Annotated in this window: 52 protein-coding genes and 1 tRNA gene (2 of these 53 running past the window's edge); 38 read left to right on the top strand and 15 right to left on the bottom strand. The window is 39.5% G+C overall.

Going from position 1 to position 57,671, the window contains the following annotated elements:
* From ABIB30_RS09845 to tssD (ABIB30_RS09800), 10 genes are all read left to right on the top strand, one after another.
* Positions 1-815 carry the 3' portion of a PKD domain-containing protein gene (locus tag ABIB30_RS09845; RefSeq protein WP_354301521.1) on the top strand. The gene continues 136 nt to the left of window position 1, outside the view, so 815 of the gene's 951 nt are visible here — the last part of the coding sequence; the start codon falls outside the window, past its left edge; its stop codon occupies positions 813-815.
* 5 nt (positions 816-820) lie between these two features.
* Positions 821-3,181, top strand: coding sequence for a type VI secretion system protein TssR domain-containing protein (tssR, locus tag ABIB30_RS09840; protein WP_354301519.1), 2,361 nt, complete (start codon positions 821-823; stop codon positions 3,179-3,181).
* A gap of 11 nt (positions 3,182-3,192) precedes the next feature.
* On the top strand, positions 3,193-5,709 hold the full coding sequence (locus ABIB30_RS09835; RefSeq protein ID WP_354301517.1) for an ATP-dependent Clp protease ATP-binding subunit: 2,517 nt from the start codon (positions 3,193-3,195) through the stop codon (positions 5,707-5,709).
* 75 nt (positions 5,710-5,784) lie between these two features.
* Complete coding sequence (locus tag ABIB30_RS09830; protein WP_183868189.1) at positions 5,785-6,231, top strand: hypothetical protein; 447 nt, start codon at positions 5,785-5,787, stop codon at positions 6,229-6,231.
* A gap of 33 nt (positions 6,232-6,264) precedes the next feature.
* Positions 6,265-7,656, top strand: coding sequence for a DUF5458 family protein (locus ABIB30_RS09825; RefSeq protein WP_111635346.1), 1,392 nt, complete (start codon positions 6,265-6,267; stop codon positions 7,654-7,656).
* A gap of 169 nt (positions 7,657-7,825) precedes the next feature.
* A complete protein-coding gene (locus tag ABIB30_RS09820) occupies positions 7,826-8,395 on the top strand; it encodes an NAD(P)H-dependent oxidoreductase (RefSeq protein WP_354301514.1) in 570 nt (189 codons plus the stop codon).
* Positions 8,396-8,518: 123 nt separating this feature from the next.
* The gene (gene tssD / locus ABIB30_RS09815; protein ID WP_183868191.1) at positions 8,519-8,914 is read left to right on the top strand and encodes a type VI secretion system tube protein TssD; all 396 of its coding nucleotides are present in this window, start codon (positions 8,519-8,521) and stop codon (positions 8,912-8,914) included.
* Between the two features lie 36 nt (positions 8,915-8,950).
* Positions 8,951-9,346 (top strand): type VI secretion system tube protein TssD, encoded by a 396-nt coding sequence (gene tssD, locus ABIB30_RS09810; RefSeq protein ID WP_084359035.1) that lies wholly within the window; start codon positions 8,951-8,953, stop codon positions 9,344-9,346.
* Between the two features lie 211 nt (positions 9,347-9,557).
* On the top strand, positions 9,558-9,953 hold the full coding sequence (gene tssD, locus ABIB30_RS09805; protein WP_354301512.1) for a type VI secretion system tube protein TssD: 396 nt from the start codon (positions 9,558-9,560) through the stop codon (positions 9,951-9,953).
* Between the two features lie 117 nt (positions 9,954-10,070).
* Entirely contained in the window at positions 10,071-10,466 is a 396-nt protein-coding gene (tssD, locus tag ABIB30_RS09800) for a type VI secretion system tube protein TssD (protein ID WP_068395965.1), read from the top strand.
* A gap of 55 nt (positions 10,467-10,521) precedes the next feature.
* On the opposite strand, the gene ABIB30_RS09795 is transcribed toward tssD (ABIB30_RS09800), so the two are convergent.
* Both ABIB30_RS09795 and ABIB30_RS09790 read right to left on the bottom strand, forming a co-directional pair.
* Positions 10,522-12,339 carry a DUF8459 domain-containing protein gene (locus ABIB30_RS09795; RefSeq protein WP_354301509.1) on the bottom strand — a complete coding sequence of 606 codons (1,818 nt, stop codon included), beginning with the start codon at positions 12,337-12,339 and terminating at the stop codon, positions 10,522-10,524.
* Positions 12,340-12,375: 36 nt separating this feature from the next.
* A complete protein-coding gene (locus ABIB30_RS09790) occupies positions 12,376-13,668 on the bottom strand; it encodes an NRAMP family divalent metal transporter (protein ID WP_354301507.1) in 1,293 nt (430 codons plus the stop codon).
* Positions 13,669-13,790: 122 nt separating this feature from the next.
* On the opposite strand from ABIB30_RS09790, the gene ABIB30_RS09785 reads away from it, so the two are divergent.
* The 5 genes from ABIB30_RS09785 (at position 13,791) to ABIB30_RS09765 (ending at position 21,298) form a co-directional block, all read left to right on the top strand.
* Complete coding sequence (locus ABIB30_RS09785; RefSeq protein WP_354301506.1) at positions 13,791-14,096, top strand: DUF6660 family protein; 306 nt, start codon at positions 13,791-13,793, stop codon at positions 14,094-14,096.
* 140 nt (positions 14,097-14,236) lie between these two features.
* Complete coding sequence (locus ABIB30_RS09780) at positions 14,237-18,616, top strand: CusA/CzcA family heavy metal efflux RND transporter (RefSeq protein WP_354301504.1); 4,380 nt, start codon at positions 14,237-14,239, stop codon at positions 18,614-18,616.
* Positions 18,617-18,635: 19 nt separating this feature from the next.
* Positions 18,636-19,835: an efflux RND transporter periplasmic adaptor subunit gene (locus tag ABIB30_RS09775; RefSeq protein ID WP_354301502.1), complete on the top strand. Its 1,200-nt coding sequence runs from the start codon at positions 18,636-18,638 to the stop codon at positions 19,833-19,835.
* 33 nt (positions 19,836-19,868) lie between these two features.
* A complete protein-coding gene (locus ABIB30_RS09770; protein ID WP_354301500.1) occupies positions 19,869-20,759 on the top strand; it encodes a cation diffusion facilitator family transporter in 891 nt (296 codons plus the stop codon).
* 143 nt (positions 20,760-20,902) lie between these two features.
* Complete coding sequence (locus ABIB30_RS09765) at positions 20,903-21,298, top strand: c-type cytochrome (protein ID WP_354301498.1); 396 nt, start codon at positions 20,903-20,905, stop codon at positions 21,296-21,298.
* Between the two features lie 21 nt (positions 21,299-21,319).
* Here ABIB30_RS09765 and ABIB30_RS09760 read toward each other — a convergent pair whose 3' ends face one another.
* A complete protein-coding gene (locus ABIB30_RS09760; RefSeq protein WP_354301495.1) occupies positions 21,320-22,834 on the bottom strand; it encodes a sulfatase family protein in 1,515 nt (504 codons plus the stop codon).
* 469 nt (positions 22,835-23,303) lie between these two features.
* Between ABIB30_RS09760 and ABIB30_RS09755 the strand changes: the two genes are divergently transcribed.
* Positions 23,304-24,251 carry a LuxR C-terminal-related transcriptional regulator gene (locus ABIB30_RS09755; RefSeq protein WP_354301493.1) on the top strand — a complete coding sequence of 316 codons (948 nt, stop codon included), beginning with the start codon at positions 23,304-23,306 and terminating at the stop codon, positions 24,249-24,251.
* 35 nt (positions 24,252-24,286) lie between these two features.
* Here ABIB30_RS09755 and ABIB30_RS09750 read toward each other — a convergent pair whose 3' ends face one another.
* The gene (locus ABIB30_RS09750; RefSeq protein ID WP_354301492.1) at positions 24,287-24,622 is read right to left on the bottom strand and encodes a YnfA family protein; all 336 of its coding nucleotides are present in this window, start codon (positions 24,620-24,622) and stop codon (positions 24,287-24,289) included.
* Between the two features lie 93 nt (positions 24,623-24,715).
* Here ABIB30_RS09750 and ABIB30_RS09745 point away from each other — a divergent pair, with 93 nt between their 5' ends.
* From ABIB30_RS09745 to ABIB30_RS09730, 4 genes are all read left to right on the top strand, one after another.
* Entirely contained in the window at positions 24,716-25,030 is a 315-nt protein-coding gene (locus ABIB30_RS09745) for a DUF6660 family protein (RefSeq protein ID WP_354301490.1), read from the top strand.
* 61 nt (positions 25,031-25,091) lie between these two features.
* Positions 25,092-27,272 carry a TonB-dependent receptor gene (locus ABIB30_RS09740; protein ID WP_354301488.1) on the top strand — a complete coding sequence of 727 codons (2,181 nt, stop codon included), beginning with the start codon at positions 25,092-25,094 and terminating at the stop codon, positions 27,270-27,272.
* Positions 27,273-27,357: 85 nt separating this feature from the next.
* Complete coding sequence (locus tag ABIB30_RS09735) at positions 27,358-27,945, top strand: RNA polymerase sigma factor (RefSeq protein WP_354301487.1); 588 nt, start codon at positions 27,358-27,360, stop codon at positions 27,943-27,945.
* On the top strand, positions 27,942-29,456 hold the full coding sequence (locus ABIB30_RS09730; RefSeq protein WP_354301486.1) for an outer membrane beta-barrel protein: 1,515 nt from the start codon (positions 27,942-27,944) through the stop codon (positions 29,454-29,456). Before ABIB30_RS09735 ends, ABIB30_RS09730 begins: the two co-directional genes overlap by 4 nt.
* Positions 29,457-29,482: 26 nt before the next feature.
* On the opposite strand, the gene ABIB30_RS09725 is transcribed toward ABIB30_RS09730, so the two are convergent.
* The 4 genes from ABIB30_RS09725 to ABIB30_RS09710 form a co-directional block, all read right to left on the bottom strand.
* Positions 29,483-30,172, bottom strand: coding sequence for an FkbM family methyltransferase (locus tag ABIB30_RS09725; RefSeq protein ID WP_354301484.1), 690 nt, complete (start codon positions 30,170-30,172; stop codon positions 29,483-29,485).
* Positions 30,173-30,254: 82 nt separating this feature from the next.
* Positions 30,255-31,403: an acyltransferase family protein gene (locus ABIB30_RS09720; protein ID WP_354301482.1), complete on the bottom strand. Its 1,149-nt coding sequence runs from the start codon at positions 31,401-31,403 to the stop codon at positions 30,255-30,257.
* 145 nt (positions 31,404-31,548) lie between these two features.
* On the bottom strand, positions 31,549-34,200 hold the full coding sequence (gene ppsA / locus ABIB30_RS09715) for a phosphoenolpyruvate synthase (RefSeq protein WP_354301480.1): 2,652 nt from the start codon (positions 34,198-34,200) through the stop codon (positions 31,549-31,551).
* 175 nt (positions 34,201-34,375) lie between these two features.
* Positions 34,376-35,320 carry a DUF4421 family protein gene (locus tag ABIB30_RS09710; RefSeq protein ID WP_354301478.1) on the bottom strand — a complete coding sequence of 315 codons (945 nt, stop codon included), beginning with the start codon at positions 35,318-35,320 and terminating at the stop codon, positions 34,376-34,378.
* A gap of 155 nt (positions 35,321-35,475) precedes the next feature.
* Between ABIB30_RS09710 and ABIB30_RS09705 the strand changes: the two genes are divergently transcribed.
* From ABIB30_RS09705 to ABIB30_RS09685, 5 genes are all read left to right on the top strand, one after another.
* Positions 35,476-36,342 (top strand): helix-turn-helix domain-containing protein, encoded by an 867-nt coding sequence (locus ABIB30_RS09705; RefSeq protein WP_354301476.1) that lies wholly within the window; start codon positions 35,476-35,478, stop codon positions 36,340-36,342.
* A 93-nt stretch (positions 36,343-36,435) separates the two neighbouring features.
* Positions 36,436-36,966, top strand: a complete 531-nt coding sequence (locus ABIB30_RS09700; protein ID WP_354301474.1) for a YbhB/YbcL family Raf kinase inhibitor-like protein — start codon at positions 36,436-36,438, stop codon at positions 36,964-36,966.
* Positions 36,967-36,979: 13 nt separating this feature from the next.
* On the top strand, positions 36,980-37,291 hold the full coding sequence (locus tag ABIB30_RS09695; protein ID WP_354301472.1) for a hypothetical protein: 312 nt from the start codon (positions 36,980-36,982) through the stop codon (positions 37,289-37,291).
* Positions 37,292-37,365: 74 nt separating this feature from the next.
* Complete coding sequence (locus ABIB30_RS09690; protein WP_354301471.1) at positions 37,366-38,091, top strand: SDR family NAD(P)-dependent oxidoreductase; 726 nt, start codon at positions 37,366-37,368, stop codon at positions 38,089-38,091.
* Between the two features lie 51 nt (positions 38,092-38,142).
* Complete coding sequence (locus ABIB30_RS09685; protein WP_354301469.1) at positions 38,143-39,057, top strand: helix-turn-helix domain-containing protein; 915 nt, start codon at positions 38,143-38,145, stop codon at positions 39,055-39,057.
* Positions 39,058-39,077: 20 nt separating this feature from the next.
* Here the strand turns inward: ABIB30_RS09685 and ABIB30_RS09680 are convergent, their stop codons facing one another.
* Entirely contained in the window at positions 39,078-39,503 is a 426-nt protein-coding gene (locus ABIB30_RS09680; RefSeq protein ID WP_354301467.1) for a hypothetical protein, read from the bottom strand.
* A gap of 343 nt (positions 39,504-39,846) precedes the next feature.
* Between ABIB30_RS09680 and ABIB30_RS09675 the strand changes: the two genes are divergently transcribed.
* On the top strand, positions 39,847-41,097 hold the full coding sequence (locus ABIB30_RS09675) for a cation:proton antiporter (RefSeq protein ID WP_354301466.1): 1,251 nt from the start codon (positions 39,847-39,849) through the stop codon (positions 41,095-41,097).
* A gap of 31 nt (positions 41,098-41,128) precedes the next feature.
* Here the strand turns inward: ABIB30_RS09675 and ABIB30_RS09670 are convergent, their stop codons facing one another.
* The gene (locus ABIB30_RS09670) at positions 41,129-41,863 is read right to left on the bottom strand and encodes an SDR family oxidoreductase (protein WP_354301464.1); all 735 of its coding nucleotides are present in this window, start codon (positions 41,861-41,863) and stop codon (positions 41,129-41,131) included.
* Between the two features lie 62 nt (positions 41,864-41,925).
* Positions 41,926-42,807, bottom strand: coding sequence for a helix-turn-helix domain-containing protein (locus ABIB30_RS09665; protein ID WP_354301462.1), 882 nt, complete (start codon positions 42,805-42,807; stop codon positions 41,926-41,928).
* A gap of 213 nt (positions 42,808-43,020) precedes the next feature.
* Between ABIB30_RS09665 and ABIB30_RS09660 the strand changes: the two genes are divergently transcribed.
* Positions 43,021-43,950: a glycerophosphodiester phosphodiesterase family protein gene (locus tag ABIB30_RS09660; protein ID WP_354301460.1), complete on the top strand. Its 930-nt coding sequence runs from the start codon at positions 43,021-43,023 to the stop codon at positions 43,948-43,950.
* Positions 43,951-44,248: 298 nt separating this feature from the next.
* Here ABIB30_RS09660 and ABIB30_RS09655 read toward each other — a convergent pair whose 3' ends face one another.
* The gene (locus ABIB30_RS09655) at positions 44,249-45,145 is read right to left on the bottom strand and encodes a helix-turn-helix domain-containing protein (RefSeq protein WP_354301458.1); all 897 of its coding nucleotides are present in this window, start codon (positions 45,143-45,145) and stop codon (positions 44,249-44,251) included.
* Positions 45,146-45,308: 163 nt separating this feature from the next.
* Here ABIB30_RS09655 and ABIB30_RS09650 point away from each other — a divergent pair, with 163 nt between their 5' ends.
* From ABIB30_RS09650 to ABIB30_RS09615, 8 genes are all read left to right on the top strand, one after another.
* Positions 45,309-46,067 carry a glucose 1-dehydrogenase gene (locus tag ABIB30_RS09650; RefSeq protein WP_354301456.1) on the top strand — a complete coding sequence of 253 codons (759 nt, stop codon included), beginning with the start codon at positions 45,309-45,311 and terminating at the stop codon, positions 46,065-46,067.
* 126 nt (positions 46,068-46,193) lie between these two features.
* On the top strand, positions 46,194-46,604 hold the full coding sequence (locus ABIB30_RS09645) for a (R)-mandelonitrile lyase (protein WP_354301454.1): 411 nt from the start codon (positions 46,194-46,196) through the stop codon (positions 46,602-46,604).
* A 70-nt stretch (positions 46,605-46,674) separates the two neighbouring features.
* The gene (locus tag ABIB30_RS09640; RefSeq protein ID WP_354301452.1) at positions 46,675-47,340 is read left to right on the top strand and encodes a carboxymuconolactone decarboxylase family protein; all 666 of its coding nucleotides are present in this window, start codon (positions 46,675-46,677) and stop codon (positions 47,338-47,340) included.
* 13 nt (positions 47,341-47,353) lie between these two features.
* On the top strand, positions 47,354-47,773 hold the full coding sequence (locus ABIB30_RS09635; protein WP_354301450.1) for a putative quinol monooxygenase: 420 nt from the start codon (positions 47,354-47,356) through the stop codon (positions 47,771-47,773).
* A gap of 61 nt (positions 47,774-47,834) precedes the next feature.
* Positions 47,835-48,026 (top strand): SDR family oxidoreductase, encoded by a 192-nt coding sequence (locus tag ABIB30_RS09630; protein WP_354301627.1) that lies wholly within the window; start codon positions 47,835-47,837, stop codon positions 48,024-48,026.
* 37 nt (positions 48,027-48,063) lie between these two features.
* Positions 48,064-49,242, top strand: a complete 1,179-nt coding sequence (locus tag ABIB30_RS09625) for an NAD(P)-dependent alcohol dehydrogenase (protein ID WP_354301448.1) — start codon at positions 48,064-48,066, stop codon at positions 49,240-49,242.
* Between the two features lie 9 nt (positions 49,243-49,251).
* A complete protein-coding gene (locus ABIB30_RS09620) occupies positions 49,252-51,174 on the top strand; it encodes a pyrroloquinoline quinone-dependent dehydrogenase (RefSeq protein WP_354301447.1) in 1,923 nt (640 codons plus the stop codon).
* A 163-nt stretch (positions 51,175-51,337) separates the two neighbouring features.
* On the top strand, positions 51,338-51,700 hold the full coding sequence (locus ABIB30_RS09615) for a hypothetical protein (RefSeq protein WP_354301445.1): 363 nt from the start codon (positions 51,338-51,340) through the stop codon (positions 51,698-51,700).
* Between the two features lie 14 nt (positions 51,701-51,714).
* Here the strand turns inward: ABIB30_RS09615 and ABIB30_RS09610 are convergent.
* Positions 51,715-51,804, bottom strand: a tRNA-Ser gene (locus ABIB30_RS09610).
* Positions 51,805-51,871: 67 nt separating this feature from the next.
* Entirely contained in the window at positions 51,872-53,950 is a 2,079-nt protein-coding gene (locus ABIB30_RS09605) for an HD family phosphohydrolase (RefSeq protein WP_354301444.1), read from the bottom strand.
* 128 nt (positions 53,951-54,078) lie between these two features.
* Between ABIB30_RS09605 and ABIB30_RS09600 the strand changes: the two genes are divergently transcribed.
* From ABIB30_RS09600 to ABIB30_RS09590, 3 genes are read left to right on the top strand one after another with little or no spacing between them, the layout of a single operon-like run.
* Entirely contained in the window at positions 54,079-55,410 is a 1,332-nt protein-coding gene (locus tag ABIB30_RS09600) for a sigma-54-dependent transcriptional regulator (protein WP_354301625.1), read from the top strand.
* A 10-nt stretch (positions 55,411-55,420) separates the two neighbouring features.
* Entirely contained in the window at positions 55,421-55,711 is a 291-nt protein-coding gene (locus ABIB30_RS09595) for an antibiotic biosynthesis monooxygenase family protein (protein ID WP_354301442.1), read from the top strand.
* Between the two features lie 27 nt (positions 55,712-55,738).
* Positions 55,739-56,281, top strand: a complete 543-nt coding sequence (locus ABIB30_RS09590) for a YfiT family bacillithiol transferase (protein ID WP_354301440.1) — start codon at positions 55,739-55,741, stop codon at positions 56,279-56,281.
* Between the two features lie 90 nt (positions 56,282-56,371).
* On the opposite strand, the gene ABIB30_RS09585 is transcribed toward ABIB30_RS09590, so the two are convergent.
* Positions 56,372-57,671: the 3' portion of a cation:proton antiporter domain-containing protein gene (locus tag ABIB30_RS09585; protein WP_354301438.1), read on the bottom strand. 722 nt of this gene lie beyond the right edge of the window; 1,300 of the gene's 2,022 nt are visible here — the last part of the coding sequence; its start codon lies off the right edge, out of view — the gene reads right to left on this strand; it ends in the stop codon at positions 56,372-56,374.

Raw genomic sequence — 57,671 nt, 5'->3', positions numbered from 1 at the left:
GCAGTGTTGATGCAAGAATTTTAAAAGATGAGATGTACCTGAATGAAGATCTCGTATTTACCGACAATACCAGGAGCGCAAAAAAATGGCTTTGGGAGTTTGGTAACGGAGCGAAATTAACTACACAAAACGGAAGTTACCGCTATACTAAATCAGGTTCTTATATCATCAGGTTAACTGTTGACGGAGAATTAAAAGAGCAATTCCCGGTTACTGTAAGAGATACTGTAATTGCAGCTTTGGATACGATGGTCACGATCAGCGGGCCAACCTCTGGCGTGGTGAATGAAGAGGTCAGGGTAGAGGCCGAAGGAAAGGGTAACCAGTTTGAATGGTCTTTCGGAGAAACCAACCGGGTAGATGTAAAAGGCAGAACCGCTTTATATACTTTTCATACTCCGGGTAAGTTCATGGTGAAGTTAACGACCGACAGAAGTCACAGACCTATTTATCATACTATTTTTATTACAGATCCAAATGCGGAACTGGATACGGACATGGTGGTGCCTGGTGAAGGGGAGCAAAAGGTTATTGATGATATCAGGGCACGTTTGCAGGCAATTGCGAATGGGGCAGATTTCAATTCAAATTATTACTACCTGATCCGCAGGTATATGTGTAACAATGAAAAGGTTACTGTAGCCGTTGACCAGGACGGGGTTAAAAAGTCGAGTGATTTTTATTCTTATTGTATGGGACTGACTTTCGGAGGTGAAATTGTTGTTGATGAAGCTCAATTAACAATCAGCCCTAATTCTACTTGTGCCACTCTGGTAAATATCAAACAACATTCAGCCAATACAGTAAAAAAATAACCACTATGAAAAGAATTATATCCCTCTCTATATTGATTGCCCAAACTGCTTTTGTCATGGCACAATCGCCGGCAGCTTTTGGAAAAAAAGTAAAATACATGCCTAAGGCTTATGCCAAGCCATCCGCTTTAACAAACCTGAGTGAAGATGGTGGCAGAACTAAACTTCCGTGGATTGTTTTCTCAGACAGAGATGAAAACTATACCACTACAGCACCAGGCGGAAGTCTGATCATGAAAAAGCTAAACTTTATGGAGCCTTTTTATGTTTCTAAAGATGAAAACGGGTATTTAAAATTGATTAAATATAAGGCTGGCATGATCAGGGGAAGAAAGATCAATGATAAGAAAAGCGCAATTAGCTATGGCTGGATCCCAAAGTCAAAGATGTTATTGTGGCAGCGTTCTTATTCTAATCAGAAATCAGGCTACCCGGAAAAATCAATCGCTATTGTGACTGGTAAAGTACCTATGACGGAATCTAAATTCTATTATGACAATACAGATTCTGCTTTCGTTTACAGCTCTCCTGAGCTTAAAAAGAAAGTGAGCAAGGTGAGGTTACATGAGCTGAATTATATCTTTAAAAAATCTGAAGATGGTAAAAAATACCTGATTGGAAATGAAGATCAGCTGGTTACTGACAGTGCTGCTAAAAGTATTTATGGATGGATAGCTTCGGATGCTGTTCATAGCTGGGGTGACAGGTTATATATCACGCCAAAACAGATTGATTCTTATGATCAGAGTGATTCGGTGGCTTTAGCGCTGACGGGTGTACATATGGACCCGCTTTTATCTGCAAATGATATTATCCTGAGAAGTTCTCCGGTGGTAAATGATGATGGTGCAGGGAATTATACTTTAGGGGTAGCCAGTGATGTCTACAACAAATCAAATAATAAGCTGATTACGATCAATGGTGCAACGTTGTCTTACCTGACTTATTTGGAGTTAAGAAAAAATATTCACCAGATCAATGTGATTTTTGTAGTGGATGGCGGAAGCCCGATGACGCGTTATTTTTCAGGATTAACGAACACGATTCAATCCTTTGAGAATATTTTCAATGATTATGGTAAAAAGCATAAAGTAAGTTACGGTGCTGTGGTTTATAGAAATGAGGCTGCCGGAACGTTAAGCACGCCTGCGATTTCTCCTGATTACAGGAAATTAATGAGCTTCCTTTCTGCAGAGGCTAAGAGAACCGAAAGATACAATGGGAGAATTGTTGCTGAACCTGTTTTTGATGGGGTAAGAGCTGGTTTAAATATGCTTAAAAACCATAAAAACGAAACGAACCTGATTGTGCTGATTGGTAGTACTGGAAATGAAACTTCTTCTGCTTACCGTTTAACGCAGCTGACTGAAGAGTTTGCGCGTGCTGACGCCAGGTTATTAGCGATCCAGTTGTACAGTGATTATGATCAGTTGTTCAATAATTTCGTATTACAATCTAAGAAACTGGTTTCTGAATCAGCAGTTTATTCGGCAGAGAAAAAGAAAAGATTTTTAGTGAAGGGTGAGGGGTTGAACAATACGCAGGCTTACAATACGAGCCAGCTGGATTCAATTTCTTATTATCTTGATTATCCAAAAAACAGCTTAATTCAGGGTGGGGTAGTTTTCCCGACTAAAGGCTCTGTGAATTCAAATGAGTCTATGAATATTGCCATGAGACGCTTCATTAAAGAAACTGACATGGATATCAATAACCAGGTGAGTTCTCTGGATAGTGCATTCAGGTTAACCGGCATTGAACGTAAAAATCTTTCTCCGATCGTGGAAGCTCAGCTGAGTGCGCCTGTTGGGGAGGAAGTAGCAGATAAAATGCCGCACAATGGTTTTAAATATTACATGACTACTGGTGTGCATTCAGATATTGTATCGAAGAATAAAGATTTGATGCAATATGCATTGATCCTGAATACGATGGAGTATAAGCAGATTGGTGATATTTTCTCTTTAATGATCGGACAAAATCTTCAGCCTGATCAGTCTTCTTTCAGAAAGAAGTTGCAGAAAAACTATTTTAATATTATGCGCAATTTCCTGGATGTAGATATTTCAAGAGGACATATTAAACCAATGACTTTAGCCAAATATTTGAAGACGGTAACAGGTTTGCCGGTTACAAATGAGCTGTTGAATAAATATACGGTTGGCGATTTAAGAAGTCAGAGCAAAATGCCACAGGCAGATTTTGAGTCTTATATTAAATTCCTGATCAACTCAAATGAGCAGATTAAAAGAGGAACGCAGATTGGTCAGCAATTTATTTCCAATGGAAAAACTTACTACTATATCACGGAGAAGAATTTTGTGCAGGCCGCTGCCAATGAAAGTGCAGTGAAAGAAACACCTTAGTATCAGATATTATGAGTCTTACAAACATTAGTGAATCAGTAAAACTAGCAATCAGGGTTGCGCAATCCCTTGCTAAAGAATACCGTAATCCTGAATTTACTGCTGCTCACCTTTTAAAAGGGTTAATGCATAAGGAAGTTGGATTGAGAGGTTTTTTATCTTCTATTGGGAAAGATGAGGAATATATCAGTGAATGGGCTGAGGTAAGAATTGAAGAGTTGGAAAAGACTTCTTCTTCGCAGGAGGAAGTAAAAGGCAGTCCTGAAATTGCAAAGGTTTTTGAGGAAGCCGACCTGGTAAGGATCAAGCTTGGATTGGATTTAATTACTCCTGTTTGTGTACTTACTGCTTTGTGTAAGCCTACAGTAGGGTTTAAGCCAGATCAGTTAAAGTCCTTTCCGATCAAGGAAAAGGAATTGCTGGATCTTTATTTAAAGGATGAAGAGTTACAGGCTGTTGTGGCACCAGCTTCCGGAAGTGGAAAAGGAGCGCAGGGCGGTGTTGGCACGACTGCTTTGCATAAGTATTGTATTGACCGGATCGCACTGGCCCGTGATGGTAAAACGGATCCGATTATTGGCCGCGATAAAGAAGCAAGAATGATTATGGAAATTCTTTGCCGCAGAACTAAGCCAAATGTGATTATTACTGGTGATGCCGGTGTTGGTAAAACAGCTTTGGTAGATGGTTTCGCACAGGATATTATTGCGGATAATGTTCCTGAGTTATTGAAAGGGGTGCAGCTTTTTGAACTGGATCTGGGTTCTTTAATTGCTGGGGCTTCTTATAAAGGGGAAATTGAGGACCGGCTGAAGAATATCTTAAAGGAGATTAAACAATTTGATAAGGCTGTATTATTCATTGATGAAATTCATACTTTATTAGATAATAAAGGGCCTATAGGTGGTGGAGTTGGTAATTTACTGAAGCCTGAACTGGCCAGAGGTGAGATTACGGTAATTGGTGCGACAACCATTGATGAGTATAGAAAAATTATAGAGCCGGAACAGGCTTTCAGCAGAAGGTTTGAGGTTTTGCAGGTGAATGAACCTAATGAGGCTTCAGCGATTAAAATGCTGGAAAAACTGACGGTTAAATATGAGGAGCATCATCAGCTGAAAGTTCAGCCGGATGCGATTCCTGAGTGTGTGCGGTTAGCGAAACGTTATATGAAAGACCGCAGGCTCCCGGATTCTGCTTTCGATTTGCTGGACCGTTCTATGGCGGCCATGAAAATGATGAATGATACTTCGGAGAAGGTGTTGGAAGAGTTAACCCAGACATTGGCTGAGTTAGAATTGTCAGATATTGACGAAGTAACTGAGTTGACTGACTACAAATGGCTGTATAACCAGTTGCAGGATAAAGTAAGCCCGGTATTGTTGGGACAGCTGACCGATGAAACACAAGTAGAGGCTTTTGAAACGGCCGATGAGTATCATCAGTATATTGCTAAAAATCTGGATGCGCTGAAAGTATTGACTGAACGTAAATCAGACGAAGTGACCAAACAGGATATTGCTTCTATTGTTTCTTATAAAACAGGTATTCCACTGGGAAAAATCCAGGCGCAGGAAAAAGAAAAATTGCTGAACATGGAGCAATTCCTGAAAAGAAGAGTTGTTGGGCAGGATCAGGCCTTAAAGGCCGTTTCTGATGCGATTCTGGAATCAAGAAGTGGGTTGAACAAAAAAGGGCAGCCTATTGGCTCATTCTTTTTACTGGGGCCTACGGGAACTGGTAAAACGGAACTGGCCAAGTCTATTGCTGAATTCTTGTTCAATGATGAAAAGGCGATGATCCGTTTTGATATGTCCGAGTTTAAGGAAGAGCATTCTGCAGCTTTGCTGTATGGCGCGCCTCCGGGATACGTGGGGTATGAAGAAGGTGGTATGCTGGTGAACAAGATCAGAGAGCAGCCTTATTCTGTGTTGTTATTTGATGAAATTGAAAAAGCACATCCTTCGGTATTTGATACTTTCCTGCAGATTTTGGATGAAGGTCATATGCATGACAGGCTAGGTAAAGAAGGAGATTTTTCCAATTCACTGATTTTATTTACTTCTAATATTGGAAGTGAGTGGATTTCTGAGCAGGTAGGACAGGGAATCATCCCAACGTCACAGCAGTTAATGGAGATTATGGCCCGTCAGTTCAGACCGGAGTTTTTAGCGCGTTTGTCTGAGATTGTACCTTTTGCACCAATTAATGAGAGCAACGTAGTCAGGATTTTCGAGATTCAGCTAAAAAGTTTAATTGATGCTTTAAACAAACAAGGCATAGCTTTTGAGATTGAAGAAGAGGCAACGAAAATGCTGGCACTGAGTGGTTTTACACCTAAGTATGGAGCGAGACAATTATCCGGGGTAATCCGGAATGAGTTAAGAAGACCGATCTCAAAATATATTATTTCTGGTGCCTTGAAAAAAGGCAGTACGATTGTGATCAAAAAGCATGAAACGGAAGAAAAGCTGGAGTGGGAGATTATTGAGCAAACTCCTGTTACTGAATTAGAAAACGAATTATAGAATTATTACTGTTTTATAAAATTAAATTCAATATTTTTATTGTAAATAGATCTTAAACCCTTAAATATCAATACTATGTTTAACTATGAAATTGGCGGAAACGAAAGAAAAGTAGATACTTCAGAAGCGTTTGCAGACATCGCCCATAATAAAACACTTTTTATACAAAAATTAACAGATAATGAACCGATCAAGCCTGAAAAAGTAGAGGGTTTAAAAACTGTACAGGAGGTCTTTAATCATTATAAGCCTAAAGTTAACGTGGGTTTTGAGCGCCAGGATGGTATGCCTGTGTCGGAAACTCTTCATTTCAATAACCTTGGAGACTTTTCTGTTAAAAGTATCATTAACCAAAGTACACACCTGAATAATATTAATATTGAGCGTGAGATGTCTTTAAATGTGATTAAACAGTTGAAGTCAAATAAGACATTGAAATCTACGCTGGACGATGCGGAAACTAAACATGCATTTATCAGTGCATTGAAGAATTTCGTAGCTGAGTTAGAAGAGAATAAATAGATCAGGTATCATAGGTAGATTATAAAATATATTATGGCAACTCCAGAAGAACAAAAAATAACACAGGATAACTCCCAGGCTGCGGGCTATAAGCCAGCAGAAAAGGAAGAAAAGGGGAAACTGTCTCTCCAGGAGAGTTTAGATAAATTAGCAAGAGTTGGTGGTTTCGATTTACTGGAAGCAACTGTTGATGGTTTACAAAATTTAAACCCTGAAAGAAAAGCAAGAAAACAGATTTTCCTGACAGGGGATGAAAAGAAAAAAGAAAGAGAAGAGTTAAAGAAGAAAATCCAGTTGTGGATTGATGTTTTGGAAGACTCTGATTCTGTGGCTTCTATGACGACAAAAAGTACAGAGAAGTTATTGGCTGCGGAAGAAAACCTGAATAAAAATATAGCTTCAGCGCTGGAAAGTACCAGGGAACTGGAGCAGGCTTACCGTTCTGTGAATTTGTTTTATCAGAATACAGAGGCAGACAAATTGAAAAATGTGGTCTTGCTAAATGCTTCTATGGATCAGATTAAGGACCTGGACAATCCAAGGTTCGTGGATTATGTGAGCGATGAGCTGAAACAAAAATATGATCGTCTTGATTTACGTGAGAATTACTCTTTAATGGTTATCCCTGGTTATTTGGGCTCCAATAAAGTAGTAGAGAAGTGGGGTAAGGTGGCTTATGAAAATAAAGCCATGTTAGTGACTGACTTTGCCGATCTGGATCAGCCTGATGATGTGATTGATTTATTTACGGCAGCAAATTTAACTGGTGCTGATGCTTTCAGATCAAATGTAATCATGACTTGTAACTGGTTAGTGGGCAGAGGCAAGGTGAGTGAGGTTGGTGAGGAAGATGATTTAACTATTCCAGGTTCAGCTGCATTAGCTGGAAAAATGTACTATACTTTAATGTCACAGGTAACTGCTGGTAAGAAGCATGGTGCGATCAATGATGTGGATGGGGTTAAGTTTGATCTTAAAAAGAGTGAGATTTCTCATCTGGAGCGTATTGGTTTAGTGCCAATGGTGAATGAGTATGGAAAAGTGATGGCTTTTTCTGCGAAAACATTGTTCAATGGTGATAACATCGGTTTACAGACTTATTCTGTAGTGCGTGTGTTTGATTATGTAACTAAAGTGCTTTTTGATTTCTTAAACAGAAGGGCTTTTGAAAATTGGACTTCTAAAACTGAACAAGATCTGCGTGGACAGATTGTGAAGTTCCTGGATGGTATTCAAGGTCCTGAGCGCTTAATTGAGCGTTTCAAAATCATGCGTTTTGAGCGCGATGAATTACAGAAAGATAAAATTCACCTGGATATCCATATCACTCCTTATTTCCCGGCAAAAAGTTTCGTCGTGAAGCTTGATGGACAAAAAGGGGAGGATGAAGAGACAACCTGGAGTTCAGAGTATGCGCAGCAATAAAATATATTTATTGACCAGCTGCTGCTGGTAGCAAAATATTTATTTTAAGAATATCCGGACAGATTCAAGCAATCTGGGCCGGATATTTTTTTATATATCGGTTCACATTTCCTGGCTTAACAATTTCTTCATATTTTAGCAATTGATTCTTACATAGGCCCGCAAATAAATGAAACAACTATTGATCATAAATGGTGATCCTGAAAAAACTGCTGCTACAAGTTATTTGATCCAGGCATATGTTAAGGGCGCTAAAGAAGCTGGTGCACATATTAAAGAGATTGCAATTGTTGACCTGATCTTTAATTCCAATAAACAATTTAATAACCGGGTAACTGAACTGGAGCCCGATTTGAAACGTGCGCTGGACCTGATTTTATGGGCAAATCATGTGGTTTTGTTCTGTCCTGTGTATTTATCATCTATTCCCACCCGTATTACAGGGTTTTTTGACCGGTTGTTTTTGCCTGACCAGGTTTTTCATCCTGCTCAGCAGAAAGTCAACAATAATTTTAGCGGCAAGTCTGCAAGAATAGTTTCTATTCTTGACCAGGAAACCTTTGAGTACTGGAAACAAGACAAGAAAATTACTTACTTGTCTATTAAAAGAAACGTTTTCGAAAATTGCCGGTTTCATCCGGTCTTAACCAACACAATCGGGCAGTTGTATTCTTTGGATAATGACTACAGTAAGAAGTGGTTAAGGAAGCTTGAGGCCTTCGGATCGAAGATTATTTAGTCTTAAAGCGCTTTTTGAAGTTTTATTTAAAATTATTTATTATCTTGTTGGTAATAAGGTGATTTGGCAAACTATTTGCTATTGTCTTAGTAATTATAAATAATAACCCTAAAACAAAAAGTTATGGCTTTCAAAGCAAGATTAAACTTTTCGGGCAAGGAGTACGATGTACTTCATTGTGCCTATTCTCTAAACCGTGATGTGGATGCAAAAGGAAGACCTTCTTCCGGAGTGTATGGTGGAACAATCGATATTGAACTCGAATCTACCGAAGATACTTCAGTTGTTGAAGCAATGGTAAACAATCAGTACAAACCTTTAACCGGCACTTTGCTCATCAAAAAATCTGATGAGGATGCAAAGATGAAGGAGGTTCATTTTGAAGATGGATACATTGTTAAGTATTCAGAAGGAATCAACATCACTGGAGATAATCCAATGACCTTGAAATTCCAGATCTCTGCCCGTAAATTAAAACTGGGTAATGCAGAGCACACTAATGACTGGCCTAAGGCTTAATTGTAATTGACCGTTTAACATTTAAAAAAAATTATCATGGCGTTTAAAACCAGATTGAACTTAGGTTCTAAAGAGTACGATGTGTTGCAGTGCAGCTATTCATTAAACAGAGATGTAGATGCAAAAGGCCGTCCATCATCAGGAGTTTATGGTGGAACTATCCATCTTGAAGTAGAGTCAACTGAAGATACTTCGGTGATCGAATCAATGGTGAACAACCAGTACAAGCCTCTTTCAGGAACCATCGTGTTCAAAAAAGGCGAAGAAGATGCAAAGATGAAAGAACTGTCATTCGAAGATGGTTATATCATTCAGTACAATGAGGGAATTGCCGTTAACGACAATACACCAATGACTTTAGGTTTTGTAATTTCAGCACGTAAGTTGAAAATCGGTAACGCCGAGCATACAAACGACTGGCCTAAAGCTTAATTAAAATATAATTGAGGGAAAGTCTGCCGCAGCTTAGGTTGCTGGCAGACTTTTTTTTTGTCCCAATCTGTGAACGTATTTTTTTGATTAATCAATAATTAACTGGTGGAATGCGTTCTGGTGGTGCTTATGGGGCTTTTCGCAATAACGGCAAACTTTTTGTTAGGTTTTGTATAGTAAATACTAAAAATTTCACCCAAAAATTAAAGTTATGGCTTTCAAAGCAAGATTAACCTTTTCGGGCAAGGAGTACGATGTACTTCATTGTGCTTATTCCCTAAACCGTGATGTAGATGCAAAAGGAAGACCTTCTTCTGGTGTATACGGTGGTACGATCGATGTAGAAATCGAATCAACTGAAGATACCTCTATTGTAGAAGCAATGGTCAACAATCAGTATAAACCGCTGGCCGGGGTATTACTGATCAAAAAAGCTGATGAGGATGCAAAAATGAAGGAGGTTCATTTTGAAGATGGATACATTGTGAAGTATGCGGAAGGAATCAGAATTACCGGAGATAGTCCGATGACAATGAAATTCCAGATTTCTGCCCGTAAATTAAAGCTAGGCAACGCAGAGCATACAAATGACTGGCCTAAAGCTTAATTAACCTTTAAAATTCTGAGCTCATTTTGTATATACTATCCTAATTGCGATATTTATACAGATTTCTCAATTTTATTGCGTTAATCAATTAACAAATTTTTACAATAAAATATTATCATGGCTTTTAAAACCAGATTAACTCTTGGATCAAAAGAGTTCGATGTGCTGCAATGCAGTTTTTCATTAAATAGAGATGTAGACGCTAAGGGCCGTCCTTCGTCAGGTGTGTATGGGGGGACTATTCATGTTGAAATCGAATCAACAGAGGATACATCGATCATTGAATCAATGGTGAATAACCAATATAAAGCTTTGTCTGGAACTATCGTTTTTAAAAAGGGCGAAGAGGATGCAAAGATGAAAGAATTATCATTTGAAGATGGTTATATCATTCAATATAATGAAGGAATAGCTGTCAATGATAAAACACCTATGACTTTAAGTTTTGTATTGTCTGCACGCAAGTTAAAGCTTGGAAATGCAGAACATACGAACGACTGGCCAAAGGCTTAAGTTTTTCTTGAAGGCCATCTGACATGAGTAGGATGGCCTTAATTATAAAATCGATTTATTGATCCCCCCGCTGAGCTGAAGGTGGCATAGCTGCAGGACTCCCGTCTCTCATGGCCTGGTAATGCGGTGACATGATCTCTACGCCAGCAGCATTAAATTCATTCTGAATATTTTCAAACAGTTTACTGTAAATGGTCGCTTGCTTGTTTGCTTCTCTGGTATAGGCATTGATCTGATAGGATATATAAAAGTCATCAAGGCTGGTTTGGAGTACAAAAGGTTTTGGATCTTCCAGTATATATTCAGTTTGCAATGCGGCTCTGGTTAACATCTCATAAATATCATGGTAAGGAATGTCATAACCCAATGTTAGTGTCTGGTGTACAATCAATCCCTGACTTTCTTTTTTCGTATGGCTAGAATAGTTGATGGTACTGCTGGAAAGGACCATGGAGTTGGGGACGGTAATATCTTCATTTTTAATAGTCTTGATCCGGGTTACCAACATTGTTTTTTCCAGTACGTCTCCTACAACATCTCCGATTTTAACACGGTCACCAATTCTGAAAGGGCGCATGTAAGTGATCACCAGCCCTGCTACAATATTGGTAATTGCACTGGAAGAACCCAGTGAAATCAGAATGCCCAAAAATACGGATACGCCCTGGAATGCTGGAGACCCTGAACCAGGTAAGTAAGGGAAAATAAGGATGAGCATAAATGCGTAAAGCACAAATTTCAGGATATTGAAGGTCGGTATTGCCCAGTCTGAATGGAAACCACGAACCTGAATTTCACCGAGTTTTATTTCATAAAAGAAGTACTTGATTCCGCGGATCACGTATTTGAAAATCAAACAGATCACAATAACGGTAAATAGGTTGGGAAGATAATGTGCTACTGCATTTAATGCGGCCTTCATTGGACTTAAAATCCAGCCAAGCAAGGTGCCTGTCCAGGCTTCAGTTTCGGGAAAGATACTGAACAACAAAGGCAGAGAAAGGTAAATGATCAGAATAATAACGACGATACGAAGAATGTTGTTTATTTTCAGCAGGGCATTTTCGAAATGTTCGGGCGTGAAGATTTTGATATTCCTGATCTTTAAAATACGGAGATAATTCTCTTTTTTAGAAGAAAGAAATGTAGCTGTGCGTTTAAACAGGAAATTAATCACTGATATGATGACTGTTAACAGGACAATAATCAGCAGGACAAGTCCGATTCTTTTCAGCCAGTTAACCAGGCTGTTTGCTTTTCTTTCGGCTTCAATACTTTGCTTGATCCGCTGCAGATATTCTTTTGCTAATTGTGCATTGGTTTTAGCAAACCATAAACCATCAAGATTTCCAACTGACATCAGGATATCATTGTTTTTATAAGCTAAATCATAACTGTCTTCATTCGGGCTGATGGCGAGTGAATCTGCTTTGTAAAATGGGTCTTCATAGAGCTTTTCTACTTTTTTTGAAATTGCATCAGCTCGTTCCTGTGCGTTAAAAGATCCTGTTCTGACATAAATATAGAATAACGTATCTGTATTCAGGATCACCGGATATCCTTTTGCATTCTTCTTCAGGACTTGTATTTTCTCCAGCTGATGGATTTTCCTCAGGGAATCACTGACTGCAATCTGCCTGAGTTTATTTTCAAGTTCTAAGGTCTTTTTACTGTTACCAGCTACAGATTGAAGTTCATTCTTTAATTGAATTTTGACAAGGGAGTCAATCTTTTGTTGTTGCTGATCCTTAAGTAATAAAGCTTCATTAATATTCTGCTGATCTTTTTTTACAGTATCCTGGGTATCTTGTGCCTGAGCAGTGTATGCGCATAGAATTGCAATACTAAAAAGAAAGGCTTTAATTCGGTTCATATAGAGTTTAGCACTAAGTCAACAGGATAAATATACTTAAATAGTATAAAACATAGCAACTGCGGCTGCTCCCATGGCAATAAAGGTAATCCATACTAAAATATTAGATAACAGGCCGCTTTTGTAATCACCCATAATTTCTTTACTCATAGCTATTCTGCCAATCAGAAATAACAAAGGTACAGCTGCTACACCATTTAATACAGCTGCATAAACTAATGCTTTAACCGGATCGATACCTACAAAATTGATGGCCAAACCTATTAGGGTAGAAATTATAATTACCCCATAAAAACCATGTGCACCTTTTAGTTTGAGATTTAAACTAGCTTTCCAATCAAAAGCATCAGCTACTGCATAAGCCGCTGATCCGGAAAGAACGGGAACAGCAAGCAGGCCTAAACCAATAATACCGACCGAAAAAATCAGCTTGGCCAGAAATCCGGAATTTGGAAATGAATGGACTAAAGGTTCTAAAGCCCTGGCGGCATCTGCTGCGGTATTAATATCCTTAACACCACTTCCGTGCAGTACGGTCGCACCTACTAATAAAATACACCAGGTTGTAAATTCAGAGATGATCATACCTGTCAGGTTATCAATACGCATGTTTCTAATCCGTTGCCAGCTAATGAGCCTGCCGTTTTTGATAGGATGTCTGCCAGTTTCTTCTTCTACTTCTTGGGAGGCTTGCCAAAAGAACATATAAGGTGAAATGGTTGTGCCAAGAACACCTGTAATAATAAATACAAAAGCGAAGTTAAGTTCAAAGTGGGGGATAATAGTCGCCCTTAAAACCGTTGGCCACGGCTGATCGATGATAAATGCTGTAATAGGGTAAGCAAGCAGGGAGATTGCAAGCCATTTAAGTATTTTGGAATAGGCTTTATAATTGGTGAAAATCTCCAGTACCAGAATAATAATGGTAAAAAGTAAGGTGAGTACAACAAAGTGTACGGGTATTAATAATTGTGCTGCGGAGGCCATTGCACCAATATCTGCACCTATATTTATCGTATTGGCCACTACAACCAGGCTTACGACTGCATAAAGTACCGGACGGCTGTAATGTTCTTTGACTACGGCCGCAATACCTTTTCCTTTGACCATTCCTATTCTGGCGCAGGCTTCTTGTACAGCAATCATAAAGGGAAGCATATAAAGTGCTGTCCATAATTGTCCGTAACCAAATTGTGCACCCGTTTGAGAATAGGTCGCAATTCCTGAGGGGTCATCGTCTGCCGCGCCAGTGGTTAAACCGGGGCCTAATACCGTTAAGAACTTCCAGAATTTCTTTTTACGTGGTTTTGGTGTTTCAGAAGTCAGCATATAGTGCTATGTATTTTATAAATATACTTATTTAATCGGGTTGTACGGGCTGCAATAGGATTGCATAGTTTGATTAAATTAGTTGATTAGCTGATTTCTTTATTACCTTCGTCTTAAGTTATATGAGATTATTATCATTCATAGGGATTGTATTAGTGCTGGCTCTTAATTTAGTGCCATGCGGAGATGCTGTAGCCGGTTTGAATGGTAGTGTCAATATTGAAAAAGCACATCATTCAGAAAGAAATAATGATAACTGCAGTCCTTTCTGTAACTGTGCCTGCTGTTCTACGGCGTCTGTAATTAAAGATGTTCTAGTAATTTCTACTCCGTTTGCTGACCATTTACCTGGGTTTGCTGCTCATTTAACCGGAAAGTTTATTGCTGTCGATCTTCCGATCTGGCAACCCCCACAATTGATTTCTTAACCATCTTCATTTTTCTATACGTGCTTTGTGCATGCTATAGGTCATTATTATTATTATTTAATAATTCCATCAATGCTTTTATCAAAGGATAGGTTGTTCCGTTCGGGAATTATTCTTTGATATCTCATTATAAATAAGATATGCTAAGTAAGATCATAAAATTTTCTATTCACAATAAGTTGGTGATTGGTCTGTTTACCCTGGCGCTGATTGCGTGGGGGGTATATTCACTGAAACAATTGCCTATTGACGCCGTGCCGGATATTACAAATAATCAGGTACAGGTGATCACTTTAAGTCCTTCTCTTGCTTCTGAAGAAGTAGAACGGCTAATCACTTTTCCAGTCGAACAAACAATGTCTACCATTCCTGAAATCGAACAGGTGCGTTCTATTTCCCGCTTTGGCTTGTCTGTAGTGACCATTGTTTTTCATGATGATGTAGATATCTACTGGGCAAGACAACAAGTCAACGAAAAGCTTTCCGAAGCGAAGAATAATATTCCTCAGGGAATCGGGAATCCGGAAATTTCGCCTATTTCTACTGGTTTAGGAGAGATTTATCAATATGTAATTCATGCAAAGCCTGGTTTTGAAAAGACTTATGATGCCAGGGAATTACGAAGTATTCAGGATTGGATTGTCAGGCGCCAGCTTTTAGGAACACCGGGAATTGCCGAAGTAAACAGTTTTGGTGGGTTACTTAAGCAATATGAGATCGCTCTGGATCCAAATAAACTGAATAGTTATAATTTAAGTATCAGTGATGTATTTAAAGCACTGGAAAGAAATAATCAAAATACAGGGGGAGCGTATATTGATAAAAAGCCCAATGCCTATTTTATCCGGAGTGAGGGATTAGTTGGGAATATTGAAGATATTAATAAGATTGTAGTAAGGAATACCAGTACGGGCCTTCCTGTTTTAATCCGCGATATCGCAAATGTACAGCTTGGCAATGCGATACGTTATGGTGCTTTAACCAGGACGACGGCAAAAAGCCATGGTGAGGCTGTTGGCGGAATCGTAATGATGCTGAAAGGCTCTAATGCCAATAATGTAGTAAAACAGGTCAAAGAAAAGATTGCAAGGATTAATAAAACTCTTCCAAATGGGATTGTTGTGGAAGCGTTTTTAGACAGAAGTGCTTTGGTAGACCGGGCAATTGGTACAGTTGCGAAGAATCTGATTGAGGGAGCGTTAATCGTCATCTTTGTACTCGTGTTATTCCTGGGGAATTTCAGAGCGGGTATTGTTGTAGCATCCGTAATTCCATTGGCCATGCTTTTTGCTATTTCCCTGATGAATGTATTCGGGGTTTCTGGTAATCTGATGAGTTTGGGAGCTATTGACTTTGGTTTGATTGTGGATGGGGCTGTGATTATTGTAGAGGCCACAATGCACCTTTTAGGGGCGAGTAAGCTGACCCGAAAAATGACGCAGGACGAAATGGATCAGCAAGTAGAGCAGTCCGCTACCCGGATGATGAGTGCAGCTGCTTTTGGACAGATTATTATTCTGATTGTATACCTGCCGATTCTTGCGCTTGTAGGGATTGAGGGTAAAATGTTTGGCCCAATGGCTCAGACCGTTTCCTTTGCTATTCTGGGCGCATTTTTATTGTCATTGACTTATGTACCAATGATGTCATCCTTGCTGCTGAGTAAAAAGCCAGTCGTTAAAAAGAATTTTTCTGACCGGATGATGGACTTCTTTCAGAAGTATTATACGCCGTTAATTACGGGTGCTTTGCGTAAACGTGTAACAGTCGTTGTTTTATCAGTTGTTTTACTGGTAATCAGTATTTTCTTATTTACCAGGATGGGAGGGGAGTTTATTCCTACTTTGGAAGAAGGTGACTTTGCTGTAGAAACACGCTTATTGACAGGAAGTTCATTGAGCCAGACGATTGATAAGGTTAATCAGGCTTCCAAAATCTTGTTAAATGAGTTTCCTGAGGTGATAGAAGTGGTTGGTAAAGTCGGTTCGGCTGAAATTCCTACGGATCCTATGCCAATGGAAGCTACTGATTTAACGATTATACTGAAGGATAAAAAGGATTGGGTCACTACAAAATCCAGAGAGGAATTAGCTGATAAAATGGCCGCATCGCTCGATAAAGTAACCGGGGTTACTTTCGGTTTCTCACAACCCATTCAGTTAAGATCTAATGAGCTGATTTCTGGTGTGAGGCAGGATATCGGGATTAAAATATTTGGGGATGATCTGGAAACATTGACGGATATCTCTCAAAAAATAGGGAAAATTGTGAACACTGTTAAAGGGGCAAAAGATTTGTACCTGGAACAGGCTACGGGCCTTCCGCAGATTGTGGTGAAAATTAACAGGGATCAGCTGGCACGTTACGGAATAGATATTGAAACTGTTAACCAAGCTATTAATTCGTCTTTTGCGGGACAGTCGGCAGGATTGGTTTATGAGGGGGAAAGAAGATATGACATGGTGGTACGCTTATCTGAGCAAAACAGGCAGGGGATAGACGATGTGAAGAACATCTATATTTCAGCACCTAACGGAACTAAGGTTCCTTTGATTCAGCTGGCTTCAGTTGAGTTTAAGATTGGGCCAAATCAGATTCAGCGGGAGGATACGAAACGCAGAATCATTGTTGGGTTAAATGTTCGTGGTCAGGACATTGCTACAGTTGTTGAGGAGATTGAGCAGAAGATTGGTGAAAAAATAAAATTACCTCCGGGATATTATATCACTTATGGTGGTCAATTTGAGAACCTTAAGGCAGCGAAACAACGGTTATCAATTGCTGTTCCTGTAGCATTGTCGCTTATTTTATTATTGTTGTACTTCTCTTTTGGATCAGTGAAACAATCAGTCTTGATTTTTTCTGCTATTCCTATGGCTGCTATAGGTGGGATATTCGCGCTGTTATTGCGGGGCATGCCATTCAGTATCTCTGCCGGGGTAGGCTTTATTGCTTTATTTGGTGTGGCTGTGTTAAATGGGATTGTATTGATCACTGAGTTTAACAGGTTGAAAGCTAGTGGGATCAGCGATCTCAGGGAGATTGTGTTGAAGGGTACGGCACTGAGATTAAGGCCTGTTTTGATGACCGCAACGGTTGCCTCACTGGGTTTTCTTCCAATGGCACTTTCTACTGCTGCAGGTGCCGAAGTACAAAAGCCACTGGCAACTGTCGTGATCGGAGGCTTATTAACGTCTACTATTTTAACTTTACTCGTTTTACCCGTGTTATATACATATTTCGAAAACTTCAAAAAGAGCAAAAAGGAAATTACTGCTGCAACGGTTGTTTTGTTGATGGGTTTATTTTTCATTCCGTCGAAAACGGTGGCACAAAGCCCGGTAAACAGCAGGGTTGTTACTGTGCAGCAGGCTGTAGAAATTGCATTGACTAATAATCAAGCGGTTAAGTCTTCTCAATTGCAAATCAGCAAACAGCAGGCAATTCAAGGTACCGCATTTGATTTAGGGAAGACCAATCTGAATTTGCAGTACGGACAGTTCAATAGTATCAAAAGAGACAATAACATATCAGTACAGCAGAATATCCCATTTCCGGGATTGATTAAAAACCAGCGTAATTTATATGATGCGCAGGTCCGCAGCAGCGAGCTGAATCTTTCGGTGACACAAAACGAACTGATCCGCCAGGTAAAGAGTACTTATGCGCAATTGAGTTATTTTAAAGCACTTCAAAAGTTATATAAGAGCCAGGATTCTATCTTCAGTAATTTTCTGAAAGCATCTTCTCTGCGCTATCAGACCGGAGAAACAAATATGCTGGAACGTACCACGGCCGAAACTCAATTAAATGAAGTGCGTAATCAGTCGGAAAAGAATATGGCCGATATATCAATTTATAGTGCTGAATTACAACGGCTGCTGAATACAAAGGAGGTGATAGAAGTAAGTGGTGATTATTTAAAGAAAGAGAGTTGGAATTTGATTGTTCCTGATAGTCTGGCTAATACTTCTTTGTTGGCTTTACAACAGCAACAGGTAGAAATTGCGGATAAATCTTTAAGGGTAGAGCGTGCGAAGGCAGGCCCTGATTTTACAGTAGGTTATTTTAATCAGTCGATTATTGGCAGTCAAACAGTAAATGGGCAAGATCAGCTTTTTAGTGCTGGTAAGCGTTTTCAAGGGGTACAGGCAGGTATTTCCATCCCGATATTTTATAAGCCATTTGCAGGGAGGATTAAAGCTGCCAAAATAGAGAAACAGATAGCCCAGACTGAGTTTAGCTTATTTCAAACCAATCTGCAAACTCAATATAAACAGGCCGAACAGGATTTGCTGAAAAATTCACACAGTGTTGATTATTATGAGAAAAATGCCTTGCCAAATGTCAATCTGATTCTGAAGCAATCACAAATTGCTTTTCAAAGTGGTGATATTGGCTATCTCGAATTTTCACAGGCTTTACGGACTTATTCTGATATCCGGTTTAGCTATTTGCAAGCAGTTAACCAATACAATCAATCGGTTTATACACTTCAGTATCTGATTGACCTCAAATAATTTAAAAAACGATATACGAATGAAAACAAGAATTGAATTCAAACAGGCTATTTATATACTTTCTTTGGCTACGGTTGTCCTTGCTTCCTGCGGGAATAAAAAAGTGGCAGAAGATAGTATGGCCGCTGCAACTGAAGCTCCGGCTAAAGAAGAAGCAAATACAGTGGAATTGAGTGCTGCGCAATACAGAACCAGTGGTGTTACCTTGGGGAAGGTGGAGAAAAAATCAATCAGCGGAGTCTTGAAGGTGAATGGGACGATAGATGTCCCACCTGAAAATCTGATTAGTATCACTACACAAATGGGTGGGATTGTGAAATCTACTCCTTTGTTGCAAGGTTCAACAGTAAGTAAGGGACAGGTTATTGCTGTGCTTCAGAATCAGGAGTATGTTCAGTTACAGCAGGATTATCTGGAAAATAAAAGTCAGCTTGAATTGGCCGATTCTGAATATAAAAGACAGCAGGAGTTGGCAAGGCAAAATATAAATGCGCAAAAGGTGCTGCAGCAAGCCAGATCTCAGTATCAAACGATGTTATCCAGAGAAAGTGCTTTAAGGCAACGGTTAATGCTGATCAATATCAATTCAGCTACTTTAACACCTGCTAATATCCGAAGCACAATTAATATTTATGCACCTATAAATGGCTATGTGACCAAGGTAAATGTAAACTCAGGCAAGTTTGTGAGTCCGAATGATGTGATGTTTGAAATTGTAAACAGTGCAAATTTACATGTGGAACTGAAGGTATTCCAAAAAGACGTAGATTTAATTAAGAAAGGACAGAAAGTGCGTTTTTCATTACAAAATGAGGCTGAAGAGCGCGTAGCCACAGTGACGTTGGTGGGTCGGGAAATTAATGATGATAAGACAGTTACCGTTCACTGTATAGCGAATACGCAAAGCAGGAACTTGATACCAGGAGCTTATTTAAATGCATTGATTGAAACCGGAACTGAAGAGGTGAATGCTTTACCAGAGTCTGCTATAGCTGATTTTGCAGGAAAGAAGTACATCTTTATCGAGACCGGTCAGCGTAAAGGAGAAAATGCTGAGATTAACTACCATTTTCGGCTTTTGGAGGTCACTGTTGGATCGGCAGATGCCGGGTATGTTGAAGTTGAACTTCCTGAAAGCTTCGATCTGACCAGTGCTAAAGTGGTGACTAAAGGAGCATATGATTTGATATCAAAGATGAAAAATAGTGAAGAAGAGTAGTTATAAAGTGAATTGTATATCTAAATAAGGAGTATGGAACGTGAAGGAACTATTTCGCAGGCCAGTAAAAATAAGGGCCGTTTAAAAATTGTACTGGGCTTTACACTTTTATATCTTATTGTAGAAGTTATTGGTGGCATTATGACCAAAAGTCTGGCTTTGCTTGCTGATGCCGGGCATATGCTGACTGATGTAGGTGGTTTGGCATTAGCGCTGATTGCGATAAATTATGCAGAACGTAAAGCGACAGCTGAACGTACCTATGGGTATTACAGAGCTGAAATATTAGCCGCATTGGCAAATGCGGTCGTTTTAATCGGTATATCAATTTATATACTTTATGAAGCTTATCTGCGTTTTCTTGATCCTCCAAAAGTAGAGAGTAAAGAGATGATTGCTGTGGCTGTGGTAGGTTTAGTAGTTAACGTAGCAGGGATGTTGATCTTAAGAAAAAGTTCTGGTGAAAGTTTGAATATGAAAGGTGCTTATTTTGAAGTACTTTCTGATATGCTGACTTCTATTGGAGTGATTGCTGCAGGGATCATTATGTTGACTACAGGTTGGTATTATGCTGATCCATTGTTGTCTGCTGGTATTGGTCTTTTTATTTTACCAAGAACCTGGATTTTGCTTAGAGAGTCCATAGGTATTTTATTAGAAGGAACACCTAAGGATTTGAATATGGACGAATTGCGAAATTCCATTCTTCGGGTGAAAGGAGTGGAAGAGCTGCACGATTTACATGTATGGGTTTTAACATCCGGTGTAAATGCCATGACTGCTCATGTGGTTTTAAAAGAAGGCGCTGAAAGTAAACAGGTTTTATCAGCGCTTCAGCAGCATATCACTGAGAATTTTAAAATCTCTCATACGACGCTGCAATTGGAAGAGCCCGGTTTTAAAGAAGAGAAGACCCATCTTTAAATTAAGATCTTAAACTGTAAATTCAAGCCTCTTTATTCAGTGCATAAAGAGGCTTGAATCTTTCTAAATAGAGGTAAAGAGTTGGATACATCTAATGTAAAGTCGAAATGTTTTTTATCTTAGGTATAAGTAATTCAAATGCCATGAGATATAAAGCAATCGCTACCCTGTCTGTATTAGTAGGCACTGTTGTTATGTTAAGCGGGTTTATGCCCAAGGAAGAAAAAAAAGCTGCTAATCTTAAAGTTCTTCCTAAGGATATCAGTAATGAAGAGCTGGATAAAGTGATGGATGGATTTAAGGCAGCATTGGGGGTCAAATGTAATTTTTGCCATGCAGCCAGCAAAGACGATCCTAAACATCTGGATTTTGCAAGTGATGCAAAACCGGAAAAGGAAATTGCCAGATCCATGATGAAAATGACCTACCGCATCAATAAGAAGTATTTTCATATGAAAGACGTTTATAATACTAAAGCGGTTCTTGCTGTAAATTGTATTACTTGTCATCGTGGACAGGCGCACCCTGAGGATAAGTAACACCGTTTCAAACTGAACTGATTATAAATGATAACCATGCTCATCTTTTACTTGCTGCAGTTTTTTTGATAACTCTTTAACCTTATCCGGGTATTGGGATGCCAGGTTTTTGCTTTCTTCCAGATCTGATGATAAGTTATACAATTGGGGTTCTTTAGTGTTACCGAGTTCTGTTTTGGTAGAATAATCATAGGCTGCAGCATTGTTTGGCGCTATATACTTCCAGTTGGCTACAATTATTCCGAGTCCATCGGCATCTTCTATCAAATATGGACGGTTGGTGCTGGATTTTCCTAAAAGCTGGTTGATCATATCAAAACTATCATAAGCTTGTATTGTGCCGGTTTTTTGATTCAGCAGACTTGCAAAAGAGCTAACTAAATCTACCTGGCTGATCAGTGCATCACTTTTACCACTTTTTACCACTGAAGGCCAGCTTACGATAAACGGAACACGGGTACCGCCATCAAATGCACTGTATTTGCCCCCTCTTAGCGGGCCTGCAGGTTTATGTGTCCCGATTAATGCTGCTGCTTCATCCTGATATCCGTCGTCAATAACAGGGCCGTTATCGCTGCTCAATACGATCATGGTATTATTGGCGATCCCCAGGCTATCTAATGTTTTCATCAAACGGCCAACACTCCAGTCGAATTCCAGAATAACATCTCCGCGCGGGCCCATTCCGCTTTTACCAGCAAACATTTTATTCGGGGTTCTTGGAACATGGATATTCGGTGAAGCGAAATAGAGGAAAAAGGGCTTGGCTTTATTTGCGGTGATAAAGCTTTCTGCTTTGGCTGTCAGCTTCTCAGTTAATGTATAATCGTCCCAGATTGCAGCTTTTCCTCCGGTCATATAGCCGATACGGCCAATGCCATTAATGAGCGTGTTATCATGTCCATTTGATGATTTCATGGTCAATAATTCAGGGTTTTCTTTTCCAGCAGGCCATTCACCTGTTTTTTTGTAATAATCTACAGTAATCGGATCTTTTGGATCCAGGTTTTCAACACGGTGGTCCGCTACAATCACACATGGAACTCTATCTAATGTTGCGGGTATGATATAAGTTTTATCAAAACCAAGCTCTTGCGGGCCTGGTTTGATGTCACCGTTCCAGTCCGGGCCTCCTTTACCACCCAAACCAAGATGCCATTTGCCAATAGCAGCAGTAGTATAACCGGTTTGTTTAAATATTTTTGCCATCGTGAGCTGCGCAGTATCAATTAATAAAGCTGCATTACCTGGAGCGATACCGGTTCCCTTTTTACGCCAGGCATAAACTCCGGTCAATATAGAAAAGCGGGATGGAGTACAGGTTGCACTGGTGGCGTGGGCATTAGTGAATTTGATTCCCTGTTTAGCCAGTTGATCTATATGAGGTGTTTTGATTCTTTTGGCACCATAACAGCTGACGTCTCCATAGCCAAGATCATCTGCATAAATTACAATTACATTCGGGTGTTTTTGTTGAGCATGCAGCGTAATGAAAGAAGCTAAAGTAATCAGAACACTTAAATAATATGTTTTCATGTGATCAGAGATATGGTATAATGCTCAATTTAATTAATTCAATAAGAAAATATAATTATTAAGCTGTGCAAACGTTTGCGTAATTAACTGTTATTATAATTACGGTTGCTAATCTTTGTGTATATATATTGATAGTAACTAAATAAATAATTATAGCATTGACTTATGTGTTTGGACACGCAATAGCATAATATATGTATATTCGTAAGCAACATTTTTGTAATTCATGGCGTCTTTTGATGTTGATATGGTGAAACCGTTCTAAATTATTAACGTACAAAGGAAAATTAATAAAGTGTTAAAAGCAGGATCAAAAGATAAGACTATAGTCATTGATATACTTACAAAATCTTTTAATGAAAACAGAAGTTTCAATTCTATTAGTAAACAAGATAAATACCGCGTAAACAGAATACATTCTCGTTCTGCTTTTTATTATCTTCTTTTCATTGAGGTAAGCTAAACAGGGATGACATTATTTAATACGAATATGCCCTTGATTATATTTTTTATAATCATTTTAGAAGTCGCCTTATTGTTCCAGCAGTGGATAGGTTATCTGACAAGAAAGCATGAACAGAAACGGCTTTATCATTTATACCTTGTTCTTTTTTTGATACTCTATAATATTTCCGAAGGATTCTTCCCTGATCAAAGACTAACTTTTGTACCTGAAAAATGGCAAAATTTCCTGGGTTATGGCTTCGGTTATGTTTTTTGTTCTTATTGTCCTGTTTATTTTTACAAGACCATGGGGCTAAAGGCTCTGACGTTTCATGGAAGATATGGCTTCCTTTTTGTTATCATCCCATTGATTGTCTTTTATGGGATTTTGTATCCGATAAACAATGATATTTTGTTTACCAGAAAGTATGTCTACATTATTCCTGTACTCTATGCTATAGTCTTGTTTTCTACGGCTATAAAGGGAATATATAAAAAATACAATTTTAATAAAGACAGGATACTGCTAGTGGAAAGGCTATGCATTTTCTTTGCGGTATTTCCGGTTAGTTTAACGCCCATCTTTGGTGCCTGGCTGGGAATTGATAAGTGGATAATTACATTTGGATGCAATATTGGGTTCTTGGTGGTTAATATGATCCTTATGCGGCAGTTCGTAAGACAATCAAAATCTGAGCAGGATAGATTAGCAGAGATGAGGCGTGAAATTGAAAATATTAATGCTGCTGCAAGAAAGGATGTTGTCGCCAGCTTCATTGAGAAATGTATTTTTTATAGTCTGACGGCCAGGGAAATAGAGATTTCTAAATTAATCGCTGAAGGCATAAAGTATAAGGACATTGCCGAAAAGCTATTTATATCTGAAAGAACGGTTGCCAAACATGTTCAGAATATTTTTCTTAAGGCTGGAGTGGAAAATAAAACAATGTTGATTAAAGCATTAAAAGAGTAAATATTTATGATTTTGAGTCATCCTGTTTTCTAATATTAATTGACAGTTCTTGGCATATAGATGATGATACAAGCACCAATGAGTGCAATCGAGGCACCAATAATATCCCATTTGTCTGGTTTAAACCCATCTGCTTTCCATGCCCACAGTAACGCAAGTACAATGAAAACTCCACCATAAGTAGCGTAAACTCTACCAAAACTGGCAGTTTGCCAGGTGGCTATTATGCCATATGCAGCTAATATTAAAGCGCCAACAATACCGTACCAAAAGGGTTTCTCTTCCTTCAGCCATTGCCAGATCAAATAGCCACCACCGATTTCGCAAAGCCCTGCAAGTACAAAAATTGATAACGATTTAAGAATATCCATGGCATAGTATTATTGGTTGTTGATTAAATCAAAATTAAATAATTAAAGCAAGCCACTTGTATTTAAATACAACAAATTCAATACTTTTACAAGGTGAAGTTCCTGACGCTGCTTTTATCCTTAATTGTACTGACACTAACTGTTGTGCCTTGTTGCGCAGTGGAGAAGGAGGACTGTACAGCGCAGATTTCTGTGAAAACAGCACAGCATACTGAGAAAAATGAAGATTGCTGCAAGGATTGTTCTCCATTTTATGTTTGTGGTACTTGCGTTGGATTTACGATAAGCAGTTCTTTAGCACCCACATTTGTTATCTATTTAAGAGCTGTTAAACATGATAGTGTATATGTGACTGTCGAGCTCCCTCAAATTCATGCTGTTATCTGGCAACCGCCTCAATTAAGTTAATACTTTATTGCAGCTATTATAGGGCTGATTTTATTGGAATTACTTAATTATTAAACACATTATGAAAAAATTAGCTGTGCTTATAGCTGTACTGTTTTTTACAGGATCAGCTTATGCTCAATATATATTTAAAGCAATCCTTAAGGACGCGAAAACTAATCAGGTCATCCCTAGGGTTACGGTGAAAATTGAGGGTACAGGTATTAGTCTTTTATCTGGAAATGATGGGATTATCATTTTAACTAATATTCCGCCGGGTAAACAGTTAGTCCAGTTTAGTTATGTCGGTTTTAAAAACAGAACTGATACACTATTATTTCCATTGGTACAAGTTATGCCTATGCAAATTGCATTGGAGTCTGCTGAGAAAGACGAAGAATTAGATGAAGTAGTGGTTTCTGCAACCAGAAGTGGCAGAACTATCGCAAATATTCCTACAAGAATAGAAGTTATTGCAGGAGAGGAGCTGGACGAAAAAGGAAATATGAAACCTGGTGATATTCGTATGCTGCTTGCCGAGAGTACAGGGATTCAGGCACAGCAAACTTCTGCTACAAGTGGGAATGCAAGTATCCGTATCCAGGGGCTTGATGGAAAATATACTCAAATCATCCGGGATGGTTTTCCGCTGTATGCCGGGTTTTCTGGTGGATTAGGGTTGTTGCAAATTGCACCTCTGGATTTACAGCAAGTCGAAGTTATCAAAGGTTCATCTTCTACTTTATATGGCGGTGGAGCTATTGCGGGGCTTGTAAATCTGGTCTCTAAAAAGCCAGCAGATGAACGTCAGCTTAACTTTCTTTTAAATGGTACATCGGCTATGGGACTTGATGCCAGTGGTTTTTATGCGCAAAAGTTCAAAAAAGCAGGTGCGACTATTTATGCCGCTTATAATCATGGGAGCGCTTATGATCCTTCTCATACCGGCTTAACAGCAATACCAAAATTTAACCGCTTTACGTTGAATCCTAAGCTCTTTGTCTATTTAAATGCGGGTACCACAATTGCTGCCGGGCTGAATACTACTGTCGAAAAACGTATTGGTGGCGACCTGGAATATATCAAAGGCAATGGTAATGCTCAGCACAGCTATTTTGAAGAAAATAAGACGCAGCGTTATAGCACTCAGTTTGAATTGGATCATCAATTAAATGATCGGGAAAAATTGGTATTCCGTAATTCTGTGGGTTATTATGACAGAAGTATTGGTTTACCGGATTATCTTTTTTCCGGTGTACAGCTTTCTACCTATAGTGAAGTGAATTATTCCCGTAAAGGAAAAAAGGCAGATTGGGTAGGGGGGATTAATTTCCTCTCGGATCACTTTAAAGAGGATAAAAACACGAGTGCTGCATTGAGAAGTTACCAGTATACCACTATCGGAGGCTTTGTTCAAAATACCTGGAATCTAACAGACAAATTTATAGTGGAATCTGGTATCCGGAGTGATTACCATAATGAATATGGTTTCTTCTTTTTACCAAGGATCTCTGGATTATGGAAGATCAATGAGCACTTGTCAACACGTTTAGGTGGTGGATTAGGTTATAAAGCTCCTACTGTATTCACAGAAGATGCTGAACGTATTCAATTTAGAAATGTGTTGCCAATTGATGTGAATCATACGAAAGCCGAGCGTTCTTACGGGGCCAACTATGATATCAATTACCGGACAATATTATTTGATGGCCAGATAGGGTTTAGTATCAATCAGCTATTTTTTTATACGAGGATTAATAATCCTATTTTGCTTACCCCCAATGCAGGTGGTGATTTAGCTTATATACAGCCAAACGGAAATCTGGATACGAAGGGGATGGAGACCAATGTTAAAATTTCTTATAGCGACTTTAAACTATTTATAGGTTATACACTGGCTGACGTTAACCAGCATACAGGTGATCATACGACAGTCTATCCGCTGGTTTCCAAACATCGTTTAAACAATGTCCTGATGTACGAAGTGGAAGAAAAATGGAAAATTGGAGCAGAAGCTTATTATTTTAGTAAACAAAGGCTAAATGACGGGACAACAGGTAAAAGCTATTGGACAGCCGGGTTGATGGCTGAAAAACTCTGGGAAAGATTTTCCATCTTTATTAATTTTGAAAACCTGACAGATACACGTCAAACTAAGTTTGATACGATTTATACGGGTTCTGTAACTGACCCGGTTTTTAGAGATATTTATGCTCCCGTGGACGGATTAATCATTAATGGAGGAATAAAATTTAAATTATAAAAAATTGATTATCTACCCAACGTTTAACCATTTTGCTGCGTAGTGCTATTGAAACGTATAGATGTGAGATTACTAAATTATTTTAATGAACCTATTTGCTAAGCAACATTCTAAGCTGATTGAAGGTTGTAAAGCTAACAAACGCGCTGATCAGGAGAGGTTGTATAAACTTTTCTATGCTGATATGCTGCGTTTGTGTTACCGCTACCTGAAATCTGATGAGCTGGCTAAGGAAGCGCTAAATGCTGGGTTTTTAAAAGTATTTCAGCATATCAGTACATTTAATGAAAAAAAAGGGGAATTAGGTGGCTGGATCAGAACAATTATAGTAAGAACCTGTATTGATCTTGGACGAAAGGAAATTAAATTTAGTAAAGATGTCAATGTTTTAGAAGAAGCGGAAGATGTTTTTATGCCTCCGGCTGTACTGGATAAACTTTACGCAGAAGACCTTTTAAAGTGCATTCGCCTGTTACCTGATGCAACAAGGCTTGTTTTCAATCTATCGGTAATTGAAGGATATTCGCATGGAGAAATTAGTGAACAGTTAAATATCAGGGAAAGTACTTCCAGGTGGCATCTGTCTGAGGGGAAAAAAATGCTTAGAGAAATGCTCACCTCTCCAAATAGACAGATGAATCAACCCACTGAAAATAATAACAAGATCATATGAGAAATTCAGCTTGGTATTATAAACTTTGGCTTAAAAAGCTATCCAAACTTCCTGTAAAAGAAGATGCTGGTTCTGCGTGGGCGGGTATGAAAGATATGCTGGATGCGCAAATGCCTGTTAGTAATACGGGTAATAATAGCGGTGGAAGTCATGGGAATGGAAGCAATGGTGGCAATACTGTGGCAACAAAGCCATTTACTGCTAAACTTATTTCTTTGCTTGGCTATGCGCTTCCTGTTGCAGCAGCAATTGGTGTAACCACTTACCTTGTATCACCAGTGGTGATCAAGCCCGAAAATGTTGTAGCTCTGAAGAAACCACAAGCTCATCTGCTTATTGATACTGTAAATAGCAAAGATCTTCCTGTTTTTGCTGATTCTTTGATAAACAAGGATACCGATAGCGCTCGTGTTCTATCAGTTAATAGTTTATCAGGAGACTTGAAGGGTGTTAAGCCTGAAGCCAATGAGCTTAATAAACAATCTTTTGAGGTAAAGCAGGATGCAGGTTCAAAAACAGAAAATATTCAGGTTGAAAATTATGCGATAAAAAAACAGCCCGGTAACAGTGAAAATATAGTATCGCCAAATATTGGATTAGCTAAAGGGGCTACAACATCAGCTATAGAAAGTGTACAACAGGGCAAAGAGGGAAACAGAACATCAGCCAGAGAGACAATAACTGATGATGAAGAGAAAGCAATTAAAAAGGAGAAAGCAACTAATAAAGAGAAAGCTGGTAATAAGGAGAAAATAACTAATAGGGAGAACGTAGCAGGTGGAGATAAAGTGAGTGGTGGAAAAGCAATACTTAGTCCTGCTGTCAATGTCGGGAATCCGGCGGCTAAAGTTGTATCATCGAAAAAGACAAAAGTTAGCCGTAACCCGGGAATAAAAGAGGTCATGACTACTCCAGATTATAATTTTGGACTGGAAAGTGGATGGAACACGGGTAAAAATAACGGCCTGTATGTTGGAGTTTTCGGTGCATATAGCATTAAAACAAATTTGTTATTGAATGTGGGTATCCGATTAAACACATCAACTGCACTTTCAGGAAGTTATATCACTAAACCTAGTGGGTATCTCCGGGATACTGTATCAACTTATAAGATATCGGATAATAGGAAGCTGATGGTTTTAAATGTGCCTTTAACTCTTGAATACAGGCTTTCAAATAAGATTAGCATCAATGCCGGCCCAGTAATCAGTTTTCCACTGAGCCAGTCAAAAATTAATATCCAGTCTGAACGCTACAAAGCTCAGTTGCCTTCTACTAAATATCTGGACTCCGCCCGCCACAGCGCCGTAGATTCTACCTTGAATTATACTAAAGTAAATAAGGTAAATCTGGGTATCACCGGTGGGATAAGTGTTCGTTTCCATCAGTTTTATATTGAAGGTAAGTATTTAAGAAATCTCACACCTTATAAGGTTAGCAATAAATTAGGAGGCTATCAGCAGTATAGCGGTTCTTTCCAGCTTGGGCTTCGCTATCAATTTAGAAGATAATGTTCCTGATCAGTGATTTACCCTGATCAGGCAGGCCTTAATTTAAAGAATGAGGTCCGGTTTGTTTTAGCAACCAATTCATAATTTCTTGTTGAAAGGTAGTTATATATTTCAGACCCCGCCAGGTTTTGAATATCTATTCCTGTCTCCACCATGATAAACAACGGTATATATTTATTCCAGTTATTTGATTTTAATACTTCAAGATCAAAGCCTTCTGCATCTATGTTTAAAAAGTCTATAGTCTGTCCTTCGGGTAAATGAGTTGCCAAAACCTGTTCAAGTGACATAGTCTTAATATTGATCACGTTGGTAATCTTATATTTCGAATTTGATGCAGCCCTGCTAGTTGATATTTCTTTATCAAAACTATTCAATGCAGGTTCATTAAAACAGTAAAATGGAAGTATACCTGGGGTGCTATCGATACCGATATTAAGATTAATATCCCGGCGGCGAAATAGGTTAAATAGCTTGAGTGCACCAGGAGTAGGTTCAATGTTTATTCCACGCCAGCCATTTTGATAAAAATGTACGGTGTTTGAAAAACGATAAGGGTGGTGCGCGCCCACATCAATATAAAATCCTTTATAGTGTTTCCTGTTTTCAAAACATGATCTGTAGATCATATCTTCTCCTTCTTGTGAATAAGATCTATGGAAGAAAAATTTATCAATAGGGAAGGTCTTTTTTAGTGTTTTGATTAAGGCTTTCATATTTAGTATATGGCCATTCATTTGAATGGTTCTATAGTAAATACGAAAGCAGGGAAGCAAACGCTGGGCAAGGGGGAAATATTTATTTCCCCCAAATACGATTTATAAATCTCCGGCTGGGACGTTCCACCCATTGATAGGTAATATAAGAGATCATAATGAGCAGGATCAGATAGGTTATGCAGTATAAAACTCCGCTTGAAAAATCAATATTCTGTTTACCTCTTCCTATTCCTGTAATCCCAGGCAAATAAATGCCATGTGAAAATGGTTCTTGCAGAAAGATCTGCATGAGATAAACTGAATAAGAAATGTCTCCCAGGAATTGCGGGATTTTCCGGTTACAGAACTGTGCTATTTGACCAGTATTGGCTGTAAAGCTAAGTACAAGCACTGCAAACAACAAGACTGTGAGACTATCATTAAGTGCAAAGTGCATAGAGATAATGATTGCGAAAATTATAAGCACCGCAGCTACATCATGGGACAAAGCTTTTCTGACAGCGCGCAATTCATAAAGCAGGTAGACAAGAATACCAGTTGTAAATCCAGCAATTCCCCGGATATATCCATAATCAAAAGTTGTATTCAGGTTATGAGGGACTGGGATAGCAGGATTTATAGGGTTTTTTCGTGGAAGTAAGTACATAATGGAGTAGTATGCAAATACTATAAGCAAGATTAAAAGGATAACAGAAATGGTTTTTTTCTTATGAATACATAAGGTAATAATTGGAAAAAGGAGGTAAGCAGCCCATTCGGCACTGATGCTCCAGGAAGGGATATTCCAATTATAGATCTTTGTAAAGCCAAAGGAATGGAGCAGGAAAATATTCGGTAAAATGTCAGCTGGTTGTTCAAGGATAATAGGAGGATTACCCCAATTGGTAAGCCAGCGCACAAGGACTACAAGCAGCAAGAGTGAAAACAGGTGCAGCGGATAAATTCTGGCAAACCTGGCAACAAGAAAGTTTTTCAGCGATTTTGCCTGGATCTTATCTTTAAATTGGCTGTTGTATACATGCAGCATGATAAAACCACTCATGATAAAGAACAGATCTACCATCAGGTAGCATTTTTCGAAAAACATGGACTGTGCAGCAGGAACGAACCGGGCAACAGCCATTTCAAAATGAAACACTGCGACCAGTAATGCTGCAATTCCACGTAAGGCCGTTAACGAAGAAAGATACTCAACTTTATGAGCTGTGATCTGAGTGGTTTGATTCATATGAGGTTTATAGCTGGTTATATTCTTTCTTCTTCATTCAGGAGATTTTAAAAGTTACGGTATTTATCTTCTAGAATAAAAAGAGTGCAGCTGAGTGATCTTATTAAGCATAATTGTTACAAAAACAGCGGGTTAATAGGACGATCTATAGTATTTCAATATAGCCATCTGTTCCATTTACCCGGATTCTTTGTCCGTCTTTGATCAGACTGGTCGCATGCGCTGCTCCGACAACAGCTGGTAAGCCATATTCACGTGCGATGACTGCTCCATGGGTCATTAACCCGCCAACTTCAGTGACCAAACCTTTGATGGATACAAACAATGCAGTCCATCCGGGATCAGTAAATGAGGTGACCAATATGTCTCCATCTTCCAGCTCAGCATCTTCCATTTTTAAGATAACACGTGCCCGTCCTTCTATAATTCCAGAGGAAACGGCCAGCCCGGCGATGGCTCCGGCAGGGAGATTTTCTCTTTTGTATTTACCCGTAATGATTTCTCCGTCAGAGGTAATCACGCGTGGTGGCGTTAGTTTCTCCTCAAATCTATATTGTTCTTTTGCTTTGCTGATGAGCCGGTAATCCAGTTTATGTGTGCGTACAACTTTGTGGAGCTCCTGGAAAGTAAGGTAATAGATATCTTCTTTTTCATGAATAACACGAGCTTGTACAAGTTTTTCAGCTTCCTTCAGTAAAGCTTGCTTATAGACAAAGAAACGATTAACTATTCCGTATTTTGGATATTCACGGTAACCGGCGAAATTCCGGAGCAGGCTGATCATTTGTTCGGTCTCCCGCGCTTTTTGCGCACCATCTGGTAATTGCTCCAACCGGTCCAATAACTCTTCTTGCTTTTTCAATGCCTGGTAACTTCCCTGGTCAAACTTCTGATTGCGGGCATTTGGTTTAAAATTTTGGATATTACTCAGAATCATGGGGATCAGTATAGCTGGTTTTTCGCTCCAGCGTATTTGAGTAATATCGATTTCCCCGGCACACCGCATTCCATATTTATCGAGATAAGCATAAATAGCATCCTGAGCTTGTTTTCCACCATGGAGTTGAGTCAGATCATTCAGAAAGCTATCCTCTTTTACCTGTTGTAAATAATGAATTACTTCTGGATATGGACGGATTACATCTGCAACATCCAATAACTCCAGACCCATTTCTGAAGTAATATTGTTGGGTGCAGATTGAGAAAGCAGGTCTGCCGCATTTTTTTCACCTAACCATTTCTTCATGTTTTCATTGATCCATGTTGAAGCACTTATGGAAGCCATAATTGCATTCATATTTTGCGGATCAAACAGGGTCGTCCTGGACTGCTGACCATCTTCCAGGATAAAATCAAATAAGTCTGGTCCTGACTTCGTTTGAATATGATGTTTTAATACTGCGATCGATTCCTCACTACGCTTAATCAGCTCGGAGATGATTGCAGGATTATCTTCGATTTGAGCCAGAATATCTGCCGAAGATTTGCCTGTACTACTTGGAATTTGAGTTAATTCTTGATTGTCATCAGGTGTCATTTTTATAAAATCCTGCCGCGCCAGGAGTACTAAAAGTGCATCTTTGATGAGCGGATCGTGTTCTCCCATCACCTCTATGATCATCTTTCTGCTCGCAGGTGAAGCCAGATTGGCTGTTAAATCAACAAATAATCTTCCGCCAGCTTTATACATAGGTCTGGCAGCTGTTAATTGCCATAAAGATATACCCAATGGTTTCATGGCATCAGTCATCATTTGTTGATGACCCACAGATACATAGACGTGATTTTCCTGATCGTTCACTTCAGGAACCGGATATAAAGTAGTGATTGGACGGCTTTGGACGATATAAAAGGTATCCTCAGCTAAACACCATTCGATATCCTGAGCAACGCCGAAATGCGCTTCTATCTTTCTTCCTATACCTGCAAGTCGTAAAATCTGCTCATCCGTAAGTGCCTGGCTATATTGTAACTCTGGCTCAATTTGCTGTTCTTTCGTACCACCATCTTTTAAAGCATAAATACCCAATTTTTTAGAAGATATCTTCTTATCGATAATTCTGCTGCCATATACCTTATAAAGATCTGTATTCACTAATCCGGAAACCATGGCTTCACCAAGTCCGAAGCTTGCATCAATAGACAACGTTTTTCTATGACCGGTAAGGGGATCGGCAGTAAACAAAATTCCTGCCACTTGCGGAAACACCATTTTCTGGATAACCACAGAAAGGTAGAGTTTACGGTGATCAAAGCCATTTTGAAGGCGGTAAATTATTGCCCGCTCCGTAAATAGGGAAGCCCAGCATTTACTAATATGCTTTAGAATTACTTGAGTCCCGATCACATTTAAATAGGTATCCTGCTGTCCTGCAAAGGATGCAGCTGGCAGGTCTTCTGCTGTAGCGCTGGACCTTACAGCAAAGGCATCTTTTTCTTCAAACTTTGAAAGACAACCTACAACCTCTTCTATTATATCTTTAGCGATGGGGGTGCTTTCAATTGCCACCCGTATCTTCGCACTGATTTCGCTGATATTTCTCCTGTCTTCTGCCTTAAAACCTGCCAGTTCATCCAGTAAGCTGTTGAATTCCTGATTGTTTTCAACTGCTATTTTATACGCTTTGGTGGTTACACAAAAACCTTCAGGAACCTGTATGTCTTTGATTCCGGACAGTTCGCCCAGATTGGCACCTTTACCTCCTGCGTCCATAAAATCTGAACTATCGATTTCCTGAAAAAAGGCTACATAGGTCTTTCTGTTTTTTACTGTGCTGACTTTGTTTTGAGGTATCATAAGATGGGGTTTGAGAGCGGGTAGAGAACCAAAAATATGAGGTGAAATGCATCAAAACAACGTTTTTTGACTATATTTTTCCATGCGCAATAATAAGGTGAACAGGCGCGTTATACATACAAAAAAGGTTAAATAACTAACACTGCTGAAGGGGCTACAGAGGAGTTATAGTTAATTATCTTTTCTTCTTCTTTTTTAAAAAGTTATCAAAGTGTTTCACATAAGAGAGCTCAAAGTTTGCAGACGTTAAGTCAAGTTTATTATCCTTTGAAGGAAATAAAGACTTATTATTGACGAGCATTAAAAAAGAAACAGCCCAATCAGACCGGTGATATGCTGCCGAGCCACGGGCAAAACCTGTAGGATAAGCCTTTATTTTTCCATCTTTCAACAATTCTGGCTCATTTCCAAGATTAATTCCTCCTTTTGCCATACCAGATAAGAGCCAGTGATTATTCAAAACCCAGGAATAGGCATAACCTGCATTCATACCTAATTGAAAGTTGGAAATATAGTTATTGCCGGTTGCCAGTAAATTCTTATCCGATTTTATTTTGTATAAATACGTACTTCCCCCCAATATGAAACTACCAGCAGATTTAAGTTGTTTCTCACGCTGTTCAAATGCTGCTTTTGCTGAAAATTGACTGCTATTGAACAGATAAGAACCTTCTGCACCTATTTGTTGTACTGATAAATTGGGATGAAGTTTTATTTCTTTAATACCCTGATAGAAGCCTTTATAGCGCAAGAAAAAAAGATCCAGCATCAGGCGCCTTCCATAACGGTGAATCTGGAAATCGATTGATTCAGTTTTTCCATGGTCTTTGCCACCTACCTGAGCAATACCAAAATCATATCTAAAATTTAAAACGGTGTTTTTTACGGAGACCCCTAAACCTAGTTTCAATAAATTATTCGGTCTGTATATTTCGTTGCTTTCGTTTATTTCTATAAAATTATTAGAAAGAAAACTTGATATTGATATTTCCTGGGGGTATGTTTCGATGTAGGTGGTGTCGACAGTGGTCTGACAAAAAGCAGTCTGCGTTATAAAACCAACTGAACACAATAAGAGCAATCTGAATTTCATTTGTTGATGAAGTACTATTGCTTTCATTTGATACTGAGTTTGATTAATTTTTATGCCGAAGATAGTGTCTTGATAGCCCCCTTAATATAAAAGCTTTTGGAAGCAGACATAATACGGTCTGAAGCTTATTATAGTGGGACTGAAATTATAGTTAATTTTATACATTTGCTTGATCTTATCCTATGAAGAAATCTATAATATCTGCTGATCTTCATGCTGCTGGTACACAAAATGTGATTGATCCTGTTTCAATCATGGGTTATAATTCGGAGATAACGAGTGTTAACTCCAGGATTAAATTGCGGCAAAACTTATTCAGCTTTTTGCTGGAAGGCCAAAAAAGTGTTCAGTATGCGGAGACACAAGTAAAAATAAATCCGAATCAGTTTTTGTTGCTTTCTTCAGGCAATTGCCTGATGAGTGGGAAGATCCCGGCAACTGGTGGTCGTTATAGGAGTATCTTATTTTTCTTCGACAATAAGCTATTGGCAGATTTCTTTATCCGTCATCCACAGGCACTGCGGACTCCGGCTAAAAAAAATAATGAAGAACCTTTCCTTGTCTTTGAGAAAGATGAATTTCTGATCAACTTCATTGAGTCGCTTGGTTTTATGCTGGCCTCTGCTCAACCTTCATCCATCGAAATGCGAAAGGTAAAACTGGAAGAATTGCTGCTTTATCTAACCGAGCATTATCCAGAGAGAATTCAGAAACTTCGCAATTTTAGTAATGAAGCCGATGACGACTTATTGATCCGTGAAGCGATTACAGCTAATATTTATAACCCTGTGACCGTTGAGGAGCTTGCCTTTTTATGTTACATGAGCTTATCAACCTTTAAACGGCGCTTTGCTAAACTTCATGGCACCTCGCCAAATAAATGGCTGCTGGAAAAGAGGATGGAGAAAGCAGCTCAAATGCTTAAACAAGGTGAATGCAAGGCAAGCGAAATATACTTTGAACTAGGGTATGAGAATCTGTCGAGTTTCATCCAATCTTTTAAACAGGTTCACGGAATAACGCCTAAACAATACCAGTTATCAAATTGAACGTTTAGCAACACTTTTTGAACGTAACCCTATCTTCTGCCGATCTTCTTCACTATACCTTTGAATCACATTCAAATATCAATCAAGAAGACTATGGTAACATTAACAACAGCTGCTGCAACTAGCAGCAATGCCCCGGAGCTAACATTTACTTTGAAGAGTAATGAGCTTGGAGGGCAATTGACAAACAAGCAGTATATTAACGGTATGGGTTTCTCTGGCGAAAACCAATCGCCCCAGCTTTACTGGAAGAATGCCCCAAAAGAAGCCCAGAGCTTTGCAGTGACGGTTTATGACCTTGATGCTCCAACTGGTAGTGGTTTCTGGCATTGGGTAGTTTTCAATATCCCTGGCAATGTGCATGAACTCCAATCGGATGCGGGAAACCCGGCGAAAAAATTACTCCCTGAAGGCGCTGTGCAAAGCAATACTGATATGGGTACTCCCGGTTATGCGGGTGCGGCTCCACCAGACGGCCCCGCACATCGTTATCTGATCACTGTTCATGCTTTGGGAAACAAATTGGAACTGGATACAAATGCGACTCCGGCATTCGTAGGCTTTAATTTGCATTTCGCTACGCTGACCAAAGCCTCACTATTGGTTTACGGACAGAAACATTAGTAAACTGGCTTATATGGATGATAATTATTACAGGAACAGTCATCTGGTTATGATGACGCTTAAATCTGATTGCCAGCTGTTAAGCTCGTACTTACCTTGTTCAGGTTTAAATAATCATCTCGAATATTACAAGAGACAGCCAGGAAAGCTGGTTAGCTATGGGTACTGTATGAATCAGGAAGCGATTTGTATTGTTTTAAATGTGGATTGCAGTGATGATCTGGAGTACATTATTTCCAATGACCCGCAATTAAGTTCTGGGACCCTGGAAATTGATGTGATCATTCCCTTTCGTTCTCATTCAGGTTTTGGCTACAATATTTAAGGATTAGCCTACAATTGCGATTCGGCAAAGCGGGAGATTTGCAGCTATAAGAATCAAAGATTAAATTAATTACGATGAAAACAGTTTTGATCACCGGAGCCAATAAAGGTATTGGCCTGGAAACAGCAAGGCAACTTCTGAAGCTGGGATATTTTGTTTACCTGGGTAGCAGAAGTAAAAGTAACGGACTGAAAGCAGAAGAGGAATTGAGGGCTGAAGGCTTAGCTAACGTAGAAGCTGTCGAGCTTGATGTTACAGCGCTGAATTCTGTTATTCAGGTAAAAGCACGATTAGCAGATAAGTTGCCAGCATTGGATATATTGATTAACAATGCTGGTATTGCAGGCGTTCAGCCCCAGAATATTTCTCAATGTGACATGAATAGCTTAAGGGAGATATTTGAGACTAATTACTTTGGTGTCGTCCAGACAACCCAGCAGTTTCTTCCTTTGCTCAGGAAATCTGAAGCACCTTCTATTGTGAACGTTTCTAGTGAGGTGGGATCTTTGACTATGCAGACCGCAGCCGGAAGGAGGGCTAATTGGGATAATTATCATGCTTATGGTTCTTCTAAAACTGCTCTTAATGCTTTCACTATCGCGTTGGCCCATGAGCTTAGTGGTACAAATGTCCGCGTAAATAGTGTTACCCCTGGTTATACCGCTACTGATTTGAATGGTTTTCATCAAACAGCAAAAAAAGTAGAACAGGGTGCTAAAGTTATCGTAGACCTGGCTACCCAGCAACTACCGGGCACTTCGGGTAAATTCTTTGGGGAAGAGGGCGAAATGCCATGGTAATACCTTCCTCTCAGATTTTTTTTCTTAGTTTGTAATATTGACTATTTGAACATGGCTAACCAACAAATTCAACGTATAAAATCCATCAGCGAATATCACCGGCTCAGAGGGCTGCATCAACCTGAGCATCCATTAATCAGCCTGGTGGACTATGCGGCCATGAAAAATTCACCCGATAACAACAATATAAGCTGGGTATATGATTTCTATTTCATTGCCTTGAAGAAAAATATGAAAGCCAAATTCAAATATGGTCAGCAGGACTATGATTTTGACGAAGGTGCAATGTTTTTTATTGCTCCGGGACAAGTTTTCAGGATTGAAGTAATTCAGGATGCCCCGGATAAGTCAGGATGGATGTTATTGATCCATCCTGACTTTTTATGGAACTTTACGCTGGCAAGTACCATAAAGAAATATGAATATTTTAGCTATACCGTTCATGAAGCCTTATTTCTTTCAGAAAAAGAAGAGGCTGTAATTTCGGGTGTTATCCAAAACATTCAGCAAGAGTATCATGCTAATATTGATACATTCAGCCAGCAAATTATCATTTCTCAAATAGAAGTGCTGCTGAATTATTCACAACGTTTTTATCACCGTCAGTTTATTACCCGCAGAATTGCAAATCACAAAGTTCTTAATCAACTGGAAGCTTTACTGGATCAGCATTTCAGCAGCAATGCGATGACCAAGGGATTACCTGCCGTTCAATACATTGCGGGGCAGCTTAATCTTTCCCCGGATTATTTAAGCACTTTACTGAAAGTGACCACTGGCCTGAATACGCAACAGCATATACACGAAAAACTGATAGAAAAGGCAAAGGAAAAACTAGCCGGCACTGCGATGTCTGTAAGCGAGATCGCTTATGAATTGGGATTTGAGCATTCTCAGTCCTTTAGTAAGCTGTTTAAATCCAAAACCAATCTCTCGCCAAAAGAATTCCGACAATCACTGAGTTAGAGGAAAGTCAGTAACAAGCTTTATTTTTCCGTCAGGCAACTTTTATTCTGGGTAGCTTTTGCCAGCAGCGGATCAGCTGAGTTTTGGGTAATTTCCTGGCAGGTTATTTTGTTTGCGTAACCGCTTTGGGTGCTGACAACACTGATATAGTTTACTTTGCCCTCCGCTACCGTTATCTTTAAGGGCGCAGATTTTTTTCCGTTCGATATTCCTCCGCTAACCACGCTAACAGTATGTTCGCCATTGCCGATGTCATGTATAGAGAAAGATTTATTTTTTAGTTTGCAAACTAATTTGTCATCGATGTATATTCTGTAGTTAACTGCAGAGCCTGTATAACCTGTAGAACGTATCAGGTATACCTGTCCCGGTTTGTCTTGCGAAAACACGTTAAAAGAAACTGTAAGTGTTAATGCTAAAAAAGCGAAGAATTTAATCGTTTTCATAGGTTTGAAATTTAGTATGATCAACTAAAAATAATGAATTTTATATTGAAGTTGAAATTAATCTTTGTATTTCAGCCTGCTGTTTAGTGAAATTAAAATACTAAACAAGGTTTTATTGTACCTCGATTTGTCTAGCTATTACTTAGATTCATCTATCTCTGCATTGCTGAAAATAATGTAAATTTCACCTGAATAATAAGGTGATAAATGAAGATACAGACAGCAGTACCTTCCAGGGATACTGGGCTGAGGGAAAGCTTTATCAATAATTAAGTAACATCCGCCCGGTTTCTCCCAACAATCCTTAAAGTTCACTGTTGTCTCTTGTAAATTATAAAAAAGAATGGAGCAATATCTGGTTATACTTACAATCATAGGAGTAGGAATTCTTGGAATGGCCTGGATGCCTTCCTTTACTGCCAAAACCAGGATATCCTATTCTATTGTTTACCTTTTGATCGGCATGTTGCTTTACAGTGTTTTTGATTTCCTACCAGCTCCAAACCCAAGGACGCATGGTGAATTTACGCTGCATCTCACAGAACTGGTACTTATTGTTTCACTGATGTGCACGGGGCTGAAAATTGACCAGAAATTTTCATTCAGGACATGGATAATCCCGTTCAGACTGATTACTATTACTATGTTTCTTTGCATAGCAGCAGTTGTAATTATAGGAATCTATTATTTTAAAATGCCGCTACCTACTTCTATACTGCTTGCTGCTGTGCTTGCGCCTACAGATCCCGTACTGGCTACAGACGTACAGGTAGGTGACCCCAATGAGCAGGACCGTGACAATGCTAAGTTTTCTCTCACTGCCGAAGCTGGTTTTAATGATGGGATGGCATTTCCGTTTGTATGGCTTGCCATTGCGCTGGCCATGACCTCAAAAGGTGACACTTCATTTTTGGTTACATGGGCATTAAAACATGTACTTTACCAGATTGTTGCCGGCATACTTTGCGGATTTTTACTGGGTAAATTTTTAGGTTATATACTTTTTACACTCGCTGAGAAATATGAAACTTTCGTTACTCAGGATGGCTTTGTCTCCGTCGCAGCAACGCTGCTCGTATACGGTGCGACTGAAATTATTCATGGATATGGATTTATTGCCGTATTTGTTGCTGCAATCACACTGAGAGCTTACAAAAGAGATCATAAATATTATAACCGTTTGCATGCATTTTCAGATCAGATTGAAAGAATCCTGGTTGCTATCATGCTGATTCTTTTTGGAGGAAGCCTGGTACGTGGAGTCATGAACAGTCTGACCTGGCCTATGGCGGCATTTGGGATTGTCTTTATCTTTATCATCCGCCCATTGTCCGGGCTGATCGGTCTGATCGGCACAAAACTCAAAATTCAGGAGAAACTGGTTATCAGTTTCTACGGTATTCGTGGAATAGGATCTATTTATTACCTGGCTTTTGCTTTTGGAACTACCTTTTTTAAAGGTCAGGATGCGCTTTGGTCAATTATAGCTTTCATTATACTCATTTCTATTGCCATACATGGCATTACTGCTGGCTTTACCTTTAAAAAGCTTGAGCAAGTATTACCTGAGGACAATGAAATAATTGCCAGATAATCCGTACTCAAGCTTCAATTAATAAATGATTTTACCACGGACAGCTTGATTCCGGGAAATATTCTTCACTGAAATATTTTCCGGTAGGCCCGTCCTGACCAATTAGTGCATACCTGGCAATACGTTGTCCTGCTTCTTCTGCAGTACTTGTTCCTTGTTGGCTGGTGAAATCGGTTTTAGTCCATCCCGGGCAAACTGCGTTGACTTTAAATGGGGTATGACGAAGTTCATAAGCCAGGTTAACCGTATACATATTAAGCGCTGTTTTACTGGACTGGTATACCGCCATTTTGTTGTCGTAACCTGGTGAAGAAGTGTCGGCTGCTAAAGTTAGCGAGGCCATAGCAGAACTTACATTTACAATGCGTGGTTCGGATGATTTTTTCAGCAGTTCAATAAACGCTTGTGTAACGCCGATCACACCAAAGACGTTTGTTTCAAACACTTTTTTAAATTGAGCTATAGTCGCATTGAGTGCTGATTGCGGAAATCCGCCAGAGATACCTGCGTTATTAACGAGCACATCCAAAACTTCTGATTTCTCACTAATTGTTTTGCGGGCGGCATGGATAGATTCCTGACTGGTTACATCCAGTTCGATAGCTTCTACATTTGTAATTCCTTCAGATTTTAGTTTTTCAACTGCTGCCAGGCCGCTGTCCAGGTTTCGACTGCCTAAATAAACTAAGAATCCTTTTTGAGCAAGTATTTTTGCTACTTCAAAGCCAATACCTTTGTTTGCTCCTGTTATTAATGCTGCTTTCATTTTGCTTTCTTTTGATGAGCAAAAGTATGCGTCAAAAAGATGGGCAACAGGGACGAATCTTTTTAATTGTGGGACAAATCCTGCAATTCAGCCAGGTAGTTGCTAACGCTTTTGCCAGTGCTCTTTTTGAAAAGACGGGAAAAATAACCAGGATCGTTAAACCCTAATTCATAAGCCAGTTCTTTGACCGAAATATTGGAGTATTGCAGTTTCCGCTGTGCTTCGAGCATGAGCCGGTTTGTGATCCATTCTTTAGGAGAAACACCTCCAAATTCTTTTACAATGCCATAAAGGGTGTTAGATGTTAAGGCTAACCCGTCTGCAATATGCTGTACATCATGGTGCTCAGTTAACTGGGTTTCTACCGCCAGTTTAAAGGCTATATATTTTGCTAGTTTGGAACCGGCAATGATTTCATGGCTTTGATATTGCTCAAAATAAGCAGTATTGAACTCTGTCAGCAGCGTATGCAGGTGCGCCAGGATGATCTCGGCTTTTCTTTGTTTTCCGGGAGTATGAAGGAGCTGAAACAATCCAGATAGCAGATTTTTTACCCGTTGTTGTGCGGGCTGATCAAAGGCAATGGTATTGGCATTGAAAGGGTTAACAAGGAATTGATAAGAGCCTGGCAGCAGTGTCAATGTGTGCTCATCAAAAGAAAGGGCATACTGCCGCATGTTTACATCATAGGGTAACTTGGTAAAGATTTGGTTGGGTAATCCGAAGGCCATTTCACCATCGTTAATGGTAAATTCTTTTAAATCGGTCTTAAATGTTTCGGAACCCTTTTCCAGGTATTGGAAATAATAATAGGAAAGCCGGTGCGGTTTACGCAATATGCGCATAACGTCCGCAGGTAAAGGTATTTTACAATTTTCATTCAGGGCGATCGACAATTTATCGTGATGCCTGATCTTATCCAGTAATCCTGTCGTTTCTTCCAAGGTTGGTTATTTATTTAAGACAAAGATAATTAAAGAAATGGATAGTAATTTTTGTGAAGAGGTACCTGGGTTTTAATGCGATGATAATAATATATTAATGTCAATTCTACTACATATAGCCCAGTGCTGATTATTTTTGCGGCGAAGGAAGAAGGTGTAAAATTGTTTTTAGTTGAAATGTTTATATTGTTTCTTTCTGGTCAAATCAAAAATATGAGAAAATTAAAAAATCTGAAATCTGCTTTGTTTTTATCTGTTGCAATGGGTGCTGTTCTGGTGTTTATGAGTATGAAAACTACTGTACCCCGATTGAAACCGGGCGTATTTTATACTGTAGGCCATCGCGGAACACGTGGTCTGATGCCTGAGAATACTATTCAAGCGATGAAAAAAGCAATTGATCTGGGTTGCAATACGATAGAAATTGATATACATATCACGAAAGATGGGCAGGTCATCGTATACCATGATAACTCGTTTAATCCTGAATATACGCTTTTGCCGGGCGGTAAAGAATTTACTGAAGGGGACCGTAAGCAGTATACCTTTTACCAAATGAATTATGCAGATATCCGCAAGTTTATCATCGGTGAGAAAAAAAATTCATCTTTCCCACAACAAAAGCAAGTGACGTGTTATACACCTCTTCTTAGTGAATTGATTGATTCTGTAGAAATGTATACCAAAACCAATAAACTTCCCGGAGTTAATTATTTGATAGAAATTAAATCAAATCCGTTGACCGATGGTTTTGAACAGCCTGTCCCTGAGATTTTGGTAGATAAGATGATGGCTGTAATCAATACCAGGGATATAAGTAAAAGGTTTATCATCCAATCTTTTGATATACGTCCGTTAAAAGTAATGCATCAAAAATATCCTGAAATTCCTGTGGGGCTTTTAACTGGTGATCGTAAAGTTAGTATGGCTGAAAATCTTTCTGCTATGGGATTCAACCCTGATTTTTATAACCCTTATTATGGCATGGTTACTCCGGAACTAATTGATTCCTGCCATAAGAAAGGGATGCTGGTAGTTCCGTGGACAGTTAATGAAATGACTGATATGCAGCGGATGAAAAAGCTGAAAGTGGATGGGATCATAACTGATTACCCAAACTTTTTTTCTGATCTCTTGAAGTAAAGAGTTACTATATATAATTGATTATCAGGAGTAAGATCTTTATTCCTGATAATTTATGCTTAATCAAATTCTAAATTATTTGTTCAAAATCTAAAGGAATAGAAATTTGAACACCTTTTACTATTCATGAACCGATAGTTTTTATGATTACTAAAATTCTTGTGAGATAGCTAAAGTATATTTGAGTAAATAATATCCTGGCAGTATGTTTATCATTTTTGTTTTAACGATTTATCCCCTATAAACTTTATTAACCATATTTTATGGTGTGGGATATAGGGGGGCTATAAAAGCATTGTCAATTAATTGACCTGTAATCGTTAGGGGTAATACCGGTACTTTTCTTAAATGCGCGGGTAAAATGCGCAGGATATTTAAACCCCAGTTCGTAAGCAATTTCACTAATTGATCTGTTAACATCCAATATTCTTTCTTTAGCCAAATCCATTATTTTCAATTGAATATATTCAGACGCAGTTTTGCCGGTTTCTTTTTTGACCATATCCCCGAAATAGTTAGGAGAAAGATGCAGTTGTTCTGCGCAATAGTTTACAGCTGGTAAACCTATAGTTTGCGGTTTTTCGGAGCGGAAATAGGCGTTTAGCAAATTTTCGAAGCGCTCGATGTTACTTTTGTTTACTTCGCTTCGGGTAATAAACTGCCGGTCATAGAACCGGACGCAATAATTCAAAAATAGCTCAATATTGGCCGAGATCAGCGTTTTGCTATGCTTATCAGTTCCCTGTTCTAATTCGTATCTGATCTTATCAAAGCAATCCAGTACAATCTTTCTTTCTTTTTCTGAAAGATGCAGCGCATCACGTGATTCATAAGAGAAAAAAGTATAATCATCCATGTGTTTGCCCAGAGGGGTGCCACGGATCAGGTCAGGATGAAATAACAGCGCAAAACCCTGAGGCTTATAATCCTGATCAATGCTCACATTAATCACCTGTCCCGGTGCAACGAAAACCAATGTCCGGTCCTGATAGTCATAGGTGTCACGGCCATATTTGATATCTCCACAGCGGACATCCTTCAGATAAACCGCATAAAAACCAAATGTCATTCTTGAAGCATAAACTTCAGGGTAAGTCCCCTCAAAATTGATGATACTTACCAAAGGGTGCAAATTCTCCTGATGATAAAATGCATCATGCCTGCTCACCTGATCTATCTGCAATATATTTTCCATAGCCGTTTATTTAAATACTCAATCAAATTTAATAGTAAATGCAGCCCACATACAATAATTAATTATAAACCTGTAAAAATGGTAAGAGAACCTGTATTCTGTCTAAGTAATTTAAGCAGTAGCGGCCTGACCTTTGTTTAATAATAACATAATTATCAAAGACATGAAAACAATGGAAGGAAAAGTGGCACTAGTTACGGGTGCAGCTTCAGGATTAGGATTGGCAACCGCAAAGGCATTCGCAGAAGCAGGTGCGGCGGTTGTTTTAGCGGATTGGGATGAAAAAAGTGTTCAGAATGCAGCAGATCAACTGAAGGCGATCGGATATCGAACACTGGCTATCAAATGCGATGTTTCTGACGACAAACAGGTGAAAGAAATGGTAGAAAAAACCGTTGACGCGTTCGGCAGTCTTGATTATGCCTACAATAATGCGGGTGTACAAAATGAATTGGCGGAAGCAGCAGACCAAACATTAGAAGATTTTGAACGTGTTAACGGGATTAACTACCGGGGTATTTGGAGCAGTATGAAATATGAATTGCAGCAAATGGTTAAACAAGGAAGTGGCGCTATCGTAAACTGCTCTTCCATTGGTGGCATCCGGGCTGGTGCGCAGCGCGGTGTTTATCATGGCGCTAAACATGGTGTGATAGGGTTAACCATAAGTGCTGCAGTAGAATATGCAGGCCGTGGTATCAGGATCAATAGTGTTAGTCCCGGGCTTTTTCAAACAGCGATGTCAGATCAGATGATTGCCGCTGGCCAGCAAGAGGCATTGGACAGTATGCTGGCAATGGTGCCAGCCGGCCGTTTAGGTCGCCCGGAAGAGATAGCAAGTACTGTGCTGTTTTTGTGCAGTGACGCCGCAAGTATGGTGGTGGGCCACAACCTGGTTGTAGATGGAGGCTTTACCGTCTAATCACAATAATTAACAAGATGTATTATGAGATCAAGTATTAAATCATTTGTATTATGTTTTTCAGCAGGTATCATAACCATGATCTCAGCCTGCAACATTAACACAAACGATCAAAAATCAAGCAACATGGCAACAACCGAAGACAACGAGCTCTTCAATAAAGGAGAGGCGGCACCAGCCGGTTACTTTACAGGAGCAGCATTTATACACCCTTTAGTAGGCAGGGATAATAACAATGAGTTTGCACTTGGCAGTGTTACTTTTAAGCCAGGTGCGAGAACAATATGGCATACCCATCCTAAAGGACAAGTCCTGATCGTAAGCGAAGGACAAGGCTTTTACCAGGAAAAAGGCAAGCCTGCGCAGCGTCTGAAAAAAGGTGATGTAGTAAATATTCCCGAAAATGTAGAACACTGGCATGGTGCTGATGCACAACACAAGTTAGTACATATTGCCATCACCAACTATAAAGATGATCAGAATGTAGTCTGGTTAAAACCTGTTTCTGAACAGGAATACGCAGACGTAAATAAGTAACCCTATGATGGGCAGCAAACGATCAGTCAAATTGTTACTCTTTTTCATTTTAATTATCAATGTACAATCTATGAATGCACAAACACAAGCAGATGGTCTGTCACTAACCTTACAACAACAAAGTATGGTTGTAATTTCTGCCTTAACTGCCACCGGCAATATCGAAAAACTAGACATAGCACTTAACAAAGGACTGAATGCGGGCCTTACCGTCAACCAGATCAAAGAAGAACTGGTACATCTCTATGCATATTGCGGTTTTCCGCGCAGCCTGAACGCAATTAATGCTTTTATAGTTGTTTTGGATAAGCGTAAGGCAGAAGGGATGACAGATCAGGAAGGCCCTTGTGCATCACCAGTTGCCACTTCGGATAAGTATGAAACATGCAAGAAAAACCTAAAGGCCCTCACCGGTGTAAAAGAAACAGGCCCCAAAAGAGGAGCTAACGGGTTTGTACCCTTGATCGATACTTTTTTGAAGGAGCATTTGTTTGCGGATATATTTAGCCGTGATCTATTGACCTTTCAGCAAAGGGAGCTCATTACTATTTCTACCCTGGCTGCGTTAACAGGTGTTGAATCACAGCTACAGGCACATATTGGAATGGGTATGAACACCGGGATCACCGAAAAACAACTGGCAGATACTTTCGGGCTTATCGAGTACACTGTAAGTAAAAAGCAGGGAGACATTGCCAGAGCGGAACTGAAAAAGATAATCTCATCCAAAAAATAATAATCAACATCAGATGAAAAAGAGGAACTCAATTAGTACAGTTTTAATGATTTGCATCACCATCCTTATGGCAAGTCATCATCAAGCTACTGCACAGCAGAGCGATAGAAAAGTGCGCATTGCCAGATTGGAGATTTATCCGGAGTACGTGGAAGCCTATAATGCTGCACTCGCGGAGCATGCTAAAACTGCTGTAAGGGCAGAGCCTGGCGTCCTGGCATTACAGGCGGTGTACGATAAAGCCCATCCTGCACAAGTTACCGTGCTTGAAATTTATGCCAGCGAAAATGCTTACCAGGCACATTTAAAAGCGCCGCATTTTCTGAAGTATAAGAATGACACTTTAAAGATGGTCAAATCGCTTGAACTGATTGAAACGGAACCTATCGCTATTGAGATCAAACCGGAAATGTCTGGAAATAATGATCAATAAATCACCTTCAAAATCTATCTGTGAATACACAGGTTAAGTATGAGTTTCAAAATTTTGTTGTCTGGATTACAGGTGCCGCCCGGGGTATGGCGGTGATAAAGATCTGCTGGCTTCATTCACCAAATCAACACCAATGGGAAGACTTGGAAAGCCAGAGGAGATTGCGGCTGCCGTTCTGTGGTTAAGCAGCGACGCGGCAAGTTACGTAACCGGACAAACACTGGTTGTAGATGGTAGGGTACTGGCCCAATAACTCAATAAATACTTACAGATAACTATAAAAACAGAAAATGCAAAAGGACGATACTTCCAGAAGGAGATTTCTTTATCAATCAGCCACATTAGGTGCGGGTATCGTGTTGGCAAGGCCGGTTACCTTATTAGCTGAAAACAATCAAAAAACACCGCTTATGGAAAATATAACTAGCAAGGGCTACGCAGGCCATGATAAATCAAGCAAATTGACTTTGTGGAATTTTGAGCGCCGTTCTTTAGGCGACAACGACATCCTGATCGATATTAAATTCTCTGGAATCTGTCACTCAGATATTCATACTATACGCGGCCACTGGGGCGAGCAGGTTTATCCGCAGGTTCCTGGCCATGAGATTGCTGGTATTGTATCTGCTATTGGTAAAAATGTAACCAAATTCAAGGTAGGGGATAAAGCAGGTGTGGGTTGTATGGTAGACAGCTGTATGGAATGTAGCAGTTGTAAAAACGGTGAAGAGCACCACTGCGAAACTACAGGGATGGTAGGTACCTATGGCACGCCGGATAAAACCTCACCATGCGGGATTACCCAAGGCGGTTATTCAAACAACCTGGTAGTGAAAGAATACTTTGCCATTAAAATCCCGGAAAGCATCAGCTTGCAAAATGCAGCGCCATTATTATGTGCAGGGATTACTACCTACTCTCCTTTAATGAAGGCCAACTTTCAGAAAGGCGATAAGATTGGCGTTGCAGGTATCGGCGGTTTAGGCCATTTAGCGATCAAGCTGGCAGTAAACAAAGGCGCACAGGTTTATGCCTTTACCACCAGTGAAAATAAACGTCAGGATATCTTATCATTCGGCGCAAAGGAAGTGATCGTTGTAGATACATTGGATAAACTGAAACCTTATGCAGGCACTCTGGACTATATGATCTCTACTATCCCTTATGCCTATTCGCTTTCAGATTATGCATTTTGCGTGAAACCTTACGGACACTTTACGCAGGTTGGTCAGCCTATCAATGGTGAATTTAAGATTGATAACGCCAAGTTTTTTTTAAGCCGGGTAAACTTTAACGCCTCGTTGATTGGTGGCATTCCTGAAACGCAGGAAGTGATGGACCTGTGTGCCGAAAATAAAATCTATCCGGAAATAGAAATCATCAAAGCCTCAGAAATCAATGACGCCTGGGATAAAGTAGTAAACAAGCAGGCACGGTACCGCTATGTAATTGACGCATCAACCATCTAAATCTTAAATATGCAAAATAAAAAAACACAAAAACTTGAAATTTTAGTCTTTCTGACTACATTATTCATTTTCAATAGCAGTTATGCGCAGTTGAGCACAGACCGTTCCTGGTCGGTATATAAAGCTAATGAAGGCAGTACCAACTACTCACCCTTATCCCAAATTACACCAGCAAATGTAAGTCGGCTTCAACCGGCATGGACATTAACACTAAAGGATAAGAAATCAGGTGCCGAGCCGGGTAAAAGCGAATGTAATCCCATTATTGTTGATGGTATTTTATATGCTTCTTCTGCTAATCAGGGAGCTTATGCCGTAGATGCTGCCACTGGAAAACAGATTTGGTCATTTGATCCTTTAAATGGTGAAGAAGGCAGAGAAGTAAACAGAGGCTTAACTTACTGGGAGAATGGTGATGACAAAAGAATCCTGATGTCAGCCGATAACTACCTGATCGCACTGGACGCCAGAACGGGCAAACTCATTCCTGGTTTTGGTAACCGTGGTAAGGTAGATCTTAAGGTTGGTTTGCGTGATAAAAACCTGGATGCTTTTTATGTATCGCTAACCTCACCCGGGGGCATTTATAAAAACCTGATCATTTTAGGATGCCGTGTGCCTGATACTTATGGTTCGCAGCCTGGTTTTATACGGGCATATGACTGCGAAACAGGGAAACTTATATGGACATTTCATACCATTCCCTATCCGGGTGAGCCGGGTTACGAAACATGGTCGCCAGAAGCTTACAAAAAAGTGGGTGGTGTAAATGATTGGGCCGGTTTAAGCATAGACAGTAAGCGGGGCATGGTATTCCTGGCGTTAGGTTCACCGTCCTATGATTTTTATGGAGCGGACAGGAGTGGTGCAAATCTATATGGCAATTGTGTTGTTGCACTGGATGCTGCCACCGGAAAACACATCTGGCATTTTCAAACTGTGCATCATGACCTGTGGGATTATGACCTGCCAGCTCCGCCGGCACTGATCACCATCACAAAAGAAGGTAAACAGGTTGATGCGGTAGCACAGATTACCAAACAAGGATTTGTTTTTGTATTTAACAGGGAAACAGGTATTCCATTGTTTCCTATAGAGGAACGAAAAGTTCCAGCATCCCGTATGCCAGGAGAGGTTGCATCACCCACACAGCCATTTCCGGTAAAACCGAAACCGTTTGCAAGGCAGTTTGTTACCGAAGCAGATTTAAGCAATTATTCGCCTGCTGATCATGAAGCATTGGTAAAACAATTCAGATCTATGCGTTACGAAGGATTGTATTCACCACCAGACCTCAAAGGGACAGTACAACTACCCGGTACAAGGGGCGGAGCCGAATGGGGCGGTGCTGCTTTTGATCCTGCTACCAATCTCTTTTACATTAAATCAACCGAAGCACCTGATTTGATCACGATTAAAAAAGGAAAGAAAAATGCCTCAGTTGAAGAAGCCCAAAAAAAAGCGGCTAGCCAGTTTGCACCTGACGACAGGGGAGCGGGAGCTAACGAATATGTAAACAGTACCGGTTACAAAACCTGGAAAGATCCTAGTGGAAATCCTGCTATTACACCGCCCTGGGGTACTTTAAGTGCTATCAATATGGCTACTGGTGACTATGCATGGCAATTACCGCTTGGTAATGACGGTGCCAGGCAGGTAAATGGTGCAGCTGAAACTGGTCAGGAAGGTAAGGCTGGACCGATTGTTACAGCCGGTGGCTTAATATTTATCAGCGGAACCGAAGATAATCAGCTAAGGGCATTTGATAAACTATCTGGAAAACTTTTGTGGCAGACTACTCTGCCAGCTTTGGCGAATGCTACAGCCAGCACTTATATGGCCGGTGGTAAACAATATGTTGCGCTATCCGTAGCAGGTACGAAAGAAAATCCTTCAGGTGCTATTATGGCATTTACATTATCATTAAAATAAAGCATCAAACTATGAGAAACAATCAAAATCAACAAGACGGAAACACAAATGAGCGTAGAAATTTTTTAAAAACCAGTGCAACTCTTGGTAGCTGCGCCTGTGTTAAGCCACGCTGAAATAACAGATATGAAAAGTACTACCAATTATACTCGGGAAAAATCTTTTGGTTAATATATATAATGGAATAGTAGTTTTTCCATTGTTACCTGCTGATGAAAAGCAAACAGAGACTATATTGTATGATGACATTATAGCATGGCGCTGTGATCAAAACGGGCATGGTAAATATTTTTATAATTGTATTGCTCCAACAGATCTTTGGAGATTAATTGTAAATTCAGTATTCCCATATAGTTTTTCCTTTGAGAAAGGGATTAGCTTCGCTGCGCTCGCTGATCCCTGGAGGGGGGCTTCAAACAGAAATGCGCTCGCTTCGCTCGTACGCATTTTTTGGTTTAAGACCAGCCTTGCACTGAAGGAGTGCAGAACTGTCTTTAAACCAAAAAATGCTACTTATCTTCGATAAGCAGCATTTATGTTTGGCGGAGGAAGAGGGATTCGAACCCTCGGTACCGTTGCCAGTACGACAGTTTAGCAAACTGTTCCTTTCGGCCACTCAGGCATCCCTCCGTTTAAATTTGTTACCCGTTTTCCGGGGTTGCAAATATAGTAATACAATCATTAATTCAAAAATATTTTACACATTTTGTAGGTAATCTATACGCACATGATAGATGCTCATAAGCATCGTCTTGAATATCAGCTTTATAGTTTCTATATCTTTTAACGTTAAATCGCAATTATCTAATTGATTTTGTTCCAATTTGTAATTAATGATGCGTTCAACCAGATCATTTATGTTTTGGGCGTTGGGATTTTTGATACTTCTTGAGGCTGCTTCGACCGAATCGGCCAGCATTAACACCCCTGTTTCTTTAGAAAAAGGGATAGGACCAGGGTAACGGAAGATATTTTCGTCCACAAATTTCTCTGGAGAATTCTTCAGGAAGGACTGGTAAAAATAATCTACACGTGTATTTCCATGGTGCGTTCTGATAAAGTCGATCACACTTTCCGGCAATTGATGTCTTCTGGTAATTTCAATCCCTTTATGGACGTGCTTAATGATAATCTGTGCACTTTGTTCATAAGGTAGTTTATCATGCGGGCTCAGGGTCGTATTCTGATTCTCTATAAAATATTGAGGGTTCTCAATCTTACCAATATCATGATACAAAGCACCAGCTCTGACCAACAGAGAATTTCCGCCGATTTTGAAGATTGCAGCCTCGGCTAAATTCGCTACTTGTAACGAATGCTGGAATGTACCCGGAGCTTTAAATGCAAGCTCTCTTAATAGCTTGTTATTGGTGTTTGTGAGCTCAATCAGTGCAACATCAGAAGTTATCCCGAATACGCGCTCAAAAGCATAGATCAGCGGGTAAGCCAGTAAAGATAAAAGTACACTGATAATGAAAGGAACAAAGTTTATCCACTCGATTTCCTGGAACGAACCATCCCTTAATAGGGCGATTCCAACAAAACAGATAAAATAAGCCGTTAAGATGAATAAAGCAGATAATAACAGTTGTTCTCTTTTGATCAGGTTTCTGATACTATAAATCGCAACCATACCCGCAGTTACCTGGTAAAAGACAAATTCAAAACTATTAGGGACAAAGAAGCCCGCTATCAAAATAACAAGCAAATGCAGGTACAAGGCAAGGCGCGTGTCAAATAAGATTCTGATGATGATCGGAACGATACAGAACGGGATGTAATAAAGACTAGGCAGGTTAAGCTTGATAGACCAGGTTAGTGCAAGCAGCAACATGGTAATGATCAATAATAACAATGATAACTGCCTGTTATCACTAAAAATATCTTTTCTGAACATGGAAAGGAAAACCATCAGTAAGCTCAGGATAAAACCTACCAGTAAGATCTGGCCGAGGTAAACTAACTTGCTGTCTCCGATAGTCTTGGTTTGCGCCTCATAGGTTTCTTTGAAAGATTGAAGCTTCTGAAATACTTCATCATCGATTACATTATTTTTTGCAATAATCAATTCTCCTTTTTGAACCATTCCACGGGTTGTAGAAAGGCTATTTATCGTGTTATTCTGTACAATTACAGTCAACTTCTCATCAAAAACAATGTTTGGTTGTAAATGATCCTCCACCAGATTCATCACTACCTCTTTTTCTTTGACTTTAGTCGAGGTAAAAGTCGTATTGAAATAATCAAGCGCAGTTTGTACCGTAAATACATCCTGTGTACTGATTGTCTTTGAAATATTATTGTTTAACAGCGAGATATCATAATACTTCCGGCCTTTCTGATGCTTCGGATTGACTGCTATAATTCCCTTTTCATAAATGCTTTTTAATAATTTGAGTGAAGCTATTTTATTCGGTGTTTTTTCTTCTTCAGGAAAAGCATTTCCACGCCATTTTACATCAAACTCATTGCTATAAGCTTCTTCAACTGCCGTATATAGCTCGGGACTGTACCGGTAAATAGGAAGAACGTTCTCTAATGCGTCCTGTTTATCTGTGGTAACCTGCGGATTAGTCTTCAAAATAGCGAAGCTAAACGGAGAGACCAGGTCTTTGTTCAACCAAACTTTACCCTTCTGAAATTCATACCTGAAACGCGGTTGTTTAGGTAAAAAGAACGTAATGATAAGTACAGTCAGCACCATCATAATATATTTAATATTAGAAGAATACTTTCTATAAAGGATTTTATGGGAATTCTTTTTGATTTTAGCCAAAATGGTGAAGGTTTTTTATTGTACAAAAATAAGATTTTTTAATGAATATGACCGTGTTACCAATAAATACGGGATCAAGCTTGATTACATCTGTCTTATTATAACTATTTTTGATGAAATTTTTAACTATGCAGCAAAGTGTCCTGATTATTGATGATGAAAAAAAGATATGCAGTCTTTTAGCAAGAATTATAGAATTAGAAGGATTTACAGTGTATCAGGCCAATACAGGGAAAGAGGGACTTAAAGTACTGGCTAATCAGGAAGTCCATGTAGTAATCAGCGATGTGAAACTACCGGATGTAAACGGCGTAGAGCTGGTTAAACAAATTAAGGAGATAAAACCCTATGCAGAAGTTATCAATCTGACTGCTTTCGGAACCATTCAGGATGGTGTGAAAGCTATGCGTAACGGTGCATTTGATTATATCACCAAAGGAGATGATAATGATAAGATTATTCCATTAGTCTACAAAGCAATGGATAAGGCTAAACTCCAGTACAGAGTCTTTGAGCTGGAATCTAAAATCCAAAAGCAATACGATTTCACTGCTATACTCGGACAGTCCAAACCTATTTTAGCAGCGATAGACCTTGCCCGCAGAGTTGCGCCAACAGATACGACAGTATTACTGCTGGGAGAAACAGGGACAGGTAAAGAAGTTTTTGCACAAGCCATCCACTTTGAAAGTGAGCGCAAAGTAAAGCCATTTGTCGCTTTAAACTGCAGCGGTTTTAATCCTGACCTGCTCGAAAGTGAACTGTTTGGTTACAAACAAGGAGCTTTTACAGGAGCTCAGAAAGATAAAAAAGGTTTGCTGCAGGAAGCAAATGAAGGTACACTCTTTTTGGATGAAATCGGAGAGATGAACCTTGACTTGCAAGCTAAACTTTTAAGGGTACTGGAAAATCAAACCTTTATCAAAGTAGGGGATACCCAAACCACTAAAGTAAATGTCCGCATTATAGCTGCAACGAACAGAGATTTGAAAACTGAAGCAGAAGAAGGCCGTTTCAGACTGGATCTGTTTTACAGGCTATCTGTCTTTTCCATAGAACTTCCTTCCTTAAATGAAAGAAAAGGTGATGTGCTGCTGATTGCTAAACATTACCTGAAGCAATTTGCTGCGAAAGTAAATAAACCAGACTTTACGATGGATGAACAGTTTGGCGAAAACTTGCTTAACCATGTTTGGAAAGGGAATATCAGAGAGTTGAAAAACGTCATTGAAAGAGTAGTCATTCTATCTGACGGTCAAATCCTGAATGCAAGTTTACTTCCTTATGAATTTCACCATGGCGCTGCCGAAGGCGATGGAATGAAAATGGAGACCGTTGAAAAAATGCATATCATTAAAGTATTAAAGTATACAGGTAATAATAAAACTGAAACTTCCCGTTTACTAGGAATAGGGTTAACAACACTTTATCGAAAACTGGAAGAATACCATATCTCCTAATCAAACTAAAATGATACTAGAACAAGCAATACTTCATGTTTTACCGGGCAAGACCAATGAATTTGAACTCGCCTTTAACCAGGCACAACAAATCATTTCCAAAATGCAGGGATATATAGATCATGAACTTCAGCGCTGTATAGAAAACCCTGATCAGTATCTTTTATTAGTAAGATGGGAAACACTGGAAGCACATACAATTGGATTCAGAGGATCTTCCGGATATCTGGAATGGAAAGAACTTCTTCACCATTTTTATGATCCTTTTCCTGTTGTAGAACATTACACGAAAGTCTTTTAATCAATATATACAACCTTTAGCCATTCAATGATGGAGAATTTTAACGAAGAACATGCATTCCCGATCGGGCGTTATGTTCCAGCCGAAACTTATACCCCACAATCTCTCAACTCCTGGATAAATTCTATCCGGTCTCTCCCGCTGTTACTGGATTATTGTATCGAAAATCTGGACGAAGCACAATTGAATGTGCCCTATAGAGAAGGTGGTTGGAACACCATACAAGTAATTCATCATATAGCCGATAGCCATATGAACGCTTACATCAGGTTGAAACTGGCGCTGACAGAAGACCGTCCAACCATTAAGCCTTATGAAGAACAACTTTGGGCAGAATTGCCTGATGTTACGGATGTGCCTTTAAATGTTTCTATCACCCTGGTTCACGCTTTACACCGCCGTTGGACATCTTTGCTGTTACAACTGACAGACCAGGACTGGAAACGTGAATACCATCATCCCGCATCTGATACTTATGTTCCATTATGGCAAATGACGAGTCTGTATAACTGGCACGGCAAACACCATGCTGAACAGATCTTATCATTGCGCAAAAGAATGGGCTGGTAGTTTATACGACAAGAGCCCCTCTTATATATTACAAAGCCCCTGATTTTATAAAATCAGGGGCTTTGTAATATATAATGAACGAGTTGAATGCTAAATCTGCGGATAAATCAGCAGTTTAGTTTGTGACTCAAATAGATGTTCCAGTTTACGCTGCGTATAAGTAAGTGAAAGCAAGTAAGTCGTTTCCAGCTTTCTATCCAGGACGACAATCATGAAATCATCAGGCATGATCCTTTCTTTCAATTTTCTCCAGTCCTTCCAGATTTCTGTGGAATCGAATTTAAAATTAACACTCGATTTCATCATCAGTAATGCATGCTCAATATGTTTTTTCGTAGACTCATCACAAAAGCAATCTACCGATAGGCTCAATTCAACACTCAGCTTACAAACTTTGGCAAGCCATACCTGCATATTCTTCTCCATGAGGTAAGCTGGCGGGCAAACCAATTGAATGCTCGTATGTACGGTAATCGGCTTATGTAAATGCAGGATAAATAAATTTGCAGGAGACTGTTCAATCAGCGCGGCAGATTTATCTCCTAAAAACTTATCAATAACAGTATTCTTCCTCGGCCATCCGGTAATGATAATATTGGCAGATTTTTCCTTGGCAATCCGCAATACCCCACTGGAAACGTTGTGATCCAAAGTAGCAATCACTTTAACCATCGTATCATTCCCAGAAGCATATTTGACAGAATCATTCAGTTTTTTACGGGCGATAAGCAAATTTGCCTGTGCATTATCACTATCTGGTACAACTGACAATAAATTGATAGGCCGATCGGAAGCCTTGTCCTTAAACAATACTGCAAGATCCAGCATGGTGTCCATATTGTTGAAATCCGCAATAGGAATTAAAATATTCTCTTGATTTTGGACAAGCTCAGGTCCGGTAAGCTCTTCTTCGGAAACAATGTTTCTGCTAGCCTTCTCCGTTGCAAAAGAAGCAAAGACACAAGTAACCAGGATCAGGATAATAGTTCCGTTCAGGATATTGTCATCAATAATTTTTGCCTGGTAGCCCACTAAAATAATAGCTAATGTAGCCGCTGCATGGGCACTGCTCAAACCAAAAATAAGCAAGCGCTGGTTTTTAGTATACTTGAAAATCCACTGTGTTAAAGTAGCTGAAAAGTATTTACCAACTATAGCTACTACTGTTAATGCACCAGCAACAATCAATGCTTCAGGTCCCCTGAAAAGTACACGTAAATCAACAAGCATCCCCACGCTGATCAGGAAAAACGGGATAAACAAAGCATTCCCAACAAACTCAATTCTGTTCATCAGAATAGATGAATGGGGAATCAACCTGTTCAAAGCAAGCCCAGCTACGAAAGCTCCGATAATAGGTTCGATACCCGCAAGCTGCGCTAAGAAAGCA

It is taken from the genome of Pedobacter sp. UYP1, from assembly GCF_040547305.1.
Lineage (GTDB): Bacteria > Bacteroidota > Bacteroidia > Sphingobacteriales > Sphingobacteriaceae > Pedobacter.
Note: the sequence above shows the minus strand (reverse complement) of the source record. Positions and strands in the feature narration are given on the sequence as shown.

Coding starts and splice junctions, on each gene's coding strand:
- tssR (WP_354301519.1), top strand. CDS start 821: ATGAAAAGAATTATATCCCTCTCTATATTGATTGCCCAAACTGCTTTT.
- ABIB30_RS09835 (WP_354301517.1), top strand. CDS start 3,193: ATGAGTCTTACAAACATTAGTGAATCAGTAAAACTAGCAATCAGGGTT.
- ABIB30_RS09830 (WP_183868189.1), top strand. CDS start 5,785: ATGTTTAACTATGAAATTGGCGGAAACGAAAGAAAAGTAGATACTTCA.
- ABIB30_RS09825 (WP_111635346.1), top strand. CDS start 6,265: ATGGCAACTCCAGAAGAACAAAAAATAACACAGGATAACTCCCAGGCT.
- ABIB30_RS09820 (WP_354301514.1), top strand. CDS start 7,826: ATGAAACAACTATTGATCATAAATGGTGATCCTGAAAAAACTGCTGCT.
- tssD (WP_183868191.1), top strand. CDS start 8,519: ATGGCTTTCAAAGCAAGATTAAACTTTTCGGGCAAGGAGTACGATGTA.
- tssD (WP_084359035.1), top strand. CDS start 8,951: ATGGCGTTTAAAACCAGATTGAACTTAGGTTCTAAAGAGTACGATGTG.
- tssD (WP_354301512.1), top strand. CDS start 9,558: ATGGCTTTCAAAGCAAGATTAACCTTTTCGGGCAAGGAGTACGATGTA.
- tssD (WP_068395965.1), top strand. CDS start 10,071: ATGGCTTTTAAAACCAGATTAACTCTTGGATCAAAAGAGTTCGATGTG.
- ABIB30_RS09795 (WP_354301509.1), bottom strand. CDS start 12,339: ATGAACCGAATTAAAGCCTTTCTTTTTAGTATTGCAATTCTATGCGCA.
- ABIB30_RS09790 (WP_354301507.1), bottom strand. CDS start 13,668: ATGCTGACTTCTGAAACACCAAAACCACGTAAAAAGAAATTCTGGAAG.
- ABIB30_RS09785 (WP_354301506.1), top strand. CDS start 13,791: ATGAGATTATTATCATTCATAGGGATTGTATTAGTGCTGGCTCTTAAT.
- ABIB30_RS09780 (WP_354301504.1), top strand. CDS start 14,237: ATGCTAAGTAAGATCATAAAATTTTCTATTCACAATAAGTTGGTGATT.
- ABIB30_RS09775 (WP_354301502.1), top strand. CDS start 18,636: ATGAAAACAAGAATTGAATTCAAACAGGCTATTTATATACTTTCTTTG.
- ABIB30_RS09770 (WP_354301500.1), top strand. CDS start 19,869: ATGGAACGTGAAGGAACTATTTCGCAGGCCAGTAAAAATAAGGGCCGT.
- ABIB30_RS09765 (WP_354301498.1), top strand. CDS start 20,903: ATGAGATATAAAGCAATCGCTACCCTGTCTGTATTAGTAGGCACTGTT.
- ABIB30_RS09760 (WP_354301495.1), bottom strand. CDS start 22,834: ATGAAAACATATTATTTAAGTGTTCTGATTACTTTAGCTTCTTTCATT.
- ABIB30_RS09755 (WP_354301493.1), top strand. CDS start 23,304: ATGACATTATTTAATACGAATATGCCCTTGATTATATTTTTTATAATC.
- ABIB30_RS09750 (WP_354301492.1), bottom strand. CDS start 24,622: ATGGATATTCTTAAATCGTTATCAATTTTTGTACTTGCAGGGCTTTGC.
- ABIB30_RS09740 (WP_354301488.1), top strand. CDS start 25,092: ATGAAAAAATTAGCTGTGCTTATAGCTGTACTGTTTTTTACAGGATCA.
- ABIB30_RS09735 (WP_354301487.1), top strand. CDS start 27,358: ATGAACCTATTTGCTAAGCAACATTCTAAGCTGATTGAAGGTTGTAAA.
- ABIB30_RS09730 (WP_354301486.1), top strand. CDS start 27,942: ATGAGAAATTCAGCTTGGTATTATAAACTTTGGCTTAAAAAGCTATCC.
- ABIB30_RS09725 (WP_354301484.1), bottom strand. CDS start 30,172: ATGAAAGCCTTAATCAAAACACTAAAAAAGACCTTCCCTATTGATAAA.
- ABIB30_RS09720 (WP_354301482.1), bottom strand. CDS start 31,403: ATGAATCAAACCACTCAGATCACAGCTCATAAAGTTGAGTATCTTTCT.
- ppsA (WP_354301480.1), bottom strand. CDS start 34,200: ATGATACCTCAAAACAAAGTCAGCACAGTAAAAAACAGAAAGACCTAT.
- ABIB30_RS09710 (WP_354301478.1), bottom strand. CDS start 35,320: ATGAAAGCAATAGTACTTCATCAACAAATGAAATTCAGATTGCTCTTA.
- ABIB30_RS09705 (WP_354301476.1), top strand. CDS start 35,476: ATGAAGAAATCTATAATATCTGCTGATCTTCATGCTGCTGGTACACAA.
- ABIB30_RS09700 (WP_354301474.1), top strand. CDS start 36,436: ATGGTAACATTAACAACAGCTGCTGCAACTAGCAGCAATGCCCCGGAG.
- ABIB30_RS09695 (WP_354301472.1), top strand. CDS start 36,980: ATGGATGATAATTATTACAGGAACAGTCATCTGGTTATGATGACGCTT.
- ABIB30_RS09690 (WP_354301471.1), top strand. CDS start 37,366: ATGAAAACAGTTTTGATCACCGGAGCCAATAAAGGTATTGGCCTGGAA.
- ABIB30_RS09685 (WP_354301469.1), top strand. CDS start 38,143: ATGGCTAACCAACAAATTCAACGTATAAAATCCATCAGCGAATATCAC.
- ABIB30_RS09680 (WP_354301467.1), bottom strand. CDS start 39,503: ATGAAAACGATTAAATTCTTCGCTTTTTTAGCATTAACACTTACAGTT.
- ABIB30_RS09675 (WP_354301466.1), top strand. CDS start 39,847: ATGGAGCAATATCTGGTTATACTTACAATCATAGGAGTAGGAATTCTT.
- ABIB30_RS09670 (WP_354301464.1), bottom strand. CDS start 41,863: ATGAAAGCAGCATTAATAACAGGAGCAAACAAAGGTATTGGCTTTGAA.
- ABIB30_RS09660 (WP_354301460.1), top strand. CDS start 43,021: ATGAGAAAATTAAAAAATCTGAAATCTGCTTTGTTTTTATCTGTTGCA.
- ABIB30_RS09655 (WP_354301458.1), bottom strand. CDS start 45,145: ATGGAAAATATATTGCAGATAGATCAGGTGAGCAGGCATGATGCATTT.
- ABIB30_RS09650 (WP_354301456.1), top strand. CDS start 45,309: ATGAAAACAATGGAAGGAAAAGTGGCACTAGTTACGGGTGCAGCTTCA.
- ABIB30_RS09645 (WP_354301454.1), top strand. CDS start 46,194: ATGGCAACAACCGAAGACAACGAGCTCTTCAATAAAGGAGAGGCGGCA.
- ABIB30_RS09640 (WP_354301452.1), top strand. CDS start 46,675: ATGAATGCACAAACACAAGCAGATGGTCTGTCACTAACCTTACAACAA.
- ABIB30_RS09635 (WP_354301450.1), top strand. CDS start 47,354: ATGAAAAAGAGGAACTCAATTAGTACAGTTTTAATGATTTGCATCACC.
- ABIB30_RS09625 (WP_354301448.1), top strand. CDS start 48,064: ATGCAAAAGGACGATACTTCCAGAAGGAGATTTCTTTATCAATCAGCC.
- ABIB30_RS09620 (WP_354301447.1), top strand. CDS start 49,252: ATGCAAAATAAAAAAACACAAAAACTTGAAATTTTAGTCTTTCTGACT.
- ABIB30_RS09600 (WP_354301625.1), top strand. CDS start 54,079: ATGCAGCAAAGTGTCCTGATTATTGATGATGAAAAAAAGATATGCAGT.
- ABIB30_RS09595 (WP_354301442.1), top strand. CDS start 55,421: ATGATACTAGAACAAGCAATACTTCATGTTTTACCGGGCAAGACCAAT.
- ABIB30_RS09590 (WP_354301440.1), top strand. CDS start 55,739: ATGATGGAGAATTTTAACGAAGAACATGCATTCCCGATCGGGCGTTAT.